Source organism: Endozoicomonas sp. ISHI1 (assembly GCF_024606225.1).
Lineage (GTDB): Bacteria > Pseudomonadota > Gammaproteobacteria > Pseudomonadales > Endozoicomonadaceae > Endozoicomonas_A.
The window spans coordinates 1-48,096 of the sequence record NZ_JAGRPU010000042.1 but is presented as its reverse complement, the minus strand read 5'-3'; the positions used below and the strand labels follow the sequence as shown (position 1 = coordinate 48,096).

The window sequence follows — 48,096 nt, the reverse complement described above, 5'->3', positions numbered from 1 at the left end:
CTCCGGTTTCACACCATAGGCTGAAGACTTTGCTTCCCGGCCTGTTCAATGACCCACAACCTCCTGACAAGCCCCCTACCCCGCTGAGTGCCAGACTCCAGGCTTATCACTGGCATTCCAGAAACCACCTTGGACAAACGCTTGCCAGGCTCAAAACCGAAGTAACCCCCTCATCAGGCAATATCACAAGCGAAGCAATCCCGTCATCAGGCAATTTCACGAGCGAAGCAACCCCTTCATCGGGCAATGTCACCGGGCCAGTGCCCAATGATTATTTTGCCTTCACTCCCGTTGCGCCCCTTTTACGCATCAACGAGACAATGTCGGCCTTTCCCGCTTTTGGCAAAGGTTACCGTACCTACGTTCAGGGATCAGAAATAGGTGTCAGGGTATACCCCCAAGGAGACGCGGCTCCGCCACTGCAGCTGGTTGACATCACCCTTGACGTCGAAGGCTATCATTCGCTCGGTTACCAGAGTCCGGCACAGACTCTCCGGCGGCTGGTTTTTGACCTTGAGAAATTGGCCGGACTGTTTCTGTACGGTGGTTTTAACGAGCAGTTGCTGGCCTTTCTGCACGGACTTCAGGTCGCCAGTGACCCGGCAGAACCGGACCTCAAGATCCCTGTTATCAAGGCAGAACCCGAAAGATCATTCCTTGACAGTGACGCGACCTTCACAAACGGCAGTCTGCCCCTGGTTCGTCTGGGAGCGGCGGATTTTTCCCGACACTCTGACGAGGCTCTGGCCCACGGACTCTCGGCCTTGCTGGTGCCTGTATGGCGAAAGACTCTTGAGAACAATACCCTGGCTGTGGCCGGTATCGAGCAGCTCTGGGGGATCACTGACAACAAGCTGGAAGTGCTGCAACCGTATTATGGGCTGGATGAACGTTATCAGGCCCGGCAATGGCCAAAACAATCAGGTGATCTTTACCAGATATTAGTGACAGGCCAACGCCATAATCTCAGGAAACGGGGTGGCACTGCGGAAGACTTTGTGGATGCTGTTCACGAACTTTATCAAAACGATGGGCTGGCCCCAGCGCTTACCCGCGTTATGAGAAAGCAGCAACCTTTGACAGAGAGTAACCGTACAGCCGGGGAAATGGCGGATTTGCTCAAAGCCATCAAAACAGTTTACGACAAACAACCATTGCGCAGTGAACAATGGTTTTTCCGCAGAGCTCTTGATAACAGCCTGGACTGGCTGACCGCCAGAGACTCCAGCAATCCGGTCCTGACAAACCTTCGGCAACTGAAAAAAAATGACACGGTACAACAGGATGAATACGATGGTCTGACCGAGCTGCAAACGCCGCTCCCTGACAACGCCACCAGCAGCGTCCGGGGCAGGTTCTTTACCCTCACAGCCCTGGATGACCGGATAGGGGTTTACCTGACGCCGGACTACCTGGCCGATGCCACTAACCAGACCCTCGCCAGTGACCTGCGCCAACTGGTGGACGCCAGCGATCTTTTCAGGCGCCGGGTGAACAATACCGACGAGTTCCGGAGACAGCTGGGCAACACAACGACTCCGATAAGACCCGACACCCTGGGCGATATACACGACCGTGGTTTACTGAAAATCCCCAACGGTGAACGCAACAGAACGATTCCCGGAGACTATGTCAGCCTGATAATCCCCGGTCACGATGGCGCATTCCCCGGCAGTGATTCCGGCCCACTGACCTATCTACCCATTCGTCATGGTGTGGAAAATGACACTGTCCATGACCATGCTCCGGGTAACCGGACAGACATTGCGCCCGTTAACCAGACCCTCAATAACGGCACCTTCACGCTCATTCATTTTGATCCGGGCCGGGGAGACATTCCCTTCGGTTCCGGGTGGCTGTCAGCCTGTATTCCATTCTTTTACCAGTTACAGAAGGCATTACAGCTGGCACTTGGCATAGCGCCGCAAGAGGATGCCAACGCAATCAAAAACCGGATTCGTACTGACCTTGGTTTGCCAAAGCATTATCCGGGACAGGACAGAAAACCGTTACCCGTAGTAGACCCCCGTCAGGTGATGGTCAAAGAAACCCTGCCCGTACAGGTAAGGTTTAATCAAACGACAGTGACAGACAGCAACCAATCCGTGCGTCTGGCGGTGAGCGGGTATGGTGCCCTGGGGCGTCACCTGGAACTGACAGCAGAGCCTGACGGGAGTGGCACCTATCGTCTGCAACTGAATTCCATTGGCAGTATGCCAACAGATGACCGTCTTCAGCCGCCCTCACTGCCCTGGTATCCCGAAATGCCCAAACCGGCGGCAAGACACAGGGTTCGCCGTGCTGATTCTGATCCTGCTGAAGGTTCAGACTCGAAATTAATCGACCGACTGATTCCTGACTCCAGAACCTTCCGTAAGGAATTTGCGCCGTTATTACGCTATCAACTCGCCATGAACGGAGACCTGAACGCACGTTTTCATGACCTGCTCATGTCTTTTATGAAGCTTGATAGCTTTCGCTATAAGATTACTCCATCAACCTTTACTTCAGTACTGGAGGTCTACGACAAACTCAACACCCTGATCGGCCATCACCCGCTGGAAACCAGCGAAAAATTTGCGAAACTGGCTACAGACATCCGGAGCTGGTTTAAAATCAGCATGAAATCTATCCCTGAAACACTGCATTTTGTCAGCGTTGGCCCAACGGTCAGGGATCTGAATAGTGTCCGGTTATGGATTGCGGCGAACTCAAACTCCGATTTACAAATAAACCTCTGGTATGACCCGCAGGCAATGCTTGCCTCTCTGCTTGGGGAAGCCCTCAAAGAAGCAGTGACCAGTGAATTAACCAATAAACCCGGTCCCGGTAATCCGTCTGATTTTGAATTGGATTTACTGAAAGGACTCATGAGGTTACAAGATGAGGCTTGGAAAGCCATAGAGTCAAAAATGACAGAGGGCCAGCCGTTTGATCAGTCGGTGAAGGACTTTCTGGTAGAACACCTCAAACATAAGACGGACATTGACGGTAAAAAAGCCCAAATGCTGGAATCTTACCGGCAATTTACACAGCAGATAAAGTCTTCTTACCCAAGTGCGAAGTTTTCCTTCAAAGATATTAATGAGGTCTGGACCAGTACCTATGGGGAAGAGGGTCAGGAGGCCAGAAAGTACTATCTCAGGGAGCTGGGCCTGCGTGGTAATAAACCTGCAGCCATTGCACTGGTGAAAAGCAGAGTGATTGGCACTCTCGGAGGTGTTTATTCTGATACGCTCATTTCGCCAGCCATTCATGAGGATCTTTTCAAGGATATTGATTATTCAGATGTCAGCGAAACGGATTGGGACAGGGTAAAGGCAGTACAGACCCAGCTGGTCATCCAAAAGCTTGGCAAATTCCTTCCTGATGACCTGGATCCTGCCATAGAACAATGGGTTTCAGACGATCTCACCTGGTTCGGTGAACAATACACCCCGTTAAAGAGCAAGACTGAGCAGCGTGTGGCGAGTGCCGATCCCTCGCAACTGTTTGACCCTCTGGGAAAAGTTAAAATTATTCCCGGTGAGATTGACCTGACATTGGAAAGCAATCCAGGTTTATTTTTCGCAGCATCACAGGGCGACCTGACCATGAAGATGGTCCAAAACAGCCTTTTATCAGATCACCAGAAGATTGATCAATTTAAATTATCTGAGGTGACAGATTGGAAAGCCGCCCTGGATACAAAAACATCTTTAACCAAACAAAGATTTCGTTCCCCGCCATTGGCTTTTTATCGATACGGAGGTATATGGAAGCTTGCGGAAGGCTATGAAATACTGAATGGCGATGAAGCACTGCAGGAAAGCAAGATTGCAGTAGATTGGAGTCGAGGCTACCGAGCGTTGCTTGATACTCTTGAATTGTCTCTCGGGAAACGCTTTTCCTCTTCCAGCGAGGCAGTAGCTATCTGGGTGCACGAAAAAGATGTCACAAGCTATATAAAAACGGATCCGCAGAGCAAAAGCCAATACAGTCATCAACTGGTTCTCCAAATGGAGACTGGCGATGATAACCCTATCAGCAAGGCCAGCCGTTACCTGTTTCGCAAATATAAAAATCATCAACAAACTGATCAGTCAATTCGTTGGCTGGTCATTGACAACGATGATTGGTCAGATGGCGAGACCGGCGCCAAGGTCAACCATGCCGATATTGGCAAACTGCTGGACGATGATAGCCGAATTCATGTGGTAGGCCTGGGTGAATCCGAAAACGGGGAATTTACCCTGAGCGGGCAAAGTGCACCAGACCTGTCAACAAAAATCAATGAATTGATCGGTAATACCCCGGTTAAAACGGTTAACCTGATAGGCTCAGGTATCGATCACAACGGGCTTGTTAGCCAATACCTGAAAGACATCCTGAAAGCGACAAAAACCCGGACAGTGACCGCCCGTGACGGTCTGTTGAGAGTCGATATCTGGGGGCGTCTGTGGGTTGGCCTGCTCTCTGACACAGGGCTGGTGACATGGTCAGTCGCCGACAGCTCTGACCAGCTGAAAGCGCTTCGCATGAGTAACGGCGATACCACCGTCGAGCGCATGTCCGAAAAAGACAGGTTGACTGAAGGTGCCACCGGACTCCGTCAGCTGCCCGCTGTGTTGTCAGAGAACAGCGGGTTGCTGGGGCCCGTCAATCCCGATGATCTGGTGCCAACCCCGGAAATATTCGAGCGCAGTCTGAAGCCACATCTGCAGGGTGTGATAAGCTCGAATGACGTTGCCGCGCTGGAAAGGAAAATCGCTCAATTTGACCCACTTCGCCGTAAGGGAACCGCCCTTGAAAAATACTTCCTTGTCTATAGCATGCAGCAAAACCTGCCCGGAACTCTTACCGGAGGAAGATCCGTAGCCGCCCACCTGGCCGCCACAATAAACGAGTACCTGCACGATGCTCTGGTCGAGGTACCTAAAGAGCTTCATGCTGTCTGGATTGGCAGTCTCAACGACAATGTCAAAAGGTATATCAAGATCTGGGTTTCACAGGTTTCCGACTGGCCCCTGACCCTTTGGCATGATCCGCAAGCGATTTTAGCACTGTTTCTTGCCCGACAAGTATATAAGGCTGTTGCCGCTGAGAAAATACCCGAAACAATACAGACAAAAGAACGTAGCAAAAAAGAATTTTTGGCACGTTTACATCATCTACAAGATCTGGCCTATAACACTATAAAAAAAGGCATCGCCCGGGGCAAAACCTTCGACGACATGGCAAAGGTGTTTTTAGTCAACCATTTGGGTATGGATCAAAGCGAATTAGAGAAAATACAAGAAGAAAGCCTGAAGCAATTCAGGGAGTTCGCCAATGAGGTGGCTAAACTTCAGGGTAATCCCGAGTCCGGGGGATTCAAGTTGGCAGATATCAATACACTTTGGCAGGCAAACGACAAGATTAGTCTAAAAAAGTGGTACGAGAAAGAACTTGGTTTGAGGGGAATTTTAGCGGCAGCATCGGATTTGGTGAGAGTGGAAATACTTGCCAGAGAAAACACAGGAGGGGGCGTCTATCTGGATGTCGACTCACTGCCTTTTTATAATAGGGACATGCTTAAAAGCATTGAAACTCCGACAGATATTTCGCTTACAGGTGCAGGGAAGTCTTTAGTTAATCATATGCTTATGGAGTATTTTGGTGAGCCAGGGCCGGAACAACTCTTTTCCAAGGGGGCACCCAAACCGGAAGTACAGAGGGCATATGACAATTTACAGAAAAAATACCCTGATTATATTAAGGCGGTTAAAGAAGCCATAGCTCATTACAAAAAAGAGCCTCGTTTCGTTTTTCCAAAGTCGCTCAAGGCTATTCCTGGTTCAGCAGAATTGACCTTAATATTTGATGAAGTCATCAAACCCAGGAATAGTTTGATTATCGCGCCACGAGACAGTGAAGTTCTCGTTTCAATCAAGCGAGAAATGATTAAGCGCCATGAGCTGATTGAACGTTTAGATATAGATAAACCATTAAAACTTTATAGTTCCGATATCACTGAAACGATAAAATCAGTGGCCAATGAATTGGGAATCAGTAAAAACACCGCCGGTTATTTAATTAGCTATCGAAATGATGGAATACTGTATGGATCCGGATCGACGCTAGCATTATCAGGGCCAAATTTGATTAGTGAGGTCATCAAGAAATATTTCACTGATTTTTATTCAGGGGAGGATCTTTCTGATGACCAAAAAAAATCCTATTTCACGCAAATTAATCCATTAGCAAAGATTGATTTAGTGAGTACGGATACGGATCAACAGTCCAGTAGCTGGCTCGCCGATTCTGATAAAACTGTGCGTTATGCCCTGAACGCTGAGCAAGACAGCCGTTACAAAAACCAGATTATTCTCCAGCTGGGTAACACCGGGAATCAAGCCAAAGCCAGCTTATACCTGAAGAATAAATACCAGCCCGATTTCAGCCGACTGATGCGACTGGAGCCTGATGGCACTTTGATTGATCCGGAAACAGGCAATAACATCAATCTTAAGACATTGCAGGCCAACTTTCTTAAAGACGACACACGACTTATTATTGTTGGCCATGGTAGAAAAATTCAAGATCAAAAGACCGGTTCCGACAAGTTTGTCCTGACCGGGAAAACAGTTGAGCAACTGGCCGATGTGCTCAAGCGCGTAACCGGCGGTCGGTTTGTCCACACCATCAGTGTCCTGGGCTGCGGCACCAACGCCATCGGTGAGCATTACCCTGTAGAAGATTTCGCCAGAAAACTCTTTGGTGAAATCCGGACAAAACGAATCACTGTCCGTAATGCCATAGTGATGGTGGATGGCTTTGGCCGCAAATGGACCGGCACCCTGCCCGCTGAGGGCAATGTCCTGTGGTCACAGTCAGACCACCGCGTCAAACTGGTGCTTGAAAAGGATGAACAGGGGCAGTTAATAGCCCGTCATCTTCCGGTTGAAGAAGGACTGGTGAAAAAACTCCGGAATTTGCCCGCTTTGCCCCCCTTCAGGGATTACATGCGTCTGGGTATCAAGGATAAAGATGCTTTCGACCAGGCCAGAAATTTACTGCTTAATACGCTTAGTGAAAAAGATAACAGGCTGCCACTCTCCGAACTGATTGAGCAATACAACCGTCGGCTGCAACAACTCACCGGTGATGACTTTTCCCCTTACCGGTTGATGCCGTTGCCGGTGGCCGATGCCGAACTGCCTTCTGCACAGGCCGGGGCACCAAGAGCGCTTCATATGAGCGCCTTTGTCCGTGCAGACTCAATCGGGGATCCGTTGTCGGGGGTTGGTCTGCTGGCCTATGGCGATCGCTTTGCGCAAAAGAATTTTTTCCGGACCCAACAGGCGGGGTATCAGCTGGCACAGGAAGTCGCAAACCCGCCATCCGACGCCATGGCAACACTGTTTACCCGCCTGCTGCTTGGATCTTTGCAGGACATTGTGGCACCCGGTGGCAACGACATAGACCCATTCCGGGTCTCCGGCTCTGACCTGCTGGTTTCTGTATTGGGAAAAGACGACCTGTTTGCCCTCCATGCCCAACAGTTAAAAAATGACTTTTCCGAATTGGGCCAGCAGTATGTCAGGAATCTGAGAGACTTATTGGGTCACTCTCTGGCAGAAAAAAAAGTAACGAGACTGAACGCCATAAAAAGGAGTGAACAGAGAAGTTTGCTTCAATACACACTTTCGCTTGGGGTTAACATAAGGCTGAAACGCCAACCGGATGGCACTGTCAGTTTTACTGATCCTGCGTCTCTGGCTTTTAGCGGAAAAGCTTTTGATGGTGACAAACACAACAAATACCTGCCTGTTGTCGCTGATCCTTCGGGTGGAACTTATGTTTTGCTGGACGTGCCAGAGAGTAACAGCGCGGCTTTTTCGGATAATCTGCGCAACATCCTGTTTATGCTTCAGTCCTCAGCTCCGCTGGATCAGCGTAATGCCCTGACGCTGATCAGTACGATTGAGCTGGCCTATTCTCATCACGTACCTTCACTGATAGAGCCGCGCCTCGAAGAAAAAATAGCCCGACTGGCGCTGGCTGATGTGGTCACACTGGCCACTGAAATAAATGACATCGACACGGAGTCTAAGTCTGCCCGAAGCCTGATGCAAAAACTGTTGTTCCGTCTGATGCGCAGCGAAGCGATCACCCTGGAAAAGCTGGGTGAACCAGATCTCCAGCAGAGGCTCCTGATTGCAGAATTATCTGTCCGGTTCCCCGACGACGACAACACCATTGTCGTCAGGTTTCCGCCTCCGGAAAGCTTTGAACGCCGGGTTAGCCTGGACCCTTCCCTGTCCTTCGACGAAGATCGCCATAATTCCCGGCAAACCATTCTTGGGGCTCGTTCGCCATTTCTTTTCTCGACCATCAAGGACAGTGCCTATCGCTCTCAGCTGCGCGAGCTGGTGCAACTCGATGGACTGCCTGAAAAAATTGAAGTTGTGCTTGATTATCTCGACGGACCTAATGAATTCATCGATAGCCTCATAGCTTGGCACAAATGGCAGATAGAGAATGATTTTGAATCAGAAATTCCGGGCATTCATATTCGCCCGGAACGCGATCGGCTGATCGCAGACAGCTGGCTGACTGTTGGGCAATTGTGGGGAAAGAAGCCTGTCATCATCGAGCTTGGACTATCGGATGTACGACAAAATTCGTCTGCCTCCCGTCTGGGCCGGGTAATGGCCCAATCTTACGGGCTGGCTCTGCTCCTGAAACTGCGAGCATCGGTAGCAACCGCAGCTGAAATCGTCAGGGCTATGGAGATATGGCAAACGGATTTCCATAATGATCCTGATGGTGATTACGGTTTTGATAACGTTCTGAAACTACGGCAGGTGCCCGAAGACAGCGATCCACTTTATAAGACGATCGTTGTTTATAGTGATAACCGTGAGCTTAAGTTTGCCCAGGGTTCTGTGGATGATTTCCGGCAGGCACTGGGCGTATTGTTTCAGGAAAAGCGTCTGGCCGTTCCGGTCAGAAACGTTTTTCGTTCTCTCGAAGCGGAGCCGGGGACCGCTGTTGGTAATTTTGCACAGGGCCTGGTTGAGCTACACACAGATTTCTGGAAACAGATGCTGGATTCAGAACTGCGGTCTGCGCTGCAGCTGCAGCAATCGGATTACCAGTTGTTGAAAAATCGAATAACCAGCACTGGTTTACCCGCCGAAGTCAAGGACAGTTTATTGTCAGATCTGGGTGATATGGAAAACCCGCCAGACAAAACTCCGTACACTGGCACAATTTCTTCTCATTACCTGGACGTCTATAACAAAGGAATAAAGAAGAACAGTCCCGGAATTATTAGCGAAGTGGCACCGGGTTCCTATGGCGATAAAGGCTCGGCGTCAAAGATCGCGATCCTGTTTTCTGGCCGGTTTATCAAATATGTTATGGAAAACAATGTTCCTTCAAAAGACCTGTTTTTGTTGCACAGTGATATTATCAGAACACTTCGATGGCTCAGAACCACCCCTGAGTTCAAGGCTTTTTCCGAGGCGTTGAAGGAAGGGCAAAACCAGACCTTTGGCGATCTCCAGACTCTGGTGAACCGGGGCGTTATTGATAGCTCCGTCGGCACAGGCTTCGACCAGGTCAAAATACCTAACTCTGTCCGGCTACTACTGGTCATAACTCCTCCCGGTTCATCCAGCATAACTGCGCCGGAGCCGGTTCTGGTCAAAAATACCGGTTGTGTCCTGAAAATTGACCCAAGCCAGTATTTCACCGAAGGCAAAATTCTGGCTCAACAATATCACACTTTATCAAGCCTGATGGCTCGGTATATTGTTGCAGCAAATCTGTTGAAAGGCGTCAGCAGGGATTCTGAAACCATTCGGAAAAGCATTCTGGATGAACTTGACATTAAAAAATTACCAGAAAACATAAAAGCTCCAGCTATCCCTGTAGACACTTATAAAGGACAGATCGGTCTTGAAATAGAGTACTCTCTCACAAGTGTGGATACTGAATCGAGAGTAGACCTGGCGTACACTAAATTCACTTCTGATGAACGTGTTAGCCCTGATTATCATGATTTGGCCCTGACTACTGATTCAGCCAGGCATGGCTCTGTCATTGAAATCGTTACCGGACCAAAACCTCTCCGGGATTATCTAAGTGAATCCTCAGCTTTATTTCGTGCTACCAATATATTGCACTCTGGTTTAGCAAAAATACCTGAGAGTGGTATTACCGTAAGCGATTTCGTTCAAGCTTATAATAACGAGCTACTTGAAAATGATCCAAAAGATGATTTAAAAAAGTTCAGGCTAATCAACAATCCTCAATATGAAAATAATAAAATCTCATTATTGCCCAAGGCAAGAGGGAAGAAGCCACTACGCTATCATGTTCAGGTCAACATTGGGGTCGATCTCAGTGGGATTGGGGATATAACATCCTGGATTGGTTCTCTTATTGCCCCAAGCAAAAGAAGTTTCTTAAGGCAATTTTTTCAGTGGTGCCAGTATAAGGCCTTTGTCATTTCAGAAAGACTGAATCTGAATTCTGATTTACTGAAGTCCATGTTTACCATTCATTTGTTCAAGCAGGCATTAGACAGTTCAACCGAAGACTTTTTAAGAGGGAAACTGGGTGTTAAAAACTCACCGATCACTAATCTTGAAGGATTATTGAGGCTGGGTACCGCTGATTTTTTAATGACGGTCATCTCTGATTTGGATGCCACCCAACTCAAGTCAGCTATCCGGGATTCCGGTTGGCAAGCTTTTACTTCGTTGATGCAGGAAACGGTCGATGAGCTGTCCAAAATAGGATCTGAGGCTGAAGGGTTGGGCAGAGAATGGAAGGCGCCCAAACAGCAGCTGGAAGCCAGGTTAAAATTGCTGTTTATCGACCTGTTGGATTACCGGATCGAACAAGGAAGGAAGCCTCTCCCCGCTATTGCTGACTCAGATTTTTTCGAATTACCACAAGTCAAAAACAAAGTATCAAGGCTGGGTTACAGCGATATCATAAACCCAGGGTCAAGACAACGTGTCTCTCTTTATTTCAATGAAGAGAATCAAGTCCGTTACCTCGGCATCGTCGAGGTTCGGGAGCCCTTGTCTAATATCAAAAGGATGGGTTTTGCCCCTCCCGACGTTTTAACAACTGCAATAATAAAGTCCGCTCAGAATCCGGGTTTACTCGGTGCAGATCCGGACGTCAACTTAATCTTTTTTAAAAGAAACCAACACCTGATCACCCTTGACACCGGAACTGCCCATTACAAGGACTGGGTCAAGCAGTCCATCCTCAGTCGGCTGGGTCAACTGGACCCGGCAAAGCTGGAGCATGTCACCCGCTCCTACATCAGCTATCACCAGACACAACAGGGCACAGCGGGACAGGACGCTCTGGGCCAGTTGCTGCTGGCTGCCCGTCTCAGGGCTATAACAGGTGGGCAGTCAGGCTCAGCCTGGGACACCCTGGCGCAGTTGCAAAAAATAGTGTCTGTGGATGTTAACCTTCAACGGGTGACCGGCTGGGATCACCAGCCTCCTGCGACAACGACTGAACCCCATGCCCCGCCTGTGGCGACCTGGCAAAAGCTGGCACGGTACAACCTGCCCGCCGAACTTTATAAACTTCTGGATTTGTTTTCCGGTGGCGAAGGTTTTGTTAAACCGATTCTTGGCTCGGGAGAAATACTTTCCGGGCGCGGGATGTCTCTGGGTCGTTTGTATCACGAAATAACCATTACCCTTGAACACGAACAGTACTTGTACCAGAGCCGTCTTGACGGCGATCCACCGACTCTGACGGTGGGCATAAAAGATACGACTTTTGATAACCCTAAGGCTATCGCTATTGGAAAGTTGTTCGGCACAGCCCTGCTAAACCATCCCGATGTGAAGGCTCTCAGTGAGGCTCAAAAGGACTTGCGGGCGACCTGGGGATTGTCGGCATCCACCAAGGGCGGTCGTTATGGCCTGACCACAGGACTAGCGCTGACTGCTTTTCCAGGTCAGAAAGACCGCCTGTACACACGGTTTATTGATGGCATCGACAAAACCGATCACAACTGGCAGTTTGCTTCCGGGTCGGTTGCGGATTTCGCCGAGGTTCTCTACTCGTTGTCCACCCGGCATGATCAGGATGAACTGACGGAAGCTTTTCAACGGGTTCGGAACTACCACCGTCTGAACCCCTTGGTATCTCTGGACACTTTTACTTCGGCACTGGTGGAGACACACAGGAATCTGCCGGATTTTCAGGCGGGTCTGACTCTGCGGCAGGCTATCGGAAGTGGTGGGTACACTTTTCTGAAAACGTCCCTCAAGGTGAAGAGTACCCCCTTAATCAACGAACTGAATTCAATGGCAGAGTCGGGGGATTTTGACCGGTTTTATAGTAACCGTGATTTAAACGGGGGGCCTCAGGAACTCAGGATTGGCAAGTTAATCCTGTTAAGAGTCACCCCTGATTACTTCCGTCATGCCGGAGCGGATCATCTTTTTTTATTGTTCGATGGTATTAAGAAGTTCCTGAAAACGCCCCTGGGCCAGGATTACCGGAAGGCATTCAAAGCGGCTTCAGCCCCCCACCATCCCTATCAGCACTTGATAGTTGATGCACCGAAAGCAGGTGCCGGAAAGCAGCAAATCGTTGTTTCGCTATTAGATACTGACAAGAGAGTGGTTATTACCCCCGATGCGGCTGTCAGTCCAAAAACCAGTTTGTCCAGCCTGATTCCAGTGTTTACCAAACTGGTTCAATCCGGCTACGATCTGAACGGCGGCAGTCAGTCTGCCTCCCCGGACGTTAACACCATTGAACGCATGGTTCGTCAGCAAATGGGACTCGCTCCCCTGATCCGGCTTGCCACCACCGGGAATCTCAAACAAGACAGTGTATCTGGCCGGATAGCCCTTGAAAAAACCTACATCATCGACAAACCTGCCAGGTCGGAAAGTCTGATAGCCAGAAGCCCCACAGACATCAATGGTGCACCTTTAATCACCCTTAAATGGCTGAATGAAGACAGTCAGTCAGGCCTGCAACTGATAACGGCCCCGCTTTCCCTGGATGAGCTGGACGGGCAACGGTCTTTTCTGGACGCCGCTTTTCAGGCACTGGATAAAACGGCCTCGGCATTGCCTGGCCCGGTTAACAACCGGGATTTAGTCTGGGCCTTTCACCAGCAACTTGCCAACACAAAGACCGTAAAAGAAGACAGCGCCCTGGGCCGGTTAATCTTTGAAAAAATAACCCATACAGTCCACAGACCCGCCGGGTCGCACAGCCAGGTGCGCCTGAGCCCGGAAAAAATTAATGATGTACCTTTAACCACCCTGAAATGGCTTGGCCCCGGACTTCACCCGGGTTTGCAACTGGTAACGCCACCCCTTTCCCTCAGTGACCGGGACACCAACAAGGATCGTTTGGAAGCAACGTTTTACGCACTGGATAAAATTATCTCGACGCTGCCTCACCCCCCCAATGACCGATCTTTTCACTCGAACTTTGACCAGTATTTTAAAGACCGGCTGCCCCCTTTTGTTGATGACGAGGTGAAAATCTGGCAGACAACCATCACCGGTAAAACAGACACCTGGATCACCATAGGATTTCCCTTTGGGGATCTGGACAAGTCCTTGCTCCCCGTACTGTTAGCTACCAGAGACAGCCCCGGGAAGGAGCGGCTGCTGGCCAGCCTGCACGCCGCCGACCGGTTCGTGAAGGCGGTCGCTCAGGCCTCAGGCGGTAATGAGGCAACCCATGCCCAGTTAAGATCGATGTTGACTCTGTTGTTGTTCCGACTGTCAGGGGACGACCAGCCCGGGAAAGTCCTGTTTCCGGGGACAAGGCTGGCAGACGGTATCCATACCTACCTTTCCGACAATGCCGTGACCACCCTCAGTCACTACATCAACCGTGTTGGCCTGCAACAAGTCACTGACGATCTGACCGCAGAACTCACGGATCTTGCACAACAGGTAGACGGCGACCCAGACCCGCGAGCGGGTGTCAGGATCAAAGACCTGCTGGGGACAGCTCTGGATTACCGCCTTGCCAACGGCGCCGGGCTATTGCCCGCTTCGCTGCCTGACTCCTACTCGCTGCCCCTGGCCAATGACGGAAAATACCGGGCACTCTGGACCGGGCAGATGTCAGAGGACAGCGCAACGCGATTTGTCTCCAGAGAGGTCTCCAGAGACGCCAATGGCCGTTACCTTCTGGACGTCACTCTGCCGGTTCAAAGCAGCAGTATGGAGCAGCTGTATCGCCAAAATCCAGCAGGGCCCGATCACCTCACGGGCCCTCTCAAGCTGGCGCTGAAACCAAACCAGCTGGGGCGTGATCAAGACGTTACCCGTGCGTTTCTTGAATTAGCTGTGTCCAGAGTGGATACCGCCGACTGGCCGTGGTTTTCGAGGCGCTTTTCCTCATTACCGGAATTGCGGCGTTTCACAGTGGTGGAAGCACTGGATCAATACCGCTCCCGGTATCCGGAGGCAGATGTCAGTGAGCTGGCCCGTGCCCTTACCAAAATCCAGCTAGCCGAAGTGAACAGGCAGATCAGTCAGGATGATCAAACCGGGACGCCAGCGGTTTTTCGCATCAGGAGTCTGGAATCGCTGGCAGACAAGAGCACGCTGACAACCGATCAGGGCAACAAGATCCATTTTCAGGCCGGCTCACTGCTACCAATGACTGAAAAGGCCGCAACGCAGAGGCTGGATCGGCAACAGATCTTTCTGACAGGATCACACAGTGACCGGTTTCCCGGGGCGTTTCTGGATACGCGCCACAGCAGCAAACTCTACAGGCAAGCCATGCAGGATGACCTGCTGGCACCAGACCGCTACCGGGATGATGTTGAGCTGTTTATCAAAATTTTCAGTGACCTGGAACCGGAACACTATCGCCAACAATTCCAAAAGGCGCGCCCGCTTGACCTGAGTGCGGGCCGACCTCTCCACTGGCAGTTAAATCCCCATATTCAGCTACAGGAGTCCCGGTTGCTGGTCGGGGATACGGCGATCACCATTGAGCTTGGGATGAAGGATAACCCTTCGCTGACCCACAGGTTCCTCGACACCATTGTCGGGCAGCTCTATGCCCTGGGTCTGGCCAAGAGTACAGAGGCGGTTGATGCCGCACTGTTCAAGTCTGGCTGGCCAGAGGAGGCGGGACGATTGGGGCAGCTGGGCTATTCCGTCGGTTTTGACCCTGCCTACCAATGGGTTTCCCTGACCGGGGCGCAAAACCGGGCCAACACCCTTTATACCCATTTGGCAGGCCGCCACCGGGATGCGCTTGAACGTCATTTTGACCCGGTTGGGTTACCCGCCAGCCAGGAAGACTTTAAAAAGGCCATGATCTGGCTGTTCACCCGGAAGTCTGAATTACTCTCATTGAGCTTTGCTGAGGTCTTTGACTACATTCGCGGGCACCGGGATGATCCGGATATCGAAACCTTTGCCAGAGCCTTGCGTGAGTTTGACCGGAAGTTACCCGATGATGACAGGGCCCTGTTCAGGGGGGTGCTCACCGGTCAGCAAGTCGAATGGCTGGAAGACGCTCTGACCCGTCAGGCCCCTGACCAGCGTGAACTGGTTGACTATATAGGCACACTTAAAACCTCTCCCGCCTCGCAAGCTCCGGTAACAGGGAGTGCGGGGTTCAGTTCATCGCCCTACCGGCTGGTTCAATCTGCCAGCGGCGGGTTCAAGATTGTCATCAAGGACAGGGATGCGCCAGAGAATAAGCGCTGTCGGCGTGGGGTCGGGGGATGTGCGACCCGGCTGCTATTAGCAGACAATCTGGCACAACGGCCCATTTCGACCATTGACAGTGGCGATATCGATAACACCGATACCGACAAAACGTATTACACAATTGAGTTCCTCACCCACAACGACAAGCTGCACAAGGTGCTCAGGCGCTCAGGCACTGACATCATAGCCACCCCTCTGGGCGACGAGGCTTCGATTCATGACAGTATCGACGCTACCGGCGGCTCCCAACCTGAACGTGTGATTCCGGCCAGGGACGCCACTACGACGCTCATGGCAGTCAAACGTTCCAGCGGCGAGGTTTTCCAGCTCAGCCCGGAAAATAATGGCAACTACCGCGCCATCAGGCTGTTGCAAAGCGACAGGTTGTTAACGGCTTACGAGAGCACCGGGGAAACCTTGACCCCGGTGCTGGAGAAAAACGACCATGGCCAAATGGTTTATGGCGTAAAACTGAACAACGCAGCGTCAGAATCTCACGAGGTGTTCATTCTCGACCCATCGCAACCGCTGCAGGATCAGCTGGCCGACGCAAACCGGGAAAATCATCGGCTGTCCGCTGACAGTGCCGAGCTACAAACGCTGGCAGGCACCAAGGGCAGGATAGCCGTGATTCTTTCTGCCACCTACCGCCACGGTCAGACGCTGGCAAACCAGGCTGAAACGCTCCTGTCAGAGCTGAGAGCCTTTATTGCCAGCCCTGCCGGGCAGCGGCTGATCAATGTCCTGTGGTTCCCCGACAGTTACGCCAAACCCGCCAGCATGACTGAGCTGGACAGCAAGCTGCTGTCTGGTATGGAGCCCCCCGCCCCTCTGAGGTTGGTGGTCAGGCTCGACAGCCAGACCGTCCCTGACCGGGTGATCCCTTATCGTCCCACCGGCAGCGGGGACGCCAGTGGTAAAAGGCTCGTGGTGCTGCAGGTTGACCCGGCGGTACTGGCCGGACAACGCCACTCCAACAGTAATTACCTGGGGGCTCTGGCCCTGGTCCTGAAGGATTTATATCGGGCAGCACTGGCCGTGACTGACCAGAGTTCACCAGCCATTGCCATGAGATGGTGGCAAGGGGAAAAGCCCACCGGTGACCGGACGCTGCTGCAACTGGAAAACCAGCTTCGGGCGTCATTTGGCCTTCTGCCCGTTCAGGCCACTGCCTCCGCTCCCGCAACGGTTCAGACAGTCACTACCCCGGGTGGGATAACCACCGTGAAAACCGGCCAGCAAGTCCGGATTGCCTATAAAGCCCTTGCTGACCCGCTGTCCGGCTTTGGTGGACTGGTGGGGGATGAGAACACCCGGTCACTGTTCCAGCGGGTACAGTATTATTGCAACCGATTAATTGACCCGTTACCCGGTGCCCATCGTTCAGGGCTGGGAAACCTCCGCTCACTGTTAACGCAGGTGGCCTGGAATGAGCTGGTCAGCCGGGGACAGGTGACTTCTCAGACCCGACTGCTGGCTGACCCGGTGGATGCCGTCGTCTCTGTGCTCAGCGATGATGAACTGAAGGCACTGGCCGGGATCGACAAACTCGCCGGGCAGCTTGGCGATGCCGTGACGAACGCCCTGAAAGACCAGCGGGGCGACGTCTTCACGGCGACAGACCGACAACGGATGTTGACGCGGTTGAGCGGTGCCGTAAAGCGTCTGACGAATGCCCGGGCTGTGCGCAATGAATGGCCCCGTCCGGGACAACTTCCCCTTGGTGAGGATTCCAACGGTCATGTGCCGGTCTCCACGGGTAGCCGGAAAACCCTGGCCCTGACCAGCCGCGGTCGGCAAAAGATCACCCGGCTGGGCAACCAGCATCTTATTGCCGTTGAAAATCATAAGAGTGTCCTGTCTAACCTGTCTGGGGATCAGCTTACCGGTTTCCTTGCGCTGTTGAGACAAGAGTCGCCTACCCGCCAGCATGCAGCGGCTTTTCAGGCTGAACTTCAGCGGGCTCCCGCGTCGGCTAGCCCGGATTATTACCGGGATGCCATCAAGCGTACCCTGTCACCCCTGTCCCCGGACCAGGTCGGCAAGCTGGAGAACTCCCTTCTCGGGTTGTTCAGGCAGTCATCACTGTCCGGCGCTGAGCCACTGCTGGCGGAGTATTTTTTCCATAAGCGGCTCAAGGAGTTGAAAACCGCCGACCCGGCCGGGTTGCGGACCAATGCCCTGAGAGCCAATGAATGGCTTGATGTCCTGCAAAAGCGTCCGCCACTGCCTCCGGGCCCCGGCAGGAAGACCCCGAATGTCATCCTCGATAATGGACTGGGCCGTCACCAGGCCTCCGTTCAGACCCGGGACGGGCAACAGGCGATCAGGTTGGGTCGCCGGGATGACCTGGCCTTTTCCAAACAAGGTTCTGGCTACTCCCTGATCCGCAGCGAAGGTGACAAAAAGCGGGTCTTTCGCCTGCAACTTCCCGATGGCTGGCCTGACCGTCTTGTGCCGATCAGGCTGGTTGTTCAAATGGATGACTATCGCAGGATGCAACGCGAGGGCACCATTGGCGAACAGCTGTTACAAAAAGACATTCAACGCATTGCCCGGGGAATGAGAACGCCACGTTTAGCAAACCTGCTACAGGGGCTTGTGAGCCCCATCAAAGCGTCGGGCATTCCCGATGGCAGCTCCTTTAGGGTGAAAGTCAGCCTCAGGCCTCACTGGCCTTTGGTAGACAGCCGTGTCGAAATCAGCGCGGAAGACAACAGTCATGCCCGGTTACTGCTGGGCACGCGGGACGGGGAGAGTATCAAGCCGTTCATTTTCCGGGAAACCCTGACAAGCCTGTTCGGCGCCAGTCTGTTGAAAGCCCTTGAGAGCGGTGGAGGGTCACTGTCAGCATTGCGCCAGCAGGTGCGGCAGCGCTTTGGGATAAACACCGGGACCATACCTGACGGTGAGCAGCGCCCCCTTGGACTGACCCGCCAATACGCACTGACCCTGACGGCTGATCATCCTTCAAAAACAAGCCTTTATCAGCGTCTGGTCAAAGGCCATCATAACTTGCAGCTGGCTGAGGGTACTGAAGCGGATTACCGCCGGGCGCTGCAATATTTAAGGCGCCATGACAGCGATAAAGTGAAGGCAACATCGGAACTCCTGTCAAAAGGAGAAGTGGCGATCAGTGTCAGTGACCGCACTCTTTTCAATAAGGTCATCAATGAGAAAAATCCGGTACCCGCCGTTCCCTCGGGTCGCCAATTTGATAATACCATCGCCACCTATAGCCCTCTGCTCCCTGCCTCTGTCATGGTCGATGTTGATTACCGGGCATGGTCGAGAGTCGGTTCCGGCCTGGAATCCCTGCTTGACTCCACTCTGCTTGGCTTAAGCCGGGCAGCAGCTGAAAACTTGCTGTCACAACAAAAAGAGAACCTTGCCAAATATTACCCACAGAGGCTCATTGCCAGCGATTACCTGAAGTCGCTGCTGGTTCATTTTATCTACTGGAAGATGGATCAGGTCCTGGGGAGCAACGGCCAGCCAGCCAGCCAGATACACCAGGGAGTGACCGATGCAGTCACGGCCATACTGCCCGACAGCGACATCCGTGTCATCAAAAAACTTAATGCTCTTTCAGGTGGGATTTCGAAACCGGAAAACACTTGGGTCGACTCATTGGAAAAGGCCTGTACTGAGGTTGCCCGGGGGCTGGAATGGGAGCGTTTTGATACTGGCCTGCTGGTCAATATCAATCAGGATGTACGCACCCTGTTCAATGAGGCTGTAAAACTGCGAGAGCAAGTCGGAAGGCCCTTCCAGTTGCCTGTTAACCAGCAGTCGGCGGCCGTTGAGCCAGCGTCTGTGCAGGCTTTACCGGGGCAGGATGAGACCATTGCAACCCTCGCCAGCAGTCCTCGCCGTGTCGTCATGACAGACGGTGACAGCCGTTATATAAAAATCACCCCGGCGGGCCCGGGCAATCCTTTCCCGACTCTGTCATCCCAGTCACAGGAAGGTCTGAAGAAGCTGTTACGGCAACCCCTTAATCCGGGTGAAAACGCTTCGGGCACACAGGCTTACCTGTCACAGCTGGCGGACTCTTATGATGCTTTCGATGAGCTTAAGGCCATTGACGCTACCGGTCAGATTAATGCCGTTATTGACAAGATGAACACGGCCACCCGGCAGCGCTTTGCCAGGGAATTCCTGCAATATACCCGGCAGTCAGCCATCCCGGCAGACCTGGCAGAGACCATAGCCGGGAAATTGCTTATGGCAGAGGTCAGCGCACTGACTTCCCTGCCTGACAGGATTTCCCCAGAGCTTTATCAGCGGCTCAACGGGCTACTGAACCTGGCCGGAAAAAGGGAATTTTCAGTGACCTTTGGCGGCCTGACGGTTCAGGTGTTCACCGATCCCTCAATCACCGCCGATGCCTCCTACCTGATGCCTGCCCAACGCACACTGGTGCTGGGCAATGGCACTGCCAGCCCGCTGACCGCAGCGGCTGCACTGGCCTTACTGCAAGCGGGTAAAGCACTGACACCGGAAGATCAGGCAAAATCATTCCTCGCCCTGCAACAGAGGCGGATCAGACTGCCAAAGGATGTGGACAGCCTGTCGCCGGATGTGCTGGTCAGCGAGTTCATGGTTAAACAGGGCAAGCTGACGCTCTCCGGCCTGCTGGAACGGCTGACCAGTTTTATCGCGCTGGCGGACAGACTGAACCGGGAGGGTTCCTCCGAAGCCCGCCTTCTGGCCGGGGAGATTCGCCAGAAGGTTGCTGACAGCGTTGCCGCACTCAGGAGCGGTATTGATGTTGGCCGGATGGCGGGCCTCGTTGATATCAGCGACCGCGATTTCGACAAGGCCCTGCAGAATCTGGACAAGGCCGGTTTGCCAGACGGCCAGGCAGCAAGACTGCCCGCCCCGGAGTGCGTGCTTTGCAACGGCTCCGGATCGGCCAGGACCATAATGGCCCTGATGGATCGGGTCAGCGGGCACCTGGATGACATTGAGGTCAGTGACCGCTTCAACAGGGTCAGGCAGGCTGCCGGAGACAAAGGGTTGCTGGCAGACGCCTTCCTGCTACTGGAACAGGGACGCTTTGCGGCGGTGGCCACTGAAGACCCTCTGGACACCCCGGAGTTCCGCAAAAAGCTTCTTGACCTCTTCCGGCAGACACTTCGGGAACGGCAGGGGCTGACGCCAGAGCAAGCCATTGACCGGGTGGTCACTTTGCTCAATGACTCGGGCTACAGTGCCGACGACACCCGCTATTTAAAGGGAAAGCTGCTTGGCAACCGGGAATTCATGGAACAGCTCAGGACCGGCGGGGATGGTGCTGATCCGAACGATATCAGATCAGGCAAGCCGAAGAGTAAGTGGCAAAAATTTACCAACACGCTCGGGAAAATCAGCAATAGCAAAAAATACGTGCGCTCCAGAAGGGCTTACGGCTCGGGGATGTCCGTGGCTGGCCTTGTCAGTGGTATTCAGACCCTCGAAAACCTGGAGAAATACGGAGACGCACTGTCTGATGAAACCAGGAACCTGGCCTATGCCGGGGCAGGTCTGTCGATTGGCGGCTCAGTTTACAGTGCGGCCATGACCGCCCATTGGCTGCTGAGCGGCAGCAAACGCATTGGCAAAGCCGTTACAACAGGCACCACCACTCTCAAGACCATGAAGACCACCACCAGAGCCTCAAGGGCCTCAAGGTTCGCGACCACAATGGTGCCGGGATTTGGCAATGCCATTAGCATTGCCAGTGCCGCGGTTTCGATAGCCGCATCTGAAAAGTCCGCAGAAGAAGCAAGAAAGAGTGGCAACCATGCTCAGGTCGGTTATCACAGGGTCATGATAGCCCTGAGTGCGATTTCCATTGGCCTTGATGTACTGGGTTTGGCGCTGGACTTTATCTGTCCCAAGCTGGGTATTCTCGTAGACCTGATCAGCGAGATACTCGGTTGGATTCAGACCGCCATCGCAGAATGTATGCCGCCCAACAATGCCTACCAGGAGTTCGAGGCAATACTGGCCAGCGATGGCTTCAATCAATACATTGACGACATGGCCGGGTCCTTTGAAGAAAAAGGATTTTCAAGGTTTGAGTACCACGCCGATGCCACTGAGTTTCTTGACCAGAGAAAGTTTGAGGAAAACCTGGAAGAACTGTTGATATCCCGGAAAAGATCACTGTCCGGGACCAAAAAAGGCCTTGCCTTTCTGGACTCGACCAACCGGAAACTAGCAAAGGCAGGGACAAAATTGGCAGACCATATGGTGGGCAAGAAAGGCTTCAAGATATTTTATGGTTTAGGTGGCAATGACACCCTGGTCGCTGACGAGGGGGAGCTCCATGGCGGATCAGGCCATGACCAGCTGATCCTTGAGACAGGTGAAGCATACGGGGGCAGGGACAATGATGTTATCCGGATTAAAAAGACCGGGAAAGCGTATGGAGGGCCTGGTGATGACGATATCTGGATTGGCGAGTCAGGGAAGGCCTATGGCGGTAGAGGCAACGATGTCCTGCGTCTGCCCCATGAGGGGGTCGGCTATGGCGGACCGGGCAACGACACCCTCATTAACGGCAGGCTACAGGACGGTGGCTCCGGTCATGATCTTCTCCTGGATGACCTTGGCCGTATCAAACAGGTTGGTGGTGCAGGCAATGACCGGTTTAAACCGGGTATAGGTCGGGGGATCATTATCGGGGGACCTGGCAATGACACCCTGATTATGCCAACCGAGATCAAGATTCCTAAAACTAACTTCTTTGGCGGCTTTCTGGAAACGGGTATGAAGTACTTTCACCTTCGCCAGACCGACTCCGTCGCATTATTCGAGGTTCACCTGCGAAGCGGACAATGGCGTAGCCGTTTTGCTGAATACCTGGAATACCACAATCTTAAACGCCATGCACCGGATGGCAGGGAAACGCCGGGAGGCGCTATTTTCAGTCTCTTTGGCGTACCGGATAATGGTTTTGATATCAACCCACGCCACAACTACCCTGAGAGCGATCTTTACCCAAACAAACTTTATATTGCCTCGCTGTCAGAGATAAGAGCGGACTACCAACGTAAAGAAATTCACAAAAGATTGATCTCCGAACGTGTGCTGACGGGTTATGACGAAAAGCACACGAACGTAAAACGGGTCTCTGATAAATACGGCCATCAGGAATACTTTGACGTGGGCGAAGTTTTTTTTAAACACGCCTATCACTGGGGAGGGCCCACACAAGAAGGCCATATGTATTTATCAACAGCAGGCCTTTACCTGCTATCAAACGGGGATTTGTACTATTTCAGCGAGCGTGGACTGAGGGAGCGCAGCCGAAGGGAGAAAGTCAATGAGTCCAGTGTATTTTACACAACCCTGTGTCAGCTATTGGAAACCGGGGGGACCGTTACCGGCATTGAAACGGTGGTGGGGTCAGAGCAGGGTCTGAGGGCGATCGGGACGTTTCAGCCTGACAACATTTATTTCAATAGTGGTAAAAATGAGGCCTTTACCCTGGGCGGGAACGATTTTGTCCATGCCGGCAATGGCACCGGGATTAACTGGATACACCTGGGATCCGGTGATGACCTGGCATTGTTGGGTGATGGCTTGAACGAGGTCCATGGAGGCCCCGGCACGGACACCGTGTCTTACCGTCTCAGGAAAAAAGGTCTTAAACTGGACCTCACCCACCGGAACCTCTATGGCCTACAGCCAGCAGAGCAGCTGACAGAGGTGGAGGTCATCCAGGGTTCCCCGGGCAATGACACCCTCCTGGGAGACCACCGTAATACCGTTTTCGTGGTCACCAATGGCACCAATACCCTGGATGTCCGGGGCGGCAACGACACCGTGACCGCCAACGGCGGAAAAACGTCTGTCCGGTTACGCAGTGGCTTTAACACGGTATTACTGGGTGAGGGCAGGCACGAGGTATACACAGGCACTCATTCGGACACCCTCTGGCTGCGTCGTGGCAGCGATCTTGGCAACCACCGCATTCACGGTCATAAACACCAGAAGCCGCCAACAGGAAAATGGCCCGTGCTGGTCATCCGTTGGGAAAAATCGGGTGAATCGTGCCGTGACCCTCAAAAGGCCAGTTTGACCATCAATTCTTTTGACGAGAGCCTGAATCTGTTTTTTAGCCCTGAAATAGCGCGTCAGAGCGTCACCCTTGACTTTCACACTGATGGTTTACGTCATTTCGAAACAGTACAAGCCAACCCCGGTATCCTTTATTGGGAGCAAGCGGCAGGCAACCCCCCTTCCCTGCCAATGACCGAGGCCCTGACCCACCTGAGGAACAGTACTCTCTCGATTTATCTTGATTCAGACAGGGAACCCTGCCAGGTCAAAAAGAGAGTGGAGGACTACACCTTTTCCACAGGGGAGATGCTGGCATTCTTAAATCGCTATCCTGAAAAACCCTTAGGTGAATTCCCCCCGGCCAAATGGCGTGACGAAGCTGAACTGAAGAGCCTTGCCGATGAGGGAAAAAACCTGGGCGCCGGCCTGCACCGGATTGGCAGCCGGGAAAGCAACAATGTCAGGCTGGAGATTGAGTTTCGTTTCGACTCTTCCACATGCACCCCCCGCAGTGGTGTTTTACGCAAGCTGACCCTGAAGCCGGGCGAACAGCAGGTGCTCTTTGAAGGCGTAGCCCCTCTCATGAAGAAGTATCTGCACCCGGTTGAGAACGGTCCTCTCGTTCTCTCTTCAAGACCACGGCACATACTGACTTTAAAACTGGTTAAAACCCATGCAGACGGTCGCAGACAACATCACGGTCGCCATACGGTATCAGAGTTAAAACCGGTCTCAAAAAAATGGGCCGAACTGTTCCCCGGTCAGCCAATGGCACAAGCCCTGACCATGCTTGAGATACGTCATACCTTTGACAGGGACACGACTTTTCTTAGGCTATGCAAGACCTCCAAGGCATTCAGCAGCTCTGTGGTTTTACCGGCTGTTCACCTTGACTTGTCATCAGCCTCACACTCTGGCATCCCCATCGTTGTCGGCGGCCCGGGCAATGACCGGCTAACAGGCAACCCCTTCACAGATAATGTATTGCTTGGCATGGGGGGGCGTGACATTTTGAAGGATATGGGAGGGAATAACCAGTTCATTGTCGGCATGGGCAATACCACCGTTATTGCTGCCAATGAGGGACACAACCAGTTAATACACGACAAGTCTTCTGTATTTTACGATGTCCGGCTCCTGCGGAAAGGCTCCAGAAGTATCAGTATCAAAGTCGCCTCAACCTATCAACTGGATGGGATGACCGTCAACGTCACGGAGGGGATCGCACAGACCCGATGGCGAAATACTGACGTAACGGACAGCTGGCGTTATCACCAGACGGTATTCAAAGGGATCGACCAGATTGCCGGGACTTCGGGCGATGATACTTTCTTTGGCAGCAATGGTACGGATATTTTCAGCACCGGGGGCGGCCTGGACAAGGTGAGCATGGGGGACGGAGACGACCGGATCATCCTTAACGCCCCCTGGCAAAATGGCACCTTCCTGGACGGGGGCGGCGGCGCCAATACGCTGCTCTTTAAATGGCCCGTTAGTGATGATGTAACGGTTGACCTGAAGGAAGGTTTAACGGTCAGGAACCTTATCCTGGAGGACACCGGAGATGACCACAACCTGCTATTTTCCGGTGATGATGACGCTGACATTTATGTGTCCAGAGGTTCCCTCTTTAAATTTGATGGCAGAGGGGGGGATGATTACCTTTTCCTGCTAAAGCTGCCGGCGTTTATCCACTTGGACGGTGGCCCGGGAAAAGACACAATCGACTTCAGCCAGGCAACCCTTGCCCCGGAATTTGTCCGGCTCCGGCTGTCTGTGGATCTGGTCCCGGCGAGTCCCTCGTGTCCTCCGAACGGCTCGCTGCCCTGCCCTTTGGATACTCACATCGAAGGGGGTTGGTCTTTTACCCTCAGATCATCCGAATCGCAGGGCACCTATGACACATTTCCGTCCGTTATCAAGAACTTTGAGATTATCAAAGGCCCGGCCAGCAACGATATTTTCACCATTCCGGCCCTCGCTGGCCTTGTCTTTGATGGCGGAGACGGTGATGACCGGTTCGATATTTACGATACACGCATCAAGCGCAACAGCAACAGCACCTCAATCACCACCACCATAGGAGGACCCGGGCACAACAGGCATTATGGCAGTCGGAAAGCTGACCGGATGGTGGCGAACCTGGGGCCTGACCTTCTTTCCGGCAAACTGGGCCCGGATATTTACGTTATCCACCGGCAGGCCAATGGCACCCGAATCATTGACCGGGACAACGGGAATAGCCTGATATTGCACGGGGTACAACCCGAAAAACTGGACTGGCAGCTGACCAGAAATTATGCCCACCTGAAGGTTCTGAATAACGGTCAGTTATTTTTCACCATCAATTTACGGCACGTTCCCCGTTGTGTACGTCATGATGGCAGTCTGGCCACCGGGCACTTTATCGACAGACTGGCAGAGCATTTCTGGCGTCTGGTAACGGTTGATCCGGCCAACAATGGAACTAATGTGCTGACCAGCAAAAAACTTCGGAATTACTATTACTCCAGGCTGGCGGGTGACAAACGGCTGGACAACACTTACCGGCTGGAAAATGTCACGGCACCGGTGCGGGGCGGGCCAGGTAATGACGTGTTCTTCATTTCTGGTACTGTCAAGCCGGGGGTTGGGCTGTTCGGGGATTCGGGAAATGATATTTTCCACCTCAAAAGCAGTGGTGCCAGTGTACACCCCGGCCCCGGCAATAACCTTGTTAGCCTGGAGCTGAAGAATGCAGAGGAAAGTACAGAAAAAAATGAAACAGTAAAGATATTCTTTGCTCGCTCTTCGTTTAACCGGGTTCACCTGAGCGGTGTCAACCTCATCGATTTGCAGGCAGCAAGCTGGCGTTCGCCGAATACACAGCATGCCACGGGCAGAAGTGATCAGGCTCACTGTCCGGCAGGTTTGAAGCGCCTGATGCCCCCTCCGGTTACCGGCGGCAGCTTTATCCTGGCGGCCCGGGTGCGACGGATCTTCCCCCCCGACAGTCGAGCACCAGCCGAGGTCAAACTGATTCATTTTGCCGGGGCTGACGGCTCCGATGCCATCAGCTTGAACCTGAAGAGACATGACGGACTGGAGATCAGGCTAACGCATGGTACCAGTGTCTTTCACAGCAGGGTCAAGCAATTTTTCACCTCTCCTCGTCAACACCTGGCCATGACCATAGATGACAGTGGGTTTCTAACCATCTACCGGGATGGCCAGGCTGTTTACGCGGCGCAGGCCCTCAAGCCACCCAGGAAAGTTCGGGGGCAGAACTGTTATGTCGTTGACATACCAAAGCCGACGGTTAACCAAACCAATGATGTGGCCGTTGATCAACTGATCATCAACCAGCATCTCCCATCGCCTGAAGGCATAAAAATGATGGCATCCGGTGCGAACCCTCTGGTGAGGATTGGCAGCTGGCGCAACCCTCACCTTGTCTATGCCAATGATTGGCCGGACAGCCTGGAGCTGGACGACGGGGCTCTGGATGACAAGACGTTTATTGATAAACGGCTGGGGTCTGGTTATTCATTGCTACAGAAAACGGTTCCCGGACATCAGTATGTAATGGATGAAAAGAGCTCCATTTACCGCTTTGCTGACAATGGTATCCATAACGGTGGCCAATGGTATTTATCAAATGCCACTGGCAAAGCTGACCAGCTCGAAGTTGAAACCCATCCCTGCCAGACGTTGCACTATCAGAAAGCGGGTGAGGATCTGATCCTGACTATCGCACCGAATGATAGCCTGCTGAAGAACAGAAAAAATGGCACAGCGCCGGCAGATTCGTCCCGACAGAAGCACCTTTGGGTGCTGGATTTTTTCAGCGAGGAAGGCGAGACCATTGAGCGCCTGATCGTCAATAACAAGGTGTTGAGTAAGAGCGACGTTCTTGCCAAAGTGGATGCCAAAGTGGACACCCCACAGCCACGTAGCAAGCGCTCACTGAATGAGAACATTACAGAGAGTGAATTGGCCGTGGCCGACAGAGTCGATGGAGGTAATGAAACTCTACCCTTTCTGAACAGGATCATTCGCACGGGGCAACGGCTGCTGAATTACCTGAGCAGTCTGACCGGAGGTGAGCAAAACGACGTTGAAGCAGGCAAGGCAGAAACTGAACGACACGTGACAGCTAGACTGAAGAATACGGAAATGAACCGACACTACCAGCGTCTGGTGCAGGAAATCAGTACCCTGTCGGGCAATCGCAGTGGCGAGAACTTGTCTTTTGTACCGTCAGCAAGCCATAAAACGACACAAAACCTGACGACTCCGCAACCTTTGACTAGGATAAGCGCTGGCTGATAGCACTTATACGAGCGGCGAACGGTAGATTGTATGTAAGACTGAATGAAACGCTGCAGGGTGGTTTAATCAGCCCAGTCCCGAACAACTCGCCAGTTTCGGAGAGCTTACCCTATGCCTGCCAATCGAACTGATACGATTCCTCCCAATCCTCCTCCCGAACGACAGTGGCTTGAGACCAGCGATGGCTGGTTTTACTCCGCCATTGTTGACACAGATACTTTTAAAATCGGTCTGTCGATGAATCGACCGGGCTCGGCTTTTGCCACGCCTGCGTACATCAGTACCGTCAGGACAGCCATTGACAGGGCCTTCTGGTTGATTGAGCAGTCAGGTTTATTTCCGCACCACATACACCGGAATGTCAGCATTATCTTTTCTGACTCTGACTTAGCGGGTCAGAATGTTTTTTATGACGATGATGGTGTCACTTTGTTAATCGGGCAATCGATCATCAATCCATCATCATTACCCCAGACTTCTGGCAAACCCGCCAGTCTGGCAGAGACTCCCGGAGTTGACCGGCTTGTTGCCACTTTGCTGAATCACATGGCAATAGTCGTTTATGAGGCTTGTGATCCCAATGCCTTCTGGTCAGAATTTCAGGCACGGCATGATGGTGTCGAAGAGAGTGATGCTACAGAGAATGGTAGCGGTTTTATCCAGTCTCCCATTACCCATCCTGATGACGCGGTTTCCACTGTCGCCACTGAAACACAGCTCGGTTTTATCGCTGAAACGCTGGCTGCCAAGTGGTTGAATCAGAAATTATCTCCGGCTTCACGTCATTGGCTGGAGGTTTTGCTTCCCGGTCTGTTCAAAGCCTCACCCCCCGACAAGCCCCCTACCCCCCTGAGTGCCAGACTCAGGGCTTATCACTGGCATTCCAAAAACCACCTTAATCGAACGCTTGCCGGGCTCAAAACAGAGCCGAGCTTTTCATCAGGCAATGTTACAAGCGAAGCAACCCCTTCATCAGGCAATGTCACCGGGCCAGTGCCTGACAATTATTTTGCCTTCACGCCCGTCGCACCGCTTTTACGCATCAACGAGACAATGGCCTTTCCCGCTTTTGGCACAGGTTACTGTACCCGCGTACAGGGAACGGAAATAGGTGTCAGGGTTTACCCCCAGGGGGACGCAGCTCCACCACTGCGGCTGGTCGACATAACCCTTGACGTGGAAAGCTATCAATCACTGGCTTACAAGGATCCAACACAAACTCTCCAGCGGCTGGTTTTTGACCTTGAGACATTAGCCGGACTGTTTCTATACGGTGGTTTTAACGAACAGTTGCTGGCCTTTCTTCACGGACTTCAGGATGCCAGTGATCCGGTGGGATCGACAAACCCCGATCACAAGATTCCTCTGATCAAGGCAGAGTCCGACCGATTATTCATTGACAGTGACGCAACTTTCACAAACGGCAGCCAACCACTGGTTCGCCTGGGGTTGGCCGATCTTTCCCGGCACTCTGCCGAGGCGCTTGGGCGCGGACTGTCGGCCCTGCTGATACCAACATGGCGAGAGACCCTGACGGACAATCCCGTGGCTGTGGCCGGTATCGAGCAGCTGTGGGGGATCACTGGCAACAGGCTGGAAGCGTTGCAACCGAATTATGGATTGGATGAACGTTATCAGGCCCGGCAATGGCCACAACAGTCAGGTGTTGTCTACCAGCGACTGGTGGCAGGTCAGCGCCATAACCTCAGGAAACGGGGCGGCACTGCGAGAGACTTTGTTGATGCCGTCCGCGAACTGTATCTGGATGACGGGCTGGCGTCAGCACTTGCCAGAGTCATGGAAGACCAGCAACCATTGACGGAGAGTACCGTTACAGCTGGGGAAATGGCGGACTTGCTCCAGGCCATCATCATGGTTTACAACGAGCAATCATTGCGCAGTGAACAATGGGCTTTCCGCAGGGCTATTGATGACAGCCTGGACTGGCTGACCGCTAAAGACCCTGACAATCCGGCCCTGGCAAACCTTAAGCGACTCAAAAGAAATGATGAGGCACAACAGGATGGCTACGATGGCCTGACCGAAATGGAACCGGTGCCGTTCTTTGACAACACCACCAGCAGCATCCGGGGCCGGTTCTTTACCCTCACGGCTCTGGGTGACTGGATAGGGGTTTACCTGTCGCCGGACTACCTGACCGGTTCCAGTAACGAAACCATCGTCAGTGACCTGCGCCGACTGGTGGACGCCAGCGACCTGTTCAGGCATCGGTTGAACAATACCAACGAGTTCCAGAGGCTGTCGGGCAATGTAACCTCCCCAATAAGGCCCAACACCCTTGGCGATATTCACGACATTGGTTTGCTGGAAGTGCCCCCTGAAGAACGGAACAGGACGATTCCGGGAGAGTATGTCAGCCTGATCATCCCCGGTCACAATGGCGCGTCTCCCGGCGGTAAATCCGGCCCACTGGCCTACCTGCTCACCCGACATGGTGCGGAAAATGACACCGTCCATGACCCTGCCACAGAGAACCGGACTGCCCTTGCACCCGTCAACCAAACCGTCAATAACGGCACCTTCACGCTCATCCATTTTGATCCGGGCTGGGGGGGCGTGCCCTTTGGTGCCGGATGGCTGTCAGACCATGTTTCGTTCTTTTTTCAGTTAAAGAAAGCATTCCAACTGGCACTCGGCATAAAGCCGGAAGAGGATGCCAACAGGATCAAAAACCGGATTCGTACTGAGCTCGGTTTGCCACGGGACTATTCTGAAAACTATCCCGGACAGAACAGATTAGCCGTAGTAGACCCCCGTCAGGTAATGATCAAAGAAGCCCTGCCCGTACAGGTAAGGTTTAATCAAACGACAGCGACAGACACCAGCAAATCCGTGCGCCTGGCGGTGACCGGATATGGCTCACTGGGACGTCATCTGGAACTGACGGCAGAGCCTGACAAAAACGGCACCTATCGTCTGCAACTGGCTTCCATTGGCAGGATGACAACGAATGATGGTCTTCAGCCACCCCCACTGCATGAGTATCCGGAAATGACCAAACCGGTGGGAAGACACAGGGTTCGCCGTGCCGATCCTGATCCTGCTGAGGGCTCAGACTCGAAATTAATCGACAAACTGATTCCTGACGCCAAGACGTTCCATATGGAATATGCAGCGATATTACAGTACCAACGCATCCTGAACGCAGATTTGAACAGACGTTTTGAAGACCTGTTCTCATCTTTTATGAGCCTTGATAGTTCTCGCCATGGGAATGCTCCATCAACCTTTGCTTCGGCATTAAGGGTCTACGAAAAACTCACCGACCTGATCGGGAACCACCCTCAGGAAACCGGCGTAAAATTTGCGAAACTGGCTACAGACATCCGGAGCTGGTTTGAAAGCAATATGAAGTCAGTCCCTCCACGGCTGCATTTTGTTAGCGTTAACCCAACCGATGGGGAGCTGAATTATATCCGGTCATGGATTTTAGCAAATTCAGAGTCCGTTTTAAGAATAAACCTCTGGCATGACCCGAATGCAATGCTCGCCGGTGTGCTCGCCGAAGCTCTTAAAGAATCTGTGACCAGTAAATTGACCGGTCAGTCCGATCCCGGTAATCCATCTGATTTTGAATCGGATTTACTGAAAGAACTGATGAGGTTACAAGATGAGGCCTGGAAAGCCATAGAGCCAAAAATGGCAAGTGGCCAGCTGTTTGATCAGGCGGCGAAGGATTTTCTGATAGACCATCTCAAATACAAGACGGACATTGACAAACAAAAAGCCCAAACGCTGGAATCCTTCCGGCAATTTGAAAAGGAAATAACGTCTTCTTACCCCGGGGCCAAGTTTTCCCTCAAAGATATTAATGAGCTCTGGACCAGTGCCTACGGGGAAGATGGTCAGAAAGCCAAAAAGCACTATTACAGGGAACTGGGATTGCGTGGTCATCAGCCTGCGGCCAACGCACTGGTGAAAATCAAGGTGATTAGCACTCTCGGTGGTCTTTATTCTGATACGTCGCTTTCGCCTGCATTGAATGAGGATCTTTTCAAGGGTATTGATTATTCAGGCGTCAGCAAAGCAGATTGGGACAGGGTAAAGACATTACAGACACAGCTGGTCATCCAAAGGCTTGGCAAAGAATTCCTTCCTGATAATCAGGACCCTGCCATTAAACAGAAAGTTTCAGAAGATATCGCCTGGTTCGGTGAAAAATACCCTGGGTTGAAGAGCGACATTGAACAGCTTGTGGCAAATGCTGATCCCTCTCAACTGTTTAAGCCTTTGGGAAAAGTTAAAGTCATGCCCTACCAGGCCTACGTGCCATCAGAAAAAAATCCGGGTTTATTTTTCGCGGCAAGACCGGGCAACCCAACCATAGAGTTAGCTTATGACACCCTCTTATCACAATTCGAAGAGGTTGATCGATTTAAAGTGTCCGGTTTGACGAATTGGAATGCTGCCAGACTCAGAGAAACATTTTTAATCGGGGAAAGGATTGCTGACGCGGCATTGGCTTATTACCGAATCGGAGGTGTACGAGAGTTTGCGAAAGGCTATCGAATCCTGAATGGCGATAACGCACTGCAGGAAAGCAAGATTGCAATGAGTTGGACTGCAGGCTACAAAGCTTTGCTGGCTGCTCTGCAATTGTCTCCCGGAGATCACTTTACCCTTTCTAGCGAAGCGGCTGCTGCCCGGGATCAGGAAAATGATATCAGACGCTATATAAACACAGATCCCCGGAAGCATAGCCAATACCGTCAACAACTGGTTATCCAGATGGGGTCTGGCGATGATAACCCTATTAGCAAGGCCAGCCGTTACCTGTTTCGCAAATATAAAAATCGCCAACAAACGGGAGGCAGTGAGCCTTCAGTCCGTTGGCTGGTCATTGAGAACGATGATTGGTCAGATGGCGAGACGGGCGCAAAGATCAATAGTGCCGATATTGGCAAACTGCTGGGCGATGATAGCCGAATTCATGTGGTAGGCCTGGGTGAATCCAAAGACGGGGAATTTACCCTGGGCGGGCAAACCGCGTCAGACCTGTCAAAAAAAATTAATGAATTGATCGGTGATACCCCGGTTAAAACCATTAACCTGGTTGGCTCAGGTGTCGATCACGACGGGCTTGTCAGCCAATACCTGAAAGATATCCTGAAAGCGACAAAAACCCGGACAGTGACCGCCCGTGACGGTCTTTTGAGAGTCGATATCTGGGGACGTCTGTGGGTTGGCCTGCTTTCAGAGACGGGTCTGGTGACCTGGTCACTGGCCGACAAACCTGACAAGCTCAAAGCACTTCGCATCAGTAACGGTGACATCACCGTCGAAAGATTGCCTAAAAAAGACCAGTTTGCTGAAGGTGCTATTGGACTGCGGGAGCTGCCCTCTGCGCTGTTACAAAACAGTGGCTTGCTGGGGCCCGTTAATCCCGATCATGCAATACCGACTCTGGAGATGTTCAGGCGCAGCCTTAAGCCGCATCTGGGAGCTCTCAGTTCAGATGATTTAAAATCGCTGGAGAAAAAAATTGCACAATTTGACCGGTTTCGCCAAGAGGGGACTGCCCTTAAAAAATACGCCCTTGTCTATCGCATGCAGGAAAACCTGCCCGGTACTGCTCTTGGAAAAGCAGTCGTCTCGCACCTGGTCGCCACAATAAAACAGTACCTGCTGGACGCTTTGGTCGAGGTACCCAAAAAGCTTCACACTATCTGGATTGGTCCTCTCAAAAAAGGTGTTGTAGACGATCTCAAGATCTGGGCTTCACAGGTTCCCTCCTGGTCTTTGACGCTCTGGCACGATCCACAAGCGTTTTTAGCGCCCATACTTACCCGGGAAATACTTAAGGCTGTTGCCGCTGAGAAAATACCCGAATCATTCCTGAAAAAAGAAAATACCAGGGTTGAATTTGTGGAACGTGTTAATCAGCTGCAAGATCTGGCTTATAGCACTATAAAAAAAGGCATCGCCCGGGGTAAAACCTTCGACGACATGGCAAAAGCGTTTTTAGTTAACCATTTGGGTATGGATCGAAGCGAGTTAGAGAAAATACAAGAAGAAAGCCCGAAGCAACTCAGGACGTTTGCCGACGAGCTGGCCAAACTTAAGAGCAACCCTGATTCCGGTAAATTCAGGCTGGCAGATATCAATACACTCTGGCAGGCAGGCAATGAAGCCAGCCTGAGAAAGTGGTACGTGAAAGAACTTGGGCAAAGGGGGATTTTAGCCGCAGCAGCAGATTTGGTAAGAGTGGAAGTTCTTGCCAGAGACAAGGAAGGAGGGGGTGTCTATTTGGATGTTGATATACTACCTGCTTTTAACAAGGAATTGTTTAAACACATTAAATTTCCGAAATATTTTTTATTTGGCGGCGAGCTGATTGGTCCGGGTTACCCCGTTAACCATGCAATTATTAACTATCTTGCCCAGAAAGGGCCGGAACAGCTGTTTTTTGGCAGGACACCTGATCCGGAAGAAGAGAAATACTACGACAGAATAAAGGAAGAATACCCTGATTTAATAAAAGCTATTGAAGAAGCTATAGCCAATCACGGCAAAAAACCTCTTTTTGTCTTTCAAGATTCGCTCAGGGTTATTCCTGGTTCAGTGGAAATAAAATCAAGGTATGAAAAAAAGATACATCTCAACAATAACTTAATTATCGCGCCACCTGACAGCGAGGTTCTCGAGGCAGTTAAGAAAAATATTATAAAACGTTATCAATTGATTGAACGTTTAAATCTCGACAACCCACTAAGAGTTTCTAATACCGATATAAATAAAACTGCAAAATTAATCGCCAGGGAATTGAATATTGATCAGAAAATCGCCCACAGTTTTTTTAATTATCGTAAAGATGGAATACTGCCACATTCCAGATCAACAATGTATATATCCGGGGTGAATGGATTTCAAACAGTCTCCGCGAATTATTTGTCTGCTTTTTTTTCAAGGAAAGACCTTTTTGGTTTTGAACCAAAATCCTATTTCATGCAAATCAATCCATTAGCAAAGATTGATTTAATCAGTGACGATACTGATGAAAGCCCCAGTAGCTGGATACCCGGAACTGATAAAACCGAGCGTTATGCCCTGACCTCTGAGCAAGACAGCCGTTATAAAAACCAGGTCATTCTTCAACTGGGTGACAGCGACAATGAAACCAGTGCCAGCCTTTATCTGGCCAACAAATACCAACCCGATTTCAGCCAACTTATACGACTAAAGTCTGATGGAACCCCGATTGATCCGAAGACAGGACACGACATTGAGCTTGAGGCATTGCAAGCTGATTTTCTTAAAGACGACACCCGCATTATTGTAGTTGGCCACGGCAGTAAGGTTCAGGGCGAAAAGTCCGGTTCCGACCAGTTTTTGCTGGGCGGGAAGACGGTTGAGCAACTGGCCGATGTGCTAAAGCGATTAACCAGCGGTCGGTTTGTCCATACCGTCAGTTTGGTGGGCTGTGGTGCTGATGCCAGTGGGGAGCATTACCCCGTAGAAGTTTTCGCCAGAAAGCTGTTTGGTGAAATCCGGACAAAACGAATCAGTGTCCGTAACGCCCTGGTGGCGGTTGATGAGCTTGGGCGCAAATGGACCGGCACCGTGCCCGTTGATGGCGATGTCCTGTGGTCACAGTCAGACCATCGCGTCAAGCTGGTACTTGAGAAAGACGAACAGGGGCAGTTAATGGCCCGCCAGCTTCCGGTTACAGAAGGGCTGGTGAAAAAACTCCGGAACTTGCCCGCTTTGCCCCGCGGCAGGGATTATGTGCGCTTGGGTATCGATCGTGACGATGCTTTCGACCGGGCCAGAAATTTACTGCTTAGTACGTTTATCGAAAACAATAACAGGCTGCCACTCTCCGACCTGATTGAGCAATACAACCGTCGACTGCAACAACACACCGGTGATGACTTTTCCCCTTACCAGTTGATGCCGTTGCCGGTTGCCGATGCCGAGCGGTCTCTTACACAGGCCAGGATACCAACAGAGCGTCACATGAGCGCCTTTGTCCGTGCAGACTCAATCGGAGACCCGTTGTCTGGAGTTGGCCTGCTGGCCTATGGCGACCGCTTTGCGCAGGAGAATTTTTTCCGAATCCAGCAGGCGGGCTATCAGCTGGCCCGTAACGTTAAAAGCCTGCCATTAGACGCGATGGCAGCATTGTTCACTCGTCTGCTGCTTGGGTCTTTGCAGGACATTGTGGCACCCGGTGGCAATGACATAAACCCGTTCAGGGTCTCCGGCCCTGACCTGCTGGTTTCTACATTGGCAAAAGATGACCTGTTTGCCCTCCATGCCCAACAGTTAAAAAATGACTTTTCCGAATTGGGCCAACGATATGTCAGGACTCTGAGAGAGTTATCAGGTCAATGGCTGGCGGACAAACTGGCAGAAAAAAAAGTACCGAGACTGAACGCCAGAATAAGGAGTGAACAGAGAAGGTGGTTTCAAAACACACTTTCGCTTGGGATTAACAGAAGGCTGAAGCGCCAAACGGATGGCACTGTCAGTTTTACGGATCCACTGTCCCCGTCTTTTAATGGAGGGACTTTTAATGAAGACAAGCGCAACCGATACCTACCTGTTGTCAGCGATCCTTCAGGCGCAACTTATGTTCTGCTGGACGTGCCAGAGAGTAACAGCGCCGCTTTTTCGGATAATCTGCGCAATATCCTGTTTATGCTTCAGTCCTCAGGTCCGCTGACGCAGCGTACTGCCCGGACACTGATCAATACGATTGAGTCAGCCTATACCCATCACAACCCCTCGTTGGTTAAACAGCAGCTCAGCGAAAAAATTGCCCTGTTTGCGCCGACTGATGTGGTCACACTGGCCACCGAAATGAATAACATCGACGGGGACTACGGGGACTACGGGGACTATAAGGTTGCCCGAAGCCTGATACGAAGATTGTTGATGAGTCTGGCCATCAACACAGTAACCGTTCTGGCCAGCGGTCGCAGACCGGATCTCCGGCAGAGGCTGCTGATCGCGGAATTGTTCAGCCGGCTCTCCGAAGACATCAACCCCATCAGGCTCCCAACCACGGAAAACCGCGAGTACCTGATTTACCTGGACCCTTTCACGCCCTTCTTCCAGGATTACCGGTTTCCCTCGCAGACCGTTCTGGGGGTTGATTCACCCTTTCTTATCACGCCCATTAATCACAGTGCCTATCGCTCCCAGATGCGTGAACTGACGCTACTGGAAGCAGTGCCACAAGCGCTACATGATGTGCTTCGTTATTTCAACGGACCTAATGAATTCATCGATAGCCTCCTGGCCTGGCGCAAATGGGAGAAAGAGAGTGGTTTCGGGGCAACAAAGGCGGTCGTTAATATTCGGCTGGATTCCGACCGGTTGATCGCAGACAGTTGGGTGATGGTCGATCAATGGCAAGAAAGTGAGCCTGTCAACATCCTGGTCGGACTGTCGGATGTACGACCAGCCTCGTCAGATACCCGTCTGGCCCGGGTGATGACCCAATCCTACGGGCTGGCTCTGTTCCTGCAACTGAGAGCATCGGTAGCAACCCCACCCGTTATCGTCAGGGCCATGGAGATATGGAAGACGGAATACCGTAATGATCCTGATGGTCATTACGCTTTTGACAACGGTCTGAAACTACGCCGGATACCGAACGACAGCGATCCGCTTTACCGGATACTGATCCTTAATATTGATGACCGTGAGTTCAGGTTTGCCCAAGGAACGGTGGATGATTTCCAGCGGGCACTGGACGTACTGTTTCAGGAAAAGCGTCTGGCCGTTTCGGTCAGAAACGTTATTCGTTCCCTTGAAGCGAAGCCGGAGATCGCTGTTGGTACTTTTGCACAGGGCCTGGTTAAGGTACACACAGATTTCTGGAAACAGATGCTGGATTCGGAACTGCGTTCTGCGCTGCAGTTGCAGGAAGCGGATTACCGGATGTTGAAAAAACGAATAGCCAGCTCTGGTTTACTCGCCAAAGTCAGGAGCAGGTTATTGTCAGATTTTGGTGATATGCAAACCCCGCCAGACAAAACTCACTACACTGGCAGAACGTCTTCCCGTTACATAGACGTCTATGGCAAAGAGATAAAAGAGAACAGTCCCGGAATTATTAGCGAAGTGACACCGGGCACCTATGGCGATAAAGGTTCGGAGTCAAAAGTCGCGATCTTGTTCTCTGCCCGGTTTATCAAACAGGTTCTGGAAAACGATGTCACTGCAAATGATATGAAGTCATTGCATGAGACTATTATCAAAACGCTTCGATGGCTCAGAACCACCTCTAAATTCAAGGCTTTTTCCGATGCGTTGATGGCAGGACAGAGCCAAATCTTTGGAGACCTCCAGACTCTGGTGAATCAGGGTGTTATTGATGGTTCTGTCGGCAGCGGCTTCGACCAGGTCAAAATACCTGGCTCTGTCCGGCTATTACTGGTCATCACTCCTCCCGGTTCATCCGGAACTACTCCGGCAGAACCGGTTCTGATTAACAATGCCGGTTGTGTCCTGAAAATTGATCCGGGCCAGTATGTCACCGAAGGCAAAATGCCCGTTGAACAATATCGCACTTTATCAGGCCTGATCGCTCGTTATATTGTTTCAACCAATCTGTTGGCAGGAATCAACAGCGATTCTGAAAGCATTCGGAAAAGAATTCTGCGTGATCTTGACGTTGACGATGTTAAGCGATTACAAGAGGGTATCAAAGTTCCGGATATCCCCTTAGACATTTATAAAGGACGGATCGGTCTTGAAATAGAGTATGCTGACACAAGTGTGGATGCTGAATCGAGAAATATGCTTGCGTCCAGTAAATCTTCACCTAACACGCTTTCTCTCACTGATTATGCTGATCTGACTCTATCTAGCGAAGATCCTCCTGATCCGACTACAACCAACGATAAACGCCGCGGTGACTCAATCGTTGAAATCATTACCGGACCAGAACCTCTCCGGGATTATCTAAGTGAGTCCTCAGCTTTATTTCGTGCTACCAATACGATGGCCTCTGTATTGGCAAACATACCTGAGAGTGGCTATACCGTAGGCGATTTAGTTAAGGCTTATAATGACGAGCTAATTGGAAATAATCCCAAAGGTAATTTAAAAAAATTCAAGTTATCCAGCGACCATAGATTTGAAAACAGTAAAGTCTCATTGCTGCCCGGGGTAAAAAGGACATCACCGTTATCTCACCATGTTCAGGTCAATATCGGGGTCGATCTTGGCGAGATTGGGGCTATAACATCCTATATTCCCTGTCTTATGGCTCCGAGGAAAAGTGACCCATTAAGAGACGTTTTTCAGTGGAGCCAGTACAAGGCCTATGTCATTACAAAAAAACTGAATCTGAATTCTGATTTACTGAAGTCCATGTTGACCATTCATTTGTACAAGCAGGTATTAGACAGTTCAACCGACGTTTTTTTCAGGGATAAACTGGGAACCGAAAACACACCCATCACTCAACTTGAAGGATTACTGAGACTGGGTACCGCTGATTTTTTAATGACGGTCATCTCTGATCTGGATGCCGCACAACTTAAGTCAGCCATCCGGGATTCCGGTTGGCAAGCCTTTAGTTCTTTGATGCAGGAAACAGTCAATGAGCTGGCGATAATAGGGTCCAGGGCTGAAGGGTTGGGCAGACAGTGGAAGGTGCCCAGACAGCAACTGGAAGCCAGGATAGAATTGCTGTTTATCGACCTGTTGGATTACCGTACCGAACATGGGAGGATGCCTATCCTCTCTCTTGATGGCTCAGATTTTTTCGAATTACCGCAACACAAAAACAAAGGACCGACACTGGGTTACAAAGATGCCATAAACCCACCGTCAAGACGAATTGTCTCTCTTTATTTCAATGAAGAGGATGAAGTCCGTTACCTCGGCACCCTTGAGGTTCGTGAACCCTGGCCTGAACTCAAAAGGATCGCTTTTGCTCCACCCAACCTTTCAGTGACTGCGATAATAAAGTCCGTTCAGAACCCGGGTTTACTGGGAGCTAACCCGGAAACTGACCTGGTCTTTTTTAAAAGAGCCCAATCCATCCTCACCTCTGAAACTGAAACCACGCACTACAGGGACTGGGTGAAGCAGTCCATCCTCAGTCGGCTGGGTCAACTGGACCCGGCAAAGCTGGAGCATGTCACCCGCTCCTACATCAGCTATCACCAGACACAACAGGGCACAGCGGGACAGGACGCTCTGGGCCAGTTGCTGCTGGCTGCCCGTCTCAGGGCTATAACAGGTGGGCAGTCAGGCTCAGCCTGGGACACCCTGGCGCAGTTGCAAAAAATAGTGCCTGTGGATGTTAACCTTCAACGGGTAACCGGCTGGGATCACCAGCCTCCTGCGGCAACGACTGAAACCCATGCCCCGCCTGTGGCGACCTGGCAAAAGCTTGCACGGTACAACCTGCCCGCCGAACTTTATAAACTTCTGGATTTGTTTTCCGGTGGCGAAGGTTTTGTTAAACCGATTCTTGGCTCGGGAGAAATACTTTCCGGGCGCGGGATGTCTCTGGGTCGTTTGTATCACGAAATAATCATTACCCTTGAGCACGAACAGTACCTGTACCAGAGTCGTCTGGACGGCGATCCACCGACTCTGACGGTGGGCATAAAAGACACGACTTTTGATAACCCTAAGGCTATCGCTATTGGAAAGTTGTTCGGCACAGCCCTGCTAAACCATCCCGATGTGAAGGCTCTCAGTGAGGCTCAAAAGGACTTGCGGGCGACCTGGGGATTGTCGGCATCCACCACAGGCCGTCGTTATGGCCTGACCACAGGACTGGCGCTGGCTGCTTTTCCAGGTCAGAAAGACCGCCTGTACACACGGTTTATTGATGGCATCGGCACGAGCGATCACAACTGGCAGTTTGCTACCGGGTCGGTTGCGGATTTCGCCGAGGTTCTCTACTCGTTGTCCACCCGGCATGATCAGGATGAACTGACAGAAGCTTTTCAACGGGTTCGTAACTACCATCGTCTGAACCCCTTGGTATCTCTGGACACTTTTACTTCGGCACTGGTGGAGACCCACAGGAATCTGCCGGATTTTCAGGCGGGTCTGACTCTGCGGCAGGCGATCGGAAGTGGTGGGTACACTTTTCTGAAAACGTCCCTCAAGGTGAAGAGTACCCCCCTGATTAACGAACTGAATTCAATGGCAGAGTCAGGGGATTTTGACCGGTTTTATAGTAACCGTGATTTAAACGGGGGTCCTCAGGAACTCAGGATTGGCAAGTTAATCCTGTTAAGGGTCACCCCTGATTACTTCCGTCATGCCGGAGCGGATCATCTTTTTTTATTGTTCGATGGTATTAAGAAGTTCCTGAAAACGCCTCTGGGCCAGGATTACCGGAAAACATTCAAAGCGGCTTCCCCCCCCCACCATCCCTATCAGCACTTGATAGTTGATGCACCGAAAGCAGGTGCCGGAAAGCAGCAAATCGTTGTTTCGCTATCAGATACTGACAAGAGAGTGGTTATTACCCCCGATGCGGCTGTCAGTCCAAAAACCAGTTTGTCCAGCCTGATTCCAGTGTTTACCAACCTGGTTCAATCCGGCTACGATCTGAACGGCGGCAGTCAGCCTGCCTCCCCGGACGTTAACACCATTGAACGCATGGTTCGTCAGCAAATGGGACTCGCTCCCCTGATCCGGCTTGCCACCACCGGGAATCTCAAACAAGACAGTGTATCTGGCCGGATAGTCCTTGAAAAAACCTACATCATCGACAAACCTGCCAGGTCGGAAAGTCTGATAGCCAGAAGCCCCACAGACATCAATGGTGCACCTTTAATCACCCTTAAATGGCTGAACGAAGACAGTCAGTCAGGCCTGCAACTGATAACGGCCCCGCTTTCCCCGGATGAGCTGGACGGGCAACGGTCTTTTCTGGACGCCGCTTTTCAGGCACTGGATAAAACGGCCTCGACATTGCCTGGCCCGGTTAACAACCGGGATTTAGTCTGGGCCTTTCACCAGCAACTTGCCAACACAAAGACCGTAAAAGAAGACAGCGCCCCGGGCCGGTTAATCTTTGAAAAAATAACCCATACAGTCCACAGACCCGCCGGGTCGCACAGCCAGGTGCGCCTGAGCCCGGAAAAAATCAATGATGTACCTTTAACCACCCTGAAATGGCTTGGCCCCGGACTTCACCCGGGTTTGCAACTGGTAACGCCACCCCTTTCCCTCAGTGACCGGGACACCAACAAGGATCGTTTGGAAGCAACGTTTTACGCACTGGATAAAATTATCTCGACGCTGCCTCACCCCCCCAATGACCGATCTTTTCACTCGAACTTTGACCAGTATTTTAAAGACCGGCTGCCCCCTTTTGTTGATGACGGGGTGAAAATCTGGCAGACAACCATCACCGGTAAAACAGACACCGGGATCACCATAAGATTTCCCTTTGGGGATCTGGACAAGTCCTTGCTTCCCATACTGTTAGCTGCCAGAGACAGCCCCGGGAAGGAGCGGCTGCTGGCCAGCCTGCACGCCGCCGACCGGTTCGTGAAGGCGGTCGCTCAGGCCTCAGGCGGTAATGAGGCAACCCATGCCCAGTTAAGATCGATGTTGACTCTGTTGTTGTTCCGACTGTCGGGGGACGACCAGCCCGGGAAAGTCCTGTTTCCGGGGACAAGGCTGGCAGACGGTATCCATACCTACCTTTCCGACAGTGCCGTGACCACCCTCAGTCACTACATCAACCGTGTTGGCCTGCAACAAGTCACTGATGATCTGGTAGTGGAACTCACGGATCTTGCACAGCAGGTAGACGGCGACCCGGACCCGCGAGCGGGTGTCAGGATCAAAGACCTGCTGGGGACAGCTCTGGATTACCGCCTTGCCAACGGCGCCGGGCTATTGCCCGCTTCGCTGCCAGACTCCTACTCCCTGCCCCTGGCCAATGACGGAAAATACCGGGCACTCTGGACCGGGCAGATGTCAGAGGACAGCGCAACGCGACTTGTCTCCAGAGATGTCTCCAGAGACGCCAATGGCCGTTACCTTCTGGACGTCACTCTGCCGGTTCAAAGCAGCAGTATGGAGCAGCTGTATCGCCAAAAACCGGCAGGGCCCGATCACCTCACGGGCCCTCTCAAGCTGGCGCTGAAACCAAACCAGCTGGGGCGTGATCAAGACGTTACCCGTGCGTTTCTTGAATTAGCTGTGTCCAGAGTGGATACCGCCGACTGGCCGTGGTTTTCGAGGCGCTTTTCCTCATTACCGGAATTGCGGCGTTTCACAGTGGTGGAAGCACTGGATCAATACCGCTCCCGGTATCCGGAGGCAGATGTCAGGCAGCTGGCCCGTGCTCTTACCGAAATGCAGCTAGACGAAGTGAACAGGCAGATCAGTCAGGCTGATCAAACCGGGACTCCGACGGTTTTTCGCATCAGGAGTCTGGAATTGCTGGCAGACAAGAGCACGCTGACAACCGATCAGGGCAACAAGATCCATTTTCAGGCCGGCTCACTGCTACCAATGACTGAAAAGGCCGCAACGCAGAGGCTGGATCGGCAACAGATCTTTCTGACAGGATCACACAGTGACCGGTTTCCCGGGGCGTTTCTGGATACGCGTCACAGCAGCAAACTTTACAGGCAAGCCATACAGGATGGCCAGCTGGCACCAGACCGTTACCGGAATGATGTCGAGCAGTTTGTTAAAATTTTCAGTGATCTGGAGCCAGAAAGCTATCGCCAACAATTCCAAAAGGAACGCCCGCTTGACCTGAGTGCGGGCCGACCTCTCCACTGGCAGTTAAATCCCCATATTCAGCTACAGGCGTCCCGGTTGCTGGTCGGGGATACGGCGATCACCATTGAGCTTGGGATGAAGGATAACCCTTCGCTGACCCACAGGTTCCTCGACACCATTGTCGGGCAGCTCTACGCCCTGGGTCTGGCCAAGAGTACAGAGGCGGTTGATGCCGCACTGTTCAAGTCTGGCTGGCCAGAGGAGGCGGGACGATTGGGGCAGCTGGGCTATTCCGTCGGTTTTGACCCTGCCTACCAATGGGTTTCCCTGACCGGGGCGCAAAACCGGGCCAATACCCTTTATACCCATTTGGCAGGCCGCCACCGGGATGCGCTTGAACGTCATTTTGACCCGGTTGGATTACCCGCCAGCCAGGAAGACTTTAAAAAGGCCATGATCTGGCTGTTCACCCGGAAGTCTGAATTACTCTCATTGAGCTTTGCTGAGGTCTTTGACTACATCCGGGGGCACCGGGATGATCCGGATATCGAAACCTTTGCCAGAGCATTGCGTGAGTTTGACCGGAAGTTACCCGATGATGACAGGGCTCTGTTCAGGGGGGTGCTCACCGGTCAGCAAGTCGAATGGCTGGAAGACGCTCTGACCCGTCAGGCCCCTGACCAGCGTGAACTGGTTGACTATATAGGCACACTTAAAACCTCTCCCACCTCGCAAGCTCCGGTAACAGGGAGTGCGGGATTCAGTTCATCGCCCTACCGGCTGGTTCAATCTGCCGGCAGGTTCAAGATTGTCATCAAGGACAGGGATGCGCCAGAGAATAAGCGCTGTCGGCGTGGGGTCGGGGGATGCGCGACCCGGCTGCTATTAGCAGACAATCTGGCACAACGGCCCATTTCGACCATTGACAGTGGCGATATCGATAACACCGATACGGGCAAAACGTATTACACAGTTGAGTTCCTCACCCACAACGACAAGCTGCACAAGGTGCTCAGGCGCTCAGGCTCCGACATCATAGCCACCCCCCTGGGCGACGAGGCTTCGATTCATGACAGTATCGACGCTACCGGCGGCTCCCAACCTGAACGTGTGATTCCGGCCAGGGACGCCACTACGACGCTCATGGCAGTCAAACGTTCCAGCGGCGAGGTTTTCCAGCTCAGCCCGGAAAATAATGGCAACTACCGCGCCATCAGGCTGTTGCAAAGCGACAGGTTGTTAACGGCTTACGACAGCACCGGGGAAACCTTGACCCCGGTGCTGGAGAAAAACGTCCATGGCCAAATGGTTTATGGCATAAAACTGAGCAATGCAGCCTCAGATTCAAACAGTCTGTTCAAACTCAACCCGGCGGAACCGCTGGCAAACCAGCTGGTCGCTGCCCGCCGTGAAAATCATCGGCTGTTAGCTGGCAGTTCCGAGCTACAAACGCTGGCAGGCACCAAGGGCAGGATAGCCGTGATTCTTCCTGCCACCTACCGCCGCGGTCAAACGCTGGCAAACCAGGCTGAAATACTCCTGTCAGAGCTGAGAGCCTTTATTGCCAGCCCTGCCGGGCAGCGGCTGATCAATGTCCTGTGGTTCCCCGACAGTTACACCCAACCTGCCAGCATGACTGAGCTGGACGGCAAGCTGCTGCCCGGCATGAAGCCCTCTGATGCGCTCAGGCTGGTGATCAGGCTTGGCAAAGAACCTTCTGACCGGGTAATCCCTTATCGACCCTCCGGCAGCGGGGTCGCCAGTGGTAAGCGGCTCGTGGTGCTGAAGGTTGACCCGGCGGCACTGGCCGGACAACGCCACTCCAACAGTAATTACCTGGGGGCTCTGGCCCTGGTCCTGAAGGATTTATATCGGGCAGCACTGGCCGTGACTGACCAGAGTTCACCAGCCATTGCCATGAGATGGTGGCAAGGGGAAAAGCCCACCGGTGACCGGACGCTGCTGCAACTGGAAAACCAGCTTCGGGCGTCATTTGGCCTTCTGCCCGTTCAGGCCACTGCCTCCGCTCCCGCAACGGTTCAGACAGTCACTACCCCGGGTGGGATAACCACCGTGAAAACCGGCCAGCAAGTCCGGATTGCCTATAAAGCCCTTGCTGACCCGCTGTCCGGCTTTGGTGGACTGGTGGGGGATGAGAACACCCGGTCACTGTTCCAGCGGGTACAGTATTATTGCAACCGATTAATTGACCAGTTATCCGGTGCCAATCGTTCGGGGCTGGAAAACCTCCGCTCAATGCTGACGCAAGTGGCCTGGAATGAGCTGGTCAGCCGGGGACAGGTAACTTCTCAGACCCGACTTCTGGCTGACCCGGTGGATGCGGTCGTATCTGTGCTCAACAACAATGAGCTGAAGGCACTGGCCGGAATCAACAACCTGGCCAAACAGCTTGGAGATGTGCTGACCAACACCCTGAAAGACCGACGGGGTGACGTCTTCACGGCAACAGAACAACAACGGATGCTGACCCGGTTAGGCGGTGCCGTAAAGCGTCTGACGAATGCCCGGGCCGTGCGCAGTGAATGGACCCGTCCGGGACAACTTCCCCTTGGTGAGGATTCCAACGGTCATGTGCCGGTCTCCACTGGTAGCCGGAAAACCCTGGCCCTGACCAGCCCTGGTCGGCAAAAGATCACCCGGCTGGGTGATCAGCATCTCATTGCCATTGAAAGTCAAAAAGGTCCCCTGTCAACCCTGACAGGGGATCAGCTTGCAGGTTTCCTGACGCTGCTAAGACAGGAACCGCCTGCCAGCCAGCATGCAGCCGCTTTGCAGGCTGAACTTCAGCGGGCACCCGCGTCGGCTAACCCGGATTATTACCGGGACGCGATCAAGCGTACCCTGTCACCGCTGTCATCAGAGCTGGCGGGCAAGCTGGAAGACTCCCTGCTCGGGCTGTTAAGGAAGCCATCACTGTCCGGCGCTGAGCCGCTGCTGGCGGAGTATTTTTTCCACAGGCGGCTCAAGGCTGTGAAAATCGCCGACCCGGCCGGGTTGCGAACCAATGCCCTGAGAGCCAATGAATGGCTTGATGTCCTGCAAAAGCGTCCGCCACTGCCTCCGGGCCCCGGCAGGAAGACCCCGAATGTCATCCCCGATAATGGACTGGGCCGTCACCAGGCCTCCGTTCAGACCCGGGACGGGCAACAGGCGATCAGGTTGGGTCGCCGGGATGACCTGGCCTTTTCCAAACAAGGTTCTGGCTACTCCCTGATCCGCAGCGAAGGTGATCACAAGCCGGTCTTTCGCCTGCAACTTCCCGATGATTGGCCAGACCATCTTTTGCCCACCAGGTTGGTTGTCCATATGGGGCACTATCGCAGGACGCAACGCAGGGGCACGATTGGCAAACAACAATTACAAAAAGACCTTCAACACATTGCCCGGGAAATGGGGACGCCACGTTTAGCAAACCTTCTTCAGGGACTTGTGAAACCCATCAAAGCGTCGGGCATTTCCGATGGCAGTTCTTTTGAGGTGAGAGTCATTCCCCAGCCTCTCTGGTCGTTGGTGGACAGCCGTGTCGAGATCAGCGCAGAAGACAGCGGCCATGCCCGGTTACTGCTGGGCACAAGGGACAGGGAGAGTGTCAGGCCGTTCATTTTCCGGGAAACCCTGACAAGCCTGTTCGGTGCCAGTCTGTTGAAGGCTTTTGAGGGCGGCGGCGCATCGCTGTCAGCATTGCGCCAGCAGGTGCGGCAGCGCTTTGGGATAAACACCGGGACAGTGCCCGACAGTGAGCAGCGCCCTGTTGGGCTGACCCGTCAGTACGAACTGACTCTGGCGGCTGCTCATCCTTCAAAAACAAGCCTCTATCAGCGGCTGGTCAAAGGCCATCATAACCTGGAGCTGGCTGAGGGGACTGAAGCGGATTACCGCCGGGCGCTGCAATATTTAAGACGCCATGACAGCGATAAAGTGAAGGCAACATCGGAACTGCTTTCTAAAGGAGAGGTGGCGATCAGTAACAGTGACCGCACTCTTTTTAACAAGGTTCTCAGTGAGAAAAATCCGGTACCCGCCGTTCCCTCGGGTCGCCAATTTGATAATACCGTCGCCACCTATAGCCCTCTGCCTCCTGCCTCTGTCATGGTCGATGTTGATTACCGGGCATGGTCGAGAGTCGGTTCCGGCCTGGAATCCCTGCTCGACTCCACCCTGCTTGGGTTAAGCCGGGCAGCAGCTGAAAACTTGCTGTCACAACAAAAAGAGAACCTTGCCAAATCTCACCAACTAAGGCTCGTTGCCAGCGATTACCTGAAATCGCTACTGGTTCATTTTATTTACTGGAAGA

General features: G+C 52.4%; 2 protein-coding genes. Both read left to right on the top strand.

The window, feature by feature from the left end:
* Positions 1 to 29 precede the first annotated feature (29 nt).
* The gene (locus KBW69_RS19635; RefSeq protein ID WP_257281964.1) at positions 30 to 28,085 is read left to right on the top strand and encodes a TcdA/TcdB catalytic glycosyltransferase domain-containing protein; all 28,056 of its coding nucleotides are present in this window, start codon (positions 30 to 32) and stop codon (positions 28,083 to 28,085) included.
* A 114-nt stretch (positions 28,086 to 28,199) separates the two neighbouring features.
* Positions 28,200 to 48,096: TcdA/TcdB catalytic glycosyltransferase domain-containing protein (locus tag KBW69_RS19630; protein ID WP_257281963.1), on the top strand; the 19,897-nt coding region annotated here is incomplete at its 3' end.